Here is a 57,671-nt window from a genome sequence, read left to right as displayed (position 1 = left end):
CGCTGCTCGGCGTGCAGGCCAGCTACCTGCAGGCCGGCCTCGACGAAGTCACCGCCAAATACGGCAGCATGGACATCTACCTCAAACAAGGTCTCGGTCTGTCGCAGGCAACCATTTACGTCCTGCGCGGCAAACTGGTCGAATACAACAGCCTGCCGGGTCAGGCCGGGCTGATCGGCAACGCCGCTGCCGGCGCTGAATTGCTTCGCCAATTGCAGAACACCAACCTGTCCGGCACCTACAGCGCCTACAACTACTACCTGCAATCGGCCATTGATGCCGGCACCCTCGGCGGTGTCGAATCCCAGGTCGGCGGCCAGGTTCACGCCGATGCCGCCAGCTACCTGCTGCGGCAAAACGCAATGATCGAACAAGCCGCCGCGCCGTTTGCCAGCGGCACTGACCTCAATGTCGGCCAATATCGCCTCTGGACTACCGCGCTCGCCGGCTACCTCGGCACCGACGGCTCGGCCCACGCCGAAAGCAGCAACGAACACAGCCAAGGCCTGATGGTCGGCATCACCCAGCGCTTCAGCGAACAACTCAGCGCACGCGGCGGTTTTGGCTACAGCAAAGGCAGCGTCGGAGGCGCGGGTGGTGAAGCCGATACCGACTTCACCTTCCTCAACGTCGGCGCCCGCTACGGTTTCACCAGCCTCGAACAAGGCCTGTTTCTCGACGCTAACGCCAGCGCCGGCTACATCGACTACGACAGTAAACGCGACCTCGGCGGCGGCCTCGGCACCGCGAAAGGCAACAGCCACGGCAACCTCACCGGCGCCACCGTCGCCCTCGGCTACCGCGCTCCGGTCAACGGCATGACCTTCGAGCCGAGCCTTGGTTTGCGCGTCAGCCACCTCGACCTCAACGGTTTCAAAGAGAAGGGCAGCGAACTGTCACTCGACGTCGACGACAACACCGCCACCCGCCGCAGCGCCGTCGCCAACCTCAACGTTGGCTTCGCCCCAATGGCGATGGGCGCATGGCAACTGGTGCCGGGCGTACAAGTGGGCTACGAACGCACACTGGGCGACAACCAGGTCGACAGCCAAAGCCACCTGCTGGGTCTGGACATCGAACAACGCGCCGCATTTGATAATCGCGACCAGTTCAGCGGCGGTGTGAATGTGATGGCCAGCCTCGGCGCCCTGAGCCTGGGCGCAGAAATCGGCGCCAATGGCGGCGGCGACAGCCACGGCTTCAACGGCGGTCTCAAGGCCAGCTACGCGTTCTAAGAAACACACGGGATCAAGGACGACCCCAATCCAACAAACACCCCAAAACCCAATGTGGGAGCGAGCCTGCTCGCGAAAGCGCCAGACCAGTCAACATCAACTGACCCACCGCATTCGCGAGCAAGCTCGCTCCCACAAAAGCCCCTCACCCTAACCCTCTCCCGAAGGGAGAGGGGACTGACCGCGTGGATTGGAAGAGTTACACCGACGTGGCATACCGAGTCGAACTCAAACTTTGAAAAGCCCACGAATCGGCTCCCTCTCCCTCGGGAGAGGGGACTGACCGAGGCGTCTTGCGTCATTCATCGACCTGAAAGATCGAGACGATTATGGATTCAAAGCAAGACTCTCAGGTCGGTGTAGATCTTCAATATCCCCGGCTCGGTTCCCTCTCCTTGGGGAGAGGGATAGGCGGGCGGCGTTCCGATGAGGGGAAAGCAGTCACCGCAAAATCAACTGGCCAACTCGGTCAAACGCCTCCGCGCCCACTCCTCGATCAACCGCGCCGGCGTGCCATCCCCACGCTTAGCGACCCATCGGCGCGGTGCGACGTTTAGCGAAATCTTCTCACCACACGTTACCTTGCAAACCTGTTACCCAATCACCCCCGAGCCCGAAACTCCGCCGGACTCACCCCAAAAGCCCCCTGAAAATACTGACAAAACCGCCCCACATTACTAAACCCGAACCGCAACGCCACCTCCGTCACCGACCCCGAACCCCGCTGCTTCAACACCGCATAAGCCCGCTCCAGCCGCACCTGCCGCTGATACGCCACAATCGACATCCCGACAAACCGCCGAAATCCTTCCTGCAACGCGCGCTGACTGACATGGCTCAAGCGCGCCAGATCCACGCCACTGGCCAACTGCTCCGGATGCGCCTGAATAAACTCCACCGCCAACTTCACATGCCGTGGCGCAACCATCGCCGTCGGCCGCTGCAATGCCTCGGAAAAATTATGCGGCCACGCCTCCAGCACCGCATCAATCAACATCTCGCGCAACCGCGACGGCATCAACGTCCCGCTGTTGAGCAACAGATCAAACTCCGCCCCCGTCGCCAGATCAATCAACGCCCGAATCCCCTGAAACGCTGCGGTGTTCAGGTCCACGCTGGGTGCAAAAACGATCTTCTGCAGAATCGGTTTATCCAATAGCATCGACAGCCGCTCGGTGAGTTGATGACGATTGATCGACATGCCGTGATGCGCATGATCATCAACAAAGCGCATCGAACGAATATCGGCCTTATCAACCGCCAGGCCCACATGCGTCACACCGATGGACTCGGTCGCGTGATTGAAAACAATCTTGCCCGCCGTGGGGATCACAAACGTGATCTCATCCTGCGGATCGGGAAACGAAACGCTGAAATCGCCGTGGTAATGCATGCGCCGGAAACTGACGCCATCGTGCCGCCCGTAAACGCCGCCGATAATGATGTTCGACGGCAGCGGCGGGGAGTCGGAATATCGGTTGCCGAAGAATCGGGAGAACAACGCGCCGAAGTCGTCGGAACGGAGATTGTCGGAGCGCAGAATGATTTGCTGGCGAACGGGAGTCGGAAACACCTTGGCGGCACCTTCGGTGGGGGGCTCTAGGACTGGGGTGTAGGGCAGGGCGCCGAGGAGATTAGCAGAGGCAATATGACGCGTTTGTGACAGTCAGAAACATGTCGTTACAGCGCAGCGCCGTGTTTAAGAAAAGGACACTCGGCAGGCCATGGCCGACATGGCAACCTGCTCGCAACTGTACTCAGCAAAAAAACCAAGGCATCGCGCCGAGCGCCCAGCCTTGTTTACCGAGACCTGAAAGCATTCAAGTCAATTGGAGCGGCAATGCAAGCCAACACGCAAACACTCCCCATCACCCTGACCCCGGAACTCGACTTCGACCAAACCGCCGCCAGCGCTTTCGGCGAATCGCTGACCCACGAATACACCCAAGCCACACCATTCCCGCACATCGTCATCGACAACTTCCTGCAAGCAGACGTCATCGCCTGCATCTGCGAACACTTCCCGGTCGAACCGACCAACAACGAACAAACCTACGAGCGCGGCTACAAAGGCCAACTCAAACGCCAGATCAGCCCCAACGCCTGCAGCCCTTACCTGAAGAACGTCTTCAACACCTTCAACTCCGCACCCATGCTGGAATTCCTCGAAAAACTCACCGGCATTCAAGGATTGATTCCTGATCCTTATTTTGCTGGCGGTGGTTTACACGAAACCAAAACCGGCGGCTTCCTCGGCGTGCATTCGGATTTTCGGCTGAACAAAAAGCTCAACGTTGAGCGGCGGTTGAACGTGATCATTTACCTGACCGAGGACTGGCAGGAGGCGTACGGCGGCAACCTGGAGCTTTGGGATGTGGGAATGAAGAAGTGCCTGAAGAAGGTGCTACCGATTTATAACCGGTGTGTGATTTTCAATACGGATAAGGACAGTAACCATGGGCATCCGGAGCCGTTGACTACGCCGGAGCACATCACTCGGCGGTCGATTGCGTTGTATTACTACACGGCGAGTGGAGTGAGCGGGGAGCCGGGGCAGAGGAATAAAACGCACTATAAGCCGCGACCGAAGGATCGGTGGAGTTTGAAGTATTACCTGGAGAAGCTGTTTAAGAAGAAGGGGTGAAGAGGCTGCCTAAACATGGACGCAGCCGTTTCTTTGGACTGGGTGGTGAGTAGCTAGTTCGGCTTCGGCCAATAGCTGTCTCTCGTAACGGGCCGAAGTCGACCCAATGCGGACGTTGAAATACGTTCTGAGCGTAAGTAAAGATATTTCTTCTTCCCTTTATTCTATGGAGCGAGAGCGTTTGCAGGCGCGGATTGGGGAGTTGGAGACTGTGTTGGGGCGGAGGGCTTGATGCTTGCGTGATATAAGCAGCATCAAATCGCCATTACCATTGTGTACGATTTCCCTGATACTACGCGCACTCACTCCGCCTTAATCAGGATCCCTCTCTCATGGACGATTTTCTGCAAACCGTGGCGCTTCTGCGAGCGAGATATCAGCGCCCGCCAGCTTTCAATCTCTTCTCCGTATTACGTAGCTCAAGTGACGAGGTTCGGCTTCATTCGCGCTTCCTTGCGTTCCTGCTTGATCCCAAGGCTACCCACCATCAGGGAACAACCCTGCTGAATCTCCTGTTGAAGCGACTGGGCATCGAGAACTTCGACTCAGAGAGTGTGACTGTCGAGGTCGAGTACCAGAACATCGACATCCTGGTCCGCAACCTATCCGGGCAAGCACTGATCATCGAAAACAAGATCTACGCCGGCGATCAGGATGAGCAGCTCTGGCGCTATCACCAGCGAATGCAGGCAGAAGGTTACGCCGAAATCTGGACCACCTATCTCACCCTGGAGGGTTCCGAGCCCACTGAGCGGAGTCGCAAGTCCCTGCCCGTCATCCTCCTCAGCTATGAAGCTGAGATTGTGCCTTGGCTCAAGGACTGTGTCCCGCTGGTTGCCCGCGAGCCCGGCGTGCGAGAAAGCGTTTTCCAGTACATCGAACTACTCCAAAAGCTGACATCCAGTGACCAGAGCGAGATCTACATGAACAAGCTGAAAGAACAGATCCTGCTAGGCGAGAACCTTTTCGTGATCGCCGATATCAACCATGCATTCAACGCCGTATTGGCCGATCTACAGATCGACATCTGGGAGCGCATGACAGCGTATCAAGCTCGCCAATATCCTCAACTCGGCAAACCTGAAATTTCGGCCACGAAAGAGGCGGTTTACGCTTATTACAAAAAGGCCAAAAACAGCAAGTACATCGGCCTCACTTTCCCTTTCACGTTCATGAAGGGGGGCGTGTACATCGAACTCAATCATCGCCTCTACAGCGGCTACTACTGCGACGGTGAGCAGTTCCCGGAGGATCGGGAGCGCCTCATGGCGCTGGGTCGATTGATCGCGCCCAATACTCGCAGTTCAGGCACCCTGTTCTGGAAATTCCCCAAGATCAATGTGAACTTGCATACGCCCACCAATGAAGATTTGGTTCTCCTCCGGGATCCGCAGACGAGGGAGTTAATTGCTGTCAGCCTGATCGATGACATGCACGATCTGTGGCAACGCGCTCATCAGCAATTCGCTTAAGCGCAGGCATAGCATTCAAGGGGAAATGACGTTTGGCCAAATTTGAAGACCTTCGCACTTGGGAAAAAGCCCTAGGGGCTGTCGTTGAGCTTGGGGGCAAAGCCAGTCGGAAAGATGTTGAAGACTGGATCCTCACCAAGGATCCGGGGTACAACACCAACAACCTGGCAGACCTCTACATGTTGTCCGTCAACTCACCTGCCCGGACTGGCTACACACAAAATGAAAAGCCGCGTACGACTGATCAGGGCAATCGTTACGACAGGCTGTTCAAGGTCGGTAAGGGTGCCTTTGAGGTTTACGACCCGGTCCAGCACGGCATTTGGGAAATCTACCCCGATGCATCTTCGGGTAGCCGATTTGGTGTTTCTGTTCGGCGAGTTTCGAATCCGGTCGAGCAAGCACTGGCAGACGCTGAGGAGGTTGCTGAGCAAGGAGGCACTTTTGATCCTGAGGACATCGCCGATGCCAGAAAGCGCGTAACCGCCGACATTGTCCGTCGCCGCGGGCAACCCGCATTCCGCAAAGCGCTGATGGGAGCTTATGACAGCGCCTGTGCCATCACAGGATGCAACCTGCCTGCCGTGCTCGAGGCTGCTCACATTTACCCCTATAAGGGAGTTCATACCAACGTTGTATCGAATGGAATTCTGTTAAGGGCGGACATTCATACCCTGTTCGATTTGCGGCTGATCGCCATCGAGTCGGAGAAAATGGTGATACGGGTTTCACCAGAGTTGATCGATACCGATTACGCGACGCTGGACGGCTCTTTGGTTCGTCTGCCAAAACAGGATTCTGATCGAGTGAGTGCAGATGCATTGGATTGGCACTGGAGTCAGTGTGTGTGGGGGGCTGAATCAGGAAGCGGGTCTGTCGTGGAGTAGATATGAATAGGGATAACGAAGAAAGTCACCATGAGATTATGCGTGCCCAGCCTGAGCCGAGAGTCTGAAGCAGAACGGAATAGCCGGCCGGTAGCGGTTGCTTCTGAACCTCCTCTTATGGCCGATCGGTGCCCTCCACGAATGGCACCGATCGGCCAAAGGCTGACATTGGTGAGTTCACCATTTCGCAGGGCTGAACCATCGCGTCGTGGCGACATCTGCCTCCCAAGCCGATTGAAGGGCTAAATATTCATTCCTCTCCAGCCATGATGGCATAATGCCTCTTCGAGGTGTGTTCTCGCAGTCTGTGTGCGAGGGCCCGTGAAAATTCTTCAGACTCCAAGAGTTTGAAACTGACACGGTGAATTGGGCGCAAGTCATAGCTTTTGCCCGAGATGAGAACATGCATGAATCCATAAAGCCTCTTAATCGGAAAATTTACGATTAATTCCGGGGCCAAAAGTTGACCGAGCAATCCCTATGAATAGCTTCATAATGGCATTATACGAACTACTAGCATTCCTTGGAGGGTGCATCTTATTTTCTTTACTACTCGATAAACTGATAATGCGAACTCAGAAACGTTCAGCCAGTTTTTTTAAAGGGACCACTGTAGTAAGTGCGATTCGTCGATATTTTTTTCGACTGCATCGTTTCAATCTTATAAAAGCGCTGACTCTGTCACTTGTTATGTATTTTTTTTCGCAGTTGACCCTCCGCTTATGCGAAATAATATTTGATATTACTTTGAGCTTTCCCTGGTATTTCCTACCAGGACTCTACATTGGCTGTGCTGTTTTGTTTCTACCAATGAAAGGGCAAGGTTTAACCGCAGCGCTCGATAAACGCCTCTCACTGAGTTGGGATCGAGACGACAGCTTGGCGCTTCATATACGGCAACGAAAGATACATTCCCTATCGCCGGCTTTTACGAATTCTTTAGCCATGGCTGCCGCCACTCACTTGCTGGATCTCCGTGCCTGCACCATCGGCAATCCGGTAAGGCTCGATAGTTGGCTATTTGCGCCGCAGCTATCCAGAGCAAATCCAGAACTACGGAAATTTCAAAACACCCTAAATTTGCGCAAACTAAAAAAGTTCAGTCCTTCTTTGAAAGCAAGGCATATTTCACTACTGATGGAGTGTGCGATAGCTAGGCACAAGAGTTCAAGGAGATGGCCAAACGAAAATCCTAGAAGGACTTTAAAGATATTTGGGTTTCTCAGGTGCGTTGTCTTTTTGCAAAAATTTGCCACTACAGCCATGTCGTTTGTACTGTTGTTGCCACGTTGGCGCTCCATCGCCCGTTCTTTGCAATCGTTACCAAAACCGAATTTTAGTGCTACCTACCCGATGCAAAATGGAGCACCCAGCACTCAGCGAATTAGGGACGCAGAGCTTGTGTTCAATGCACATATTCCTACCTGTAGGGTAAGTCTCTTACCGTTGGAGCGCATGAGCGTCTTTACTGTGATTACTCTTGTGGCTCATAACCCTAGAGTGTCTTCTCAATTAGGTGGCTGGACCACGGGCATACGAGTCGAATGAAGGAAATCATTAGGTAGGCAGTCCTGGCTGAGTGAACACTAACTTGGAATTAATAGTCCACGACTCCGGTGTGTACTCCCAACCAATTCCTGTGCTGATGTAGTGACGGTGTATGGCCGAAAGCTTCCTGGCGCGAAAGGCAGATATCGGCCAAAAGCGGACCATCAGCCCTAATGGCAACTGGCAAAAATGGAGTTATGGTTCGCCTACGAAAAGAGGGACATTCAGAGCTCCTGCTTTTTAGGTTAAATTGGCCTCAATACATGAACGGCAGGAGCTGGAAGCAGTATGAAGGACTCATATAAACAGATCGTAGCCCTGAGCAAAGGATCAGTACGAACACTTCTCGACGAAAAGAAGGTTCTCATGTCCTACCTGTATAGCCAGGCGCTTACGCACTGTATAGAACATTCGGAAAAGCATGGTGATTACAGCCTTCTTGGTGCATTGGTGAACGTATTCGACGGTCGTGACTTTAAGCTGTTCGTTTCAGCATGGATCTGTGAACGCCTTGGGCTGACAAGCAAAATGGGGCCGGTGGGGGCCGTCTTCGCAAGGAGCGGGAAACCTCCAAATACGCATATGAGCTTTAAGGTAAGTGTGGAAGAGTTCGCCGGAGCGAAATTTAAGGCAAAAGTACCGGTGAAGCCTGTTTCTACGAAGGAGAGGAAGGCGCCAAAGCGTGTTGATATGCTCGACTCATGGGCGCGCCTGCCGGGTAGCTTCGGGCATGGGAAGCGATGAGCCAGCAGAATTCGTTTTGCTCACTCACGCCATCCGTAACGCTTTGCCTAACGCATTCGGCGGTCTATTTTGATGCGAGAATGAACCTATTGGTGGAGAGTAGATGAGTACAACGACGGCCCTACAACTTCTCAAATCGGCGGAGCAAATACTTGAAGGTCTTCGAAGCCTTATTATTCGTGCTCGGCCCCCATTGGTTTCACCAGATCGTTTGCGGGTCAGCCTTGTACTAACTATTGCTGAGCAGTTTGAGGCAATGTTGCATTTGGCTAATGCCCATATGAGTACGCACGCAGCCACTCATGTGAGGTCAATGATCGAGGCACTCGTAGCTATGAAGATGCTTGAGACGAGTAACACCTATATTGACCAGATGCGATATGAAAAATTAAAAGGTGAGCGACGTGTCTACAAGGGGATAATTGCTGACCCTCATATTCCTGAACAATTGAAAATTTCAATAAAAGAAATGGACGATATCTGTCATTCCGAGTGTGAGGTTTTTCGTGCTGCCGGCCTCAAGCCCAAGAAAATAAGCGACGATATTGGTGCTGCCGGGTTAGGTCATTTAGTTGGACCTTATTCGATGCTTTGTGCTTTCTCACATAACGATCTAGCCGTGCTAGCATTCCGACATCAGAATGAAACGAATATGGTCTATAAACAGGCTGATTCACCTAAGTTTGTAGAAACGATCATTTCCACCTCGTTGATGGTACTGATGGATGCAACTGATCAATTTGGCAGGCTTGCCAAATTTCCTGACAACCACTTCCATACAGTTTTTGCGGAGATGAATGCGAAGTGGGTTGATGTTCTTTCACAACGCGTGGGGTGAAGTTCTGGGTTGCGTGGTTGTTTTGAATCACCCCCTAATTTCCTGGAGGCATCCGACTGGCTCCTTTTGGCTGATAAGGGACAGCAATCGTTTCAATCATCGGCCTGGCTCATGCGGCGTTTGCGTCTGACTTGACCCTACGCATGCTCAACGAATTGTGGCCATCACCGAGACGGGGATAACGGGCTGATCGCGCGACTGGCCTGTCAGGCGTACGTAAGAGCGTTGATGCCGTAACCTACATGTCCGCAGAGCATCTGAAATAGAGCTAGTCTAGAAAAACTGTGCTCATGCTTTTTCTCTTTCTTGAGTTGAACAAATCAAATATGGTCTTGTTGGCCTCAATAAATCTTGTTTTCCATTGCTGAATGGTATTGTCGTTTGATTTGTGGACGTAAAAATTTATCAGGCAGTTATGAAGGTAATGGAGAGACGTTAAGTACTCGTTTATTGCATCCATCAGCTTGACGTGCTCGACGGCTGAGTCCTGGCTCAATGACGCCCCCCAAAAGCCAAGCTCGCTATTAACGGAAGTAAGAGGTTGGGAATAGAGTTTCAGTTCGTTGTTCTTATCAACTACTTTCTCTAGATTAGACTTTGCTTGAGAATCACTAGGCACCAACATACCAGCTTCCGGGACAAGATTGAACAGCAGATTTGCTATTTGCACTGTGGTTGATTCGATCTGAACAAGTGTTGAAATATATAGCTTCTTTGTTGAGTATGCGTCTTCTCTAATCTTTTGTTTGTGCCATCCTATATATGTGACGACAGCTAGAATGAGAGCTACTACCGTAGCGACTCCGGAAAGGGCCTCAGCCCAACCTGAAGGACTTAACAAACCTTTTGCTACTAGTCCGAAAAATAAACCAGTCGCGAACGAGCACGCTATCAGGATAGGTAGGACAAAACGGCGATTCGAAATAGCGGCCATGCTTCACCAAAGATCTAGGAGTCAGATCCATTGTGGATCATCAAGTGATTGTTTGGGAGGCCTTATAGGTTTTTTGCAGGGTAGATGCGAATCGCCCGTAATTTCCCAGATGCCTTCGACTGGCTCCTTTTGGCCGGTTAGCGACCCGTCCTCTGGTCAGCCATCCTTGTCCTTCGACACGTGGAGGACTCGTCATGAACATCTTCGCTACCTGCAGCCGCCAGCCTTGGAACAAAGGAAAACTGGTCGGGCAGAAAGCTCCACTCAGACTGAGAGATATCTGGGCCATCCGGGTAAGGCTTCAAATTGCAGAACGAACCCGTGATCTTGCGCTCTTCGATCTGGCCATCGACAGCAAGCTTCGGGCCTGCGACTTAACCAAGCTTCGTGTGCGCGACGTCGCCCATGGCGAGCACGTATCACCACGCGCCATGGTGATGCAGCAGAAAACGCTGCGGCCAGTGCAATTCGAGATCACCGAAGAAACACGGTTTGCTATTGCGGCCTGGATACACCAGGCCCAACTCCGGAGCGAGGACTGCCTTTTTCCGAGTCAGCTGCATACCTCAGACCATCTATCAACACGTCAATACGCACGTATCGTCAAAGGCTGGGTGGAAGCAGTTGGCCTTGATCCAGCAAAGTATGGCACTCACACAATGAGGCGTACGAAGGCATCGCTGATCTATCGCAGGACGAAGAATCTGCGAGCGGTTCAACTGCTGCTTGGCCATACGTAGCTGGAGAGCACCGTTCGATATCTGGGAATTGAAGTCGACGACGCCCTAGAGATGGCGGAACAGACCGAGGTTTGAAAATGCATAGCGACGGTCGAGCCTTGACCGTCGCTAACCGGCCAAAAGCAGTCGTTGGAAATGAGTCTACGATACTCATGGCTGATCAATTCACCTGATCAAGACCTGTGCAAATCTATTACGATGGAGTGTCCCACCTAGCCATGGAGGTAGAGAATTGTAGATTTGTAGAGATGTGGAGCACGGGCTAACAGTTATGAATACTCGAGAACGCGGCGGACAACAACAAGCGAGAAAGCCTGGCTTCTCAAACACCAGATTCAGGCAAACCCTAGGGACCATATCGGCAACACCTTATTTCCGGTATTGGCTCGTCACCATCAAAAGGACTTCCTACGCAATGTCTTCAAGTGAATCCCTAACCATGGGAGCGAGGGCTTCCTACGCCTCCAAAATCCTTCCAGGACTTATTCTTGGGCCAGCAGTATTTTTCGCTTACCGGGCATTTACTGATTATCTGAAGCATGCCTTCGATATGGTGACGCTCTTGGCGTTTACTGTACCCATCCTCTACGGGCTACCTGCATTTTTCTTAATCGCTGTTGTGCTGTTGCAACGCCGGCTGTGGCCTGGGTTTGAATTGATCGGACGGTTCGATACCAAGTTGCTGGGACTGGGGGCTGCCGCTGTAGCGCTCACTTACCTGATTGAGATTGCCGTGGTTCTGCACCTGGGGTTGGGTCGAGAATTTCAGATGTCCATGCTGGGATTCGGGCAGACGCCCGCCCAGTATTGGCTGATGATCGGATCGGTCCTTGTCTTGCCCCCTATCGTGGAAGAGCTGGCCTACCGCACATTTCTGCTACAGGCGCTGCCCTTCAATAAGCACTGGGCCGTCGCCGTCGCGGCGATCTTGCTATCAGCCGGTTGCTTCATGTGGGCACACTTCGGCGTCTACCAACTCTGGACGACTCACGCGCTTATGTTCGCCCTAGGCGTGATCTTCGCTGTGGGGAGGGTGATAACTGGCGGGGTTGTGTATTCGATGGTCCTCCACAGTGTTGCAGTCGCCTGCGCGCTTATCCTGGACTATGCGGGTGAAGTGTTGAGCTGGAGCGGGTGGTGATTTGAAGGTCGTACAGAATTTGCAGATTTCGCCACGATGGGCTGCTTCTCGTGAGGAGCGATGCAGGTAGGACAGCTATCACCTTGTCGTTGCTGCGCGGCAAGGTGATAGACCTTAGCAAGTCAGGATAGGCATGAGGCAGCTTTCGATAATGGGATGAGCCCCATAAAATTTGGATTAAATTAAGAAGGATGGAAGCTGATGGATTACTTGCTATGGTCAGAGTCGGTCATTGAGAAACTGGTTAAGGCTGGATTTGAGTATGATCTAGTTAATAAGGCTTTTAAAGAGGTTAAAGCTGATATCGAGTTGGAGTATGAAAAAGGAGAATTAAGCTCGGCAGGCGCTTGTTTCATAAAAGCTTTTGAGAAGTATGACGTCGAACTTAAACTGTCTCGTGAGCGCGGAGAGGGGCGTAGCTCACGTGATCTCGGAAAGTCTTACGAAATGTCAGAGGCTGAAGCGTGCTCTGGATGGCATAAAGGAACTAAGAAAAAGCTAGCTATACTAAGTGGATTTCGCGGAGGAGAAGTGGACTTTTCGGAAAAAAGGAGAAAAGTACTTTACTATCTTCCGCTAGTCCACGTTAAAGAAACCATCACGCTTTCCGATTTTTCAATCAAGCCATTCCTGAATGACAGTAACTACAGCAGTTTGCTATTAGATAGCGTTTTTGATGGCAAAGGTTCTGTTATAGAAGTGGACGGGTTCGAAAGTGGCGACTATCTCGATCGCGAAACGGATTTCAGAATTTTTGATGCACTGGAAAAGTTGAAATTTGGATATTTTTTTCTCAATCCGTCGTATTCGGGCAGTATTGAAGGTTATGTATCGAGTGAAAATTTCGAGTGTTTCAGAGTCATAGAGAAAAATCCAGATGGCGCGTTTGAGCAAAAGGTTGAATTAACAAACGGCATGTTTGCTTTCTCGGAGTCTCTGCAAGCTTACTATGAATATCGCATCTCGCATCAACAAAAGCCAGTACACTTGCACGCATCTCAGTTATCTTATGTTAGTTTTCTAACGAATGGATTGAGCTCCGCAGATCATATGGCAGCAATGAGAATGTATAACCGATGCTGGAGTACTTACTCAATTCATAGTCATTATGATAAAGCCTTGCTGGCAAAGGTCAGCATTGAGGTGTTGTTGAGTTTAAAAGGAATAAAGAAAAAAGAAAGCTCTAAGGTCTTTTGTGAAAAGATTATGGAGGCCATCAATAAATTCTCCAATTCAAGTCGACTGATAAGTCACATTGCAAGGCAGTGCTTTACTCGAGGCTTGGATTTAGAGAAGGAAATCGAACTTAATCTTGATGGTTTGAAGGAGGCCCGCGATAAAATCTCTCATGACGGGGTTCCGGATTACAGTTATGTTAACGTTCCATTTTACCTAGTGTGGTTTCCTCTTTTCTGGTTGGTTATGTTTTGCAATGACAAACTGACTGAGGAGGAAGGTATTCGTTTTTCTTTGTTTTGTGGGCTGATGTGCTTCAGTGTTCGTGATTGGCAGAGCGTTGAATTCACCAAGTTTCCTTCTAGAAAGTCGCATCTTCAGATATATGTTGATGACTCTAGACTTTTTCCGCGATATTTGAAGAAGGCCCCATCTGAATCGTTAATATATAATTGTTTGGAGTCGATCACTCGCTGGTTGAGTGCTGATGGTTGGAGTAATTAGTAAGGTATACCTTTCTGAAAAAAAACCACGATAATCAGAACAGGGGGAAGATCTACTTTCAGAGGAATAGATCCCCCCTTTTCACAGTTCTCGTATAGTTCGTGAGTGTCCGCTTCTAGCCGAAACCTGCCGTTTTGCTCATGTTTTTTTAGGTTCATTTCGTCATGGCGGCAGCTAACCGCCGCCATGGTTAGAGCGCCGTTTATTCCACCGGCACCACGTTATCCAACGCCCGATTCACCGCCAACTCCCCAAGCATTACCACCTGCGCAATGCCTTGCAGCGTCTTGCGTGCCGGTCCTTGCACCAGCCCGATAACATCCCCAAGCATCACCGAAGCCGAGCCGAGTGATTCACTGGCATTCACCAGCAATTCCTCAGTCTTGGTGTTCGGGTTGGCGATAAACATCTTGTTGGTTTGGTATGGGGTGAGCATGATTTCCGGGGCAGGGCCGAGGTAGTGGGAGAGGGCGCGGTCGACGGCTTCGTTGAATTTCTTGGCGTCGGGGGATTCGTCGCCTGCGATTGGATCGGTTTCTGGCGGGTTCGGTGTGATCTTGAACATGATGTAACTCCCTTGTGTCGCTTAAAAGGAGCCATCACCCACTCGCTACCAAACGATGGGTGGCGGCCATGCACAGGTTGGTAGACCGGGACACAAGGAAAACCGGCGCGCTCGAAAGCGCCCTGCGCATGACCACCATAAAAGCCAGGCGAAGACTTTCGCCAATAGTGAAATTGCGCACCTTGTATACACGGGCTACCAAACCCGATCACTGCTATTCAGTGACCGACCCACGATAGAACCCGCCCACCCGGCGCACAAGCCGGCGGATTCTGGCGTAGTCGTAGGCAACGGCGCAAGGCGTTGTAGCCTGTCGGACGTATCTCGGAACGTTTTTAAACCGGTCGTTGAAATGCCAGGCGTGTGAGGCCTGGCATCCTTAAACAGCGTCGATCATCACCGCGCATCAAGCCCCGGTTTTATTTACACACGGCATCCGCCACGCGATAACCATCCACCAGCGGTGCTTTGCTCACGTCCAGTTCGATGCGGCAGCTCTGTTCGGCTTTTTCGCCCCATTTCATTTGGTAGACCTTGCCTTCACCCACCGACAGCAACACTTGACCGGCCTGGCCGACGACGCCGGCGCTGGCGCCTTTTTCGTTGGTGATGGGGGTGCCGAACGGCGGTTGCTTGCCGTCCTTGAGGCGCACGTTGAGCAGGGCTTTTTCCGAGCGGCTGGCGGCGAAGCTGGCTTTGACCACGGCGCCGCGACGGGGCACGACGTTGGTCACGCCTTCTTCGATGTCGATGTTGTTGTCCAGCTCACCGGTGTCGAGGGCCACGCGGTTTTTGCGGTACGGCGTGACGTACGGCACAAGGGCGTAACCCTTGGCGTTGGTCAGGGTGCCGGGGGCGTTGAGGACGCCGACGTCCGGGGTGTCTTTGACTTCGACCAGGGCCACGGTTTCGCCGAGGGTCTGGCCGAATTCGAGGCCATCGCTGTGACCGAGCACAGAGCCTGCGGCGCTCACCGAAGTCTGACGGTAGCCGCTGCCGACGCTGACGCCCGCGCCGAGTTGGGCGAACGGTGCGCGATAGCCGATCAGGGCGGAGCCGTTGTTGCCGCCGTTGTCGGAGCGGTTGGCGTTGACGTTGTAGTTGAGGTTGCCGTCGCGCCCGCTCAGGCCGGCGCGCTGGTCGAGGCTGCCGTCGTTGTTGCGCGTGACGGTGTAGGTGCCGGTGCTGCGCGTCTGGCCGATGGGCATCGACACGCTGAACACCACTTGATTGTTCTGGCCGAAGTTATCGGTCAGGGTCTTGCTCGCGTAGATGCCGTAGGTCACGCCCTTGTGTTGGGTGTTGAAGCCCAATTGCATCTGTTTATCTTCGCGCGAGGTGCCCCAATAGTTCTGCTTGCTCATGTTCAGGTAGAACGAGCCGTAGCTGTCGAGCGCCTGGTTGATGCTGGCTTCGACTTTGCTGCGCTTGGAGAACGTGTTGAACTCGTTCGGCTCTTGCAGGCGCACCGCTTCATCAAAGTCGCGATAGCCTTCGGTGGAATAGCGATACCCGGCGAAGCGTACCGAGGTGCCAGTCTCGAAGGCTTTGCCGTAACGCACGCCAAAACTCTGGCTTTTCTCTTTACCGGCCGTGACGCCGGACCCGCTCGGCACATCGGTCTGGGCCTGGGTCACGTCCAACGACACGGCGCCCAGACTGCCGAGGCTTTTGCCCACGCCCACAACGCCCGCGCGATAGAAATCAGCGCCCAGCAGGCCACCATATAACGTTAGATCGAACGGCAAACCGTACGCCAGCGACGCCTGGGCGAAGGCTGGACGCTGGCCGCCGTCCACGGCGTTGTACTCACCGGCGGTGGCGCTGTAACGCCAGGTTTTTTCCCGCAGCATGTTGGCCAGCGTGGCGTACGGCTGGGTGAAGCGCCGCTCGCGGCCGTCGGCTTCGGTGATGATCACTTCCAGGTCGCCACTGCCCGATGCCGCGTTGAGGTCGTCGATTTCGAATGCGCCGGGCGCCACATAAGTGGTGTACAGCGAGTAGCCGTTCTGGCGCACTTCGACCTTGGCCTGGGTTTCGGCGATGCCGCGAATGATCGGTGCATAACCCTGCATCGAGTCCGGCAGCATGCCCATGTCGGACGCCACCTGGGCGCCGCGAAACGGAATGCTGTCGAACACATCGCCCGGGGTGAAGCTCTCGCCGAGGGTCAGGGTGCCTTTGATCGCGGTCAGATCGCGCTGTGCGTAGGTGTTGCTGCGCTGCCAGTCCTGCTGGCCGTCTTCGTCCTGACGGAACGAGGAGCTGGAGCGAAAACGCCAGTCGCCGAGGTTGAATCCGCCGTTGGCGTAGAGGTTGTATTGCGTGCCGTTGCCTCGGGCGTCGGACTGGGTGTTGGCCGCCGAGAACTGATAGTTGAGCATCGCCGCGTTGATCCCGCGATCCCATTCTTCGGGCGCGACATAACCGGCGGCGTCGCGGCGCAGCGCGATCTGCGGCACGCTGATGTCGAGGGCCAGGCGCCCGGCGTCGAAGCTCACCGAAGCGCCTTCGATCAGTTCGGCAAGGTCGATGCACGCGGGGAATGTTTCACCCGGGGTCAGGAACGCATCGACCTTGACCCCGAGTTCCTTGAGAAACGCCTCGGACAGGCAGGCGCGCACTTCAGCACTTTTTGCGTCCTTGGCGAAGGTCATGTCGCGGCGGTCGAAAAAGCTCTGGTTCAGCCGGATTACCACCGGATACGTGCCGGGGCCAATGCTGCCGCTGTTGGCGATGGCGTCCAGATCGAGGTTGGGCCCGGCGCTGGCGCCGCCGAAGGGCTGCATGAAGCTGGCATCAAACTTCGCTGGTTCGTCTGCGCTCGCCGAGCTGCCCATCAGCGCCGCGAGGATGGCGACCGACAGATGCAATGGAACAAAAGGCGCGGACTGACGATGACGGTTCAGGGCTTCGATTCGCATGACAATACTCAACACTCGGCCGCCACGCGGCATCGGCAGCGTGCAGGCAGGTTCGCAAGGAAAGGGGTGGCGGTGTTACGGGGCGCTGCTCAGCTCGACTTTTTTCGGCTCGCTGTAACCGCCGTAGTCGTTGATCGCGGAGAACACCACCGCGCCGCTGCGGCCGGTGAAACCCGGCAGCGCATAACGCTGGCTGCTCATTGGCGCGACCATTTTCGGTTCATTGACTTCAACGACTTGCGCACCGGCCTCGACTTTCACGCCGATAAAGGACACGTGAAACGCTGTCGGGTTGTTGACCACCAGCACCGGTTTGCCTTGTTCCTGTTGCAGGCTCCAGCGCAGTTGTGGCGGCGCATCCATCGCGCTGCCCTTGAGGGTGGGCGGGCGATAGAAGACTTTGATCCGCGTGCGCATTGCGATTTTCAGGGTGTTGGCGTCGGCCTTGCCGGCCAGCGGGATTTCCTGGGCGTTGAAGTAGAAGACCGATTCGCGGTCCTGCGTCAGATCGCCGGGGACTTTCTGGATGCGCACCATTTGCTCTTTGCGCGGATCGAGGCGAAACAGCGGCGGGGTGGCCACGAACGGGGTCGCGGTGGTGTTGTCGTCGGCCTCGGTGTTGATCCAGGCTTGCACCGCGTAGGGCTCGGCCGTGGTGTTGCTGACCGTGATCGAGGCATCGCGTTTGTTGCCGTCGTACACGATACGCGTGCCGCCGAGCATCACACCGGCCTGGCTGAAACTGCTGAGCAACGTTGCACTCAACAACACGGCCAATACCGATGCGGTTTTGAAGGAGGTTTTTGCTGGGTTCATTGCGTTCATCCTCTTGTCGGCACGGCCACAAAAACCGTGGCAAAGGGAAGGGCATCCGGCGGCGCCAATCGCCGCCGGAGGCTGACCGGACTTACTGGTAGTCGACGGTAAACGCGGCTTTGGCGTTGGCCGGACCGGAAGTGGCTGCGCCGGTGGCGACGTAGTTGGCGGTGAAGCGCAGCGGCTGGGTCAGGTCCAGATAAGGCGAGGATTCCAGGCCCAGTTGCACGTCTTTGCCGGACGCATCTTTGATCTGCACGGCGACGTTGGTGGCCACGCCGGCTTCCGGCAGCAGGCCGATCCACTGGCCGCTGGAACCGGCGTTGCCGCTCAGCGAGAGGAACTTGACCACGGCTTTCTTGCCGGTGACGTTGCAGCCCGGTGCGGTGGTGTCGATGGTCAGGGTGAACGCGCCGCCACCCGCCACTGCACCGGCCGTGGCCAGAGAGGTCGCCGGCACGCTGCCGAGGCCAACGTCGCCGGCACCGGCCGAACCGTTGAGGTCGGAAACCACTACCGGGCAGGTGTTGTCGGTCACGCTGCCGACAAAGTTGATTTCACCGTCAGCGGCCATTGCAGCTTGCGAAGCGGCTGCCAGAACCAGGGCCAGGGACAAACCTTTGAGCGCAAAATTTTTCATGATCACTTCCAGATATTGAGTAAATGTCCTGAAGCCCGAAGGCCCTGAGACGGATCGACGTCGCCATCCCTTCAGGGGCAGAGCGTGGCGTCTGAGGCTCATTATCGGGATGCGGATCCGGGCGCTATGTAGGGAGAATCCCTTTGCTTGTAGGAAAATTCCTAGCGCTGCTATGCGATCAATAAGTCGTCGCCAAAAAAACGCCCCGCCTTTGGCACCGCGCGAAATAGGCGATGGCAAAGGGGAGCGTCGGGAAAAACAGGTGGATTTTTGTTGGCGGATTTCAGCGGTAAGTCACGGTGAAGCTCGCATGGCCATTGGCGGTGCCGGGCTGCGGCGTCGGCCCATCGCCGGTCTGGATATAACGGGCTCGGAGCGGCACTGACGTCACGCCGTTGACGATCCGATTGAGGCGCACGGGCTGACCCAGATTCATCGGCGTGCCGTTGTCCTGCAACACTTGAATGGCCACGCCTTGAGCCGTCGAATCGCTCGACAGGCTCAGGACACCATTGGCCGCGTCGAGGATGGTTGAGGTCTTGTCGGCATCGATTTGAATGTTGGCGAAGTTGCCATTGAAGTAACCGTTGGTGTTCGACGGGTAGTTGTTGCCGGCGATGCAGGCGTTGAGGGTAATGGCGAACGGCTGGGCCTGGGTGGTGGAGTTTTTGCCGTTGAATACGCGTTTTTCCCAAGTGCCCATTGGCACGTTGATCTGGTTGCCGGGAGCGGCCGGCAGAGAGCAACCGGCCAGGGTTACGGTGGCGGTGAAGGTCAGGTCGAACATTGGACCCATGTCCGAAGTGCCAGTGGCGACCAGTTGATTGATGGTGTGGGTGCCGGGCGCGATGTCACCGGTCTTGATCAGCGCATAACGCATCATCGCCTGGTTCATGTTCGCCTGGCTTGGAGCGGTACGATTCATGTTGAAGGGAATGAATCGGCTGGGGTTGCCCGGCGGCGGAATCCAGGCTGCAGCGAAACCCGTCATGTAGATGGCCAGGCCAATGCCGGGCACGTTGGTCTGCAGTAAGGCATTGGCTGGCACATTCAGCACGTCCACCGGAATGTTCACCGCCACCGGACCGACCAGTGTCGTGTTATAGGAAGCGGTGCCATAACACTGCAAGGTGTCACCGAAATTCAGCTGTCGCATGGTGCCGTTGGTGTTCAACGTGGTGCCGATCGGTACGTCTCGCGGCGCGAATACCGCGCCGCCGGTGAGCGTCAACTGCTTGACCGTATTGTTGCCCGTCGCCCAGGTGCAAGCCGCCATCGCCGGCGCCGCCATCAGCATCAACGCCGTTGCGCCAAGCCCGCCCAGCATCCGTAACCCGATCTTCATGGTGTGTGCCCTCCTGAGAAGAAAACGGCCATTCAATGCAGGCTGACTGCATCTGGACGTTGTTGGCGTCGGCCAACGAAGGGCTGAATTATCAGGATCACGAGGCGCGCATCGAATAGCCGGCTTCCCGTTGGCGTGTAGGAAATTTCCCAGAGGTTTCGGTCGCGGCGAGATTCAAGGCGTGTTTCTCGAGGTAATTGCATCGGCTTGATGTTGATCAGCGAACATTGCTGATGCAGTCATTCGAAACTGCCGAAAATCAACTTAACGTTGAATCTCGTTTTACGCTCCAACGCAGCCCGATCCCGTCAACTTGCAGTGAATTCGTTGCCTCGGCCACGGCTGATTCAAGATCTGCTCACTGAGCCGATACAAGCTAAACGAAAAATAATCTGTGGCGAGGATGCAGGCTTCGATCCTTGATCCCCGTCATTCGCGTCCAAGGAGCGACGATTTGAAAAAGCTTGGAATATTTTCATTTTTGTTTTGTACCAATGTGATTGCCACCGAGTCGCGCTACGACCAGTACGCCGCCGGTAACGGAAAACTGGGTGCGCGCATTGCTCAGCTGGATAGCGGGACAATTCTGGCTGAGGAAACACTGCTCGCCCCCATGGCCAGTGACCTTCTGCTCAAGGTCAAACCGATGATCCGCGAGGGCGGTAGCGGTATCGCGATTCAGGACTTTTTACTGAAGCAGTTTTCGCAATACGGCTGGCGGCCGATGGCCGTGGGGTACAAGGGATACCCGGAGGCAGTGCCGGTATCAGTGAATAACCAGGTGGGCAACGCTCCTCCCACTGACAAGCCTTTCCCCGAGGCTGCATTGGTCAAAGTGGAGTTGATCGCCGCATCACCCCAAGCCCATGTTGCCCAGGCATGGACATTCGCTACCCCCGATGCCACTGAACAGCAGCGGCAACTGTTGATGACGGCGCGCCGCGCGCTGCAAAGTGGTATCGCTCAGATTCGGGCCGGCGAGCGTGTATCGAATATCGGTAGCGCGATTCAACAGGAGCTTGATGCCGGCGAAGCGGTCGCCGTGCAGGAGCTGTCGGGTTATGCCATGGGCCAGATGCGGGTTCAGGCACCTCAGGTGCTCGGTTACAAGGGCGAGTACGCTGATGCAGCATTGATGGAGACCGGGCAGGTGTTAAACGTTTATGTGGTGGCAAAGTCCGGTCGCGTCGGCGTGCGGTTTCTGCCGCCGAAACTCTGGACCGTGCTCACCCGGGACGGTGCAGATAGCGTGATGCTGTCGGCGATGGTCGAGGTGACGGAGGATGGGCACCGAGTCCTGAGCAAGTTGATTGACTGAGTCTGACTGAGCGCGACGAGTCATTCGCCGCTCAACTCAAGCGCTTGCGCACCGCCTTCAGCACCGCCTCGATGTACCAGGTTTCGACGCCGATGGCGACGGCTTCACTGGCATCAGGCACTAACTCGATTTGAGTGATGATGCCTTGCTCGCCAAGCAGTCGCTGTGCGTCTTGCAGACGTCTGCGTGTACCCGTGAGCCATAGCCGTTGCGGGCCCGTCAGCAACGCGAGGGTTTGCGGGTAGGTGCACTGCAGTTTTCGGCGCAGATTGATCAGCGCGGGTTTATTCGCCCGGTCGAGTGCCGGGGTCAGTACATACTGTTTGCCCGCCGCCGCGGTCAGGTCGTATTTGTCCTGTAGATACTCCTCGACACTAACGCAATTGGCGACCGTCTCGCGCTCGCCGGACACCACATTGATCAAGTGTGCATTGACACCGACGTAGCAGAACTCTGTCATGCCGTGGACGACGCAGTCCTCGCTGTTACTGCGAATGACCCAGTAATCACCGTTGGCGGACAGCTCACAGTGCTGAATGACAAACCGCTCGGGTTTGCCATCTCTCATCACACCGTCAAACAGCGCGAGCACGATTGCGCACGCCTGATCTGCGGTCAGTTTGGGGTTGAGCTCGGTCACGCTTTACCAAAACCAAACAATGAACGCAGTTTGCTGCCCAACGTCCGCTGATAGAACGGAGTGGTTTGTGTAAAGAAGTAATCGCTCAGGTCCTGCTCACCTTCCTGAATGCGATACAGGCCAACGTCTTCGCCATCGGGTGCGGTGTCCCTGGCAATTTGACTGGCTTCGCGCAAGATCAATTCAATATCGCCGTCCGCTTCGATGCCAACCACCAGGTGAGGTTTTTCATCCGTCGTTACGTTGTACATCAGCGCCAGAAACCCACGTTTGATGTTGCGATGTTTGGCGAATAGCTGCGTGAGCGCGTTAACCATTTTTGTTGGATATTGCGCGGGCTGCCCGAGTTGCACGTGGGCGTCTTTTTCCAATGTGCGTTGTGTGGTCCGGCCAATCTCGGCGGACAGCAGGTTCTGCACTTCTCCCGGGAGAAACTCTTTGCCATAGGGCGACTTCGGTTCCAGGAACAGCGGAGTGCCCAGTGTCATTTCAAACAGGGATCTGGCCGGAATTTCCAGATAGGACTCGCCACGAGCTATGGACTGTTCCAGCGTTTGCAGCGAGGTAAAAAACGGGATGACTGCCGTGCCGTCCTGCTTTTCCCAATGTGCGATGCTGATTTGGCTGCCAGCCTCAAGGTCAATGTGTCCCTTGCCCGCGCCGGTCGAGCCCGGGACATAAACCATTGAGTTCAACAGCGTCTTAAAAAATTCAGGTCGGCGGGCAGGTTCTTTCGCAGCCAACTCGAGCGATTGTTCTAGGGTGTTCTCTTCCAGGGTATTGCTGATGTCCATCGGTGGTTCCATAAAAACAGACAAAAAATGAATGGCAAAGAGTAGATCAGTCGCTGCTGCACCCTAGCAGGATCCAGCGTTTCCCTTGAGCGTGTACGTCGTAGGCAAACTCCCAGAAAACCGGATAACCCGGGTGCCCCTTTACGTATCTGAAGGCGCTTATCTGGTCAGCCTCATCGACATGTGCAAGTTGCATCATCTCGTTGGCAAGTCGCGTGATTTCTTCGCGTTTAACGTCAAGCTCAATCGGACCAATCCCTGGTTCACCGGGATATAGCAGTAACTCGATCACGTCCTTTTGCACCTCGGCAATGGATGTGGTCGTTATGTTGGCGACCACACTGCGCGGCGAGATTGCGTTTTCAAGGGCATCAACTAATGGCTGACTCGCATCGAGCGGGCCATAGACGTTTACCCATACCTGATAGTTGAAGCCGTATAGAAGGTGTTCCAAACGTTGGAATGCTTCAGGCCTGTCGTCGCGACTTACTTTCATACGCCTCCCTTGTTGTAACGGCTTGCTCGGCAGAACCCTGAGCAGTTTTTTACGCGCCTGTGAAAAGGTTCAGAAAAGCCGGCTGATAAATCCGAAATTCGATGGGGTAGGATGCTCACACACTGGAATAGCCTTCTACATCAAGGACGCGATATTTATGGGAACCCTTTTTTCTCAAGTCAGCGAACGTTTGCATGATCGCCGATTCGCGGTAGCGAATAATACGCAGGACTGTCGGGTCGCGGCACGGTGTTTCATTACTGTGTTGAGGGTTCGTGCATTTCCAGCACTTACCAGGGCGGCCGGATTCGAATGGGGCACCAAGTGGGGCGCGTGACCGGCCCTGACACCATTGAGTTGCTGTTTCATTGCCTGACGACTGAGGACGAGGTTCTGTCCGGTTGGTCCCGTGGCATTGTCGGGGTGGATGACGGGGGACGAACGACTTTGAGCTTTGTGTGGGGGTGGTTGTCCGGTGCCAGTGGAGGCGGGGAGTCGAGTTACGTTGAGGTATCCCCGGACCGTATGTCGGCATAGATTCGGTCTCGTTTAGCCCGCTGATTTGGGCGCCTGTTCAGTAATAAAGCGCTGAGGCTCAGCACGGCCAATGACATCATGCCCATTTCCGGTGAGGGCATAGGGCCGACTGTCTGCAAGGAATAGAGGAGGGATATTTGATGAGCAAACTGTCAGCAATGATCGCGCAAGCGAGTGTGGGCCTTTCCGTACAGCAGCGTATTTCGGATGAGAAGTGGGCGGCAATTGCGCGCCAGTGTGGGTATGAAGAGATTGCTGAAATTCGCGATCGAATTGACGCGCTTAAGGCTGAGTTGGCGACCGTTGAGGATTGGGATGGTGATACTCAGGATGAGATTCATCGGGCGATTGCTCAATTCACCAGGTTGCTGGAGCTCGCGTCTAATGGTGTTTAGCGGGTGAATGTGCTGTTGTCATAACTTTTGTCTCTTCAATCCGCGATTGGCGCTTTGGACCCGAAGCTGAATGTCGTTAACGCCGGCAACCGGCCAGAAACACCTCATCTAAATTGTGGCTTTGCAGCCATGTTAAGGTCTCAAAACCAAGAGAAAATCCACGGAATTAAAATCATGGAACGGATTCGACTCACCCCCGCGCAATATCACACCGACGACAGCTATTGGCGACTTTTCAAGGCTGAAGATGGTTCTGTCTACATCCTCGTTGAATGTGAAGCGTCTTTTGTGGGGTACCAATCCATGATCAAGCTCAACGCCGAGGAGATGCGTGACTACCACGGTTTGGGCTGGTTATCGATTCAGTATCTGGCTAACCGAATCAATTACTTTGTCAGTGATTACAGCGGCCGAAGGATTACGGGTTCTTTGCTTGAGGAAGCCAATCAGGTTTCTGCGCAGGAATAGTTCTATTGGCTCAGCCCCTTGGAATCCGCCAACCCGCCCTCATAACCATCGCTATACCCAACACCCCGAAGAGGAACGACACGCCATGACCACTCAAACCGAAACCGCCATCCTCGCCGGCGGCTGCTTCTGGGGCATGCAGGATCTGCTGCGGCGCTATCCCGGCGTGTTGCAGACTCGCGTCGGTTACACCGGCGGCGACGTGCCGAACGCTACTTATCGCAATCATGGTGACCACGCCGAAGCTATCGAAATCACCTTCGATCCGGCGGTGATCAGCTATCGACAGATCCTCGAGTTTTTCTTCCAGATCCACGACCCGAGCACAGCCAACCGGCAGGGCAATGACCTCGGGCGCAGCTATCGTTCGGCGATTTACTACCTCAGCGAAGCGCAACGCGACATTGCCGAAGACACCGCGGCCGACGTCGACGCCTCAAAACTGTGGCCAGGTCGCGTGGTGACCGAAATCGAACCGGCGGGGCCGTTTTGGGAAGCGGAACCGGAACACCAGGATTACCTCGAGCGTATTCCGAATGGCTACACCTGCCATTTCATTCGGCCGAACTGGAAGTTGCCGAAACGCGGGTGAGAGGTGCACGCCGCTCATTCAGCGCCAGCGCATAAGCACTGAACATATCCGCCAGCCCGTCGGCGCATACCGAGATTTCTTCCTCGGTACGAGGGCTGCCGGAAAAATCCTTGCCGACCGAACTGAGCGTGGTCAGGATCAAATCGCATGCTGCGGTGCGGATCTGCTCACCGACCTCGGGCAGCAATTCCTCCATGAATGTCGCGAAAATCTGCCGCCCGGCCGCGCGCACCTGGTGGGCCTCGGGAGCGTTGCGGTAGAGCGGGGCGGCGTCGTTCAACGCGCCGCGCATCTGCGCTTCGTCGCACTCTGAACGAATGAATGCCTGCACCAGCGTGCGCAGGCGAGTGAGTGGCGGCTGCTCAAAGTCTTGCAGAATCCGCTGCAACATCTGCGTGGTGTGTAGCCACTCATCGCTCTGCAAACGGAACAGGATCGCCGCTTTGTTGGGGAAATACTGATACAGCGAGCCGATGCTCACACCGGCCTTTTCTGCCACCCGTGCGGTGGTGAAACGGCTGGCCCCATGCTCGCTCAAAACCTGAATAGCCGCTTGCAGTATCGCCGCCACCAGCTCGGTGGAACGTGCCTGCTGCGGCTGTTTGCGTGAGGAAATACGGGCAGTCTGGCGGTTGGTCATGGGCAGCTCGGGCGTCCGTGGGAATGCGAATAGCGCAAGAAGCGAATCGCTCGCATCATTTAAATGCGACGAATTGCTCGCATTCTAGTTCCCGACTGACGGAAAGCAATCATGACGACACTGACCTCTGAACCCCTCGCGAGCCTGATCGAAAGCCTCTACTCCCAGGCCAGCGCCGCTACCAGCCCGATGCTGGAAACGGTGTCCGGCGAAGAGCGCGAGCGCCTGATGCACAGCAAAACCGAATACCTGAAACTCTATGAAATGCTCAAAGACCTGTGGCTGCCGGTCTCTCGCGGCACCGGCAAACTGCTGTACATGCTGGCGCGCAACACCCGGGCCAAAGCCATCGTCGAGTTCGGCACCTCGTTTGGCCTGTCCACCCTGCACTTGGCGGCGGCACTGCGCGATAACGGTGGCGGAGTACTGATCGGCAGTGAGTTCGAACCGTCGAAGATCGAGTTGGCGCGGCATCATTTCGTTGAGGGTGGCGTCAGCGATCTGGTGGAAATTCGCCAAGGCGATGCGCTGGTGACGTTGGCGACGGATCTGCCGGAGTCGGTTGATCTGCTCCTGCTCGATGGTGCGAAGGCGTTGTATGGCGATGTGTTGGGGCTGGTCGAAAAACATCTGAAGCCGGGCGCGCTGGTGGTGGCGGATAACACCGACTATTGCCCGGAGTATCTGGCCTACGTGCGGGCGGCGCAGAATGGGTATTTATCTTTACCGTTTGCGGATGACATTGAACTGTCGATGCGGCTGGGTTGAGCCGGTTTCTTCAGGGAGCCACTGGTTGATATGTGGCTCCAATTTGGACGGGCGGGAAACCAGTAAAAACACGGGTGGAAATCCTAGATTTGAGAAAACTTTCCTGTCTGACTTTCTCGATGGCTAATCTCGACTGCGACTGCCACCAATCAACGCTAATCAGTAACAGAGCGAATCGCTATCCCTGATAGGGGCAGAACATTTCTAAATACGGTATAGCGCATAAAGGTCTGAAAACCTGTTACTTCTTACAGTATCCGAAGCGAATAAACTGCTAGAGCATGGTGTTTCACCAATGTTTTATTCATAAAAAGGGAGATACATCATGGCACTTACAGTTAACACGAACCCGACTACATTGAATACTCAACAAAAACTTGCTAAGCCGTCGGATGCGCTAAGCACATCGATGACCAGATCAAGCAGCGGACTTAAGATTAATAGTGCGAAAAATGACGCGGCAGGAACGCTGGACGAACAGCGTACTGAAACATCGCCGCTTGAAGGAGAGCAGCATCGTACTGACGAAGAGCTGCCAAAAGGGAGTTAGGCGCCGCTAACTCGGAAGCCAGGTACTGAAAATCTGTGCCGGTACCTGGCTCTCGTCAGCAGATGATTCCTCTAGGCTTCGCAACCAGTGCTTCGCATGATTGTTTTATGCTGAATGAACATCCGTCTTCGCGGGCAAGCCCGCTCCCACAGGGTTAAGCGGCATGTTCACAATAACGGCATCACACAAAAACCTGTGGGAGCGTGGTTTGCCCGCGAAGAGGCCGGAATGCATTGCATCATAGTCACCTGACACACCGCGATCATAAACAGGCCCGTCCTTGGTAGATTTAGAGCAAACTCCACGAAACCCCGACATAAACCCCCATTCCTTCACCCGGCGTAGACCGCGCCGCATCCAGCCCTTTGTCGTCATACCCCGGCGTGACCGTGGCCGCGTAGTGCTTGTTGGTCAGGTTGCGCATATCCACCCACGTCTGCCAGTCACCCTTCGGCGCGTTATAACCCAGCGTCGCGCCAAACAGTGCATAAGGATCGGCGTAGTAGCTGTTGGCGTAATCCACGGCAACTTTCGACACCAGTTGCGTATTCACCGCTGCAAAGAAACCCTGCGGCCAGTCATAACGCAACTCGCCCTGGTAGTAATGCATCGGCAACCCCGGCAGGCGGTTGTCGCCGAAACGATCATCATCGCGATAGTGGAAATCGCTGAAGGTATACGCCTGACGCAGGCGCAACTGGCGGCCATCGGCGGCAGACCAGAGTTGGCTGTTGAGACTCGCTTCGACACCTTGGTGCACGGTCGGGCTGGCGTTCAACTCATACGGCGTGACGGCATTGGCATCCGGCAACACCGACAGCAGTTCATGCCGCACTTGCGCGTAGTACCACGCCAGACTCCATTCGCCGACGGCGCTGTTGCCACGACCGCCCAACTCCAGCGTGGTCGCGGTCTGGTTTTGCAGTTCGATCGGGTCTTTCTGCGTGCCGGTCGCGGCGCCATTACCCGCCGGGAAGCGCACGTTGGAGCTGTAGATCAGCGACCACGGATGCGGCGCTTCAACCGAGCGGCTGAGGTTGCCGAATACTTGCAGATCCGGGGTGATCTGGTAGCGCAGGCCCAGGCGCGGTGCGTAATCCCAGTCGTTCATGCTGGTTTTGCCGCCGCTCTGCGGATAGGTCACGGCGCTTTCGCGGCGGGTGTAGATGGCGGCGAGACCCGTAGTCAGCCACAGGTCGTCAGCGATTTCCAGATCGTTGCCAAAGTGCAGAGCGGTGTCGGAACCCTGATAGGTGAAATTGCGCATGCGCGTGCCCGGCACGTAGCTTGCGGTGTTGCCGGTGGGGATGCGCACAAACTCACTGGCGCCGTCGTTGGGCAAGTGTTTGGTCACGCGCAAGCCGACGTTGCTGCGGCTTTCCATGCCGAAAATCGTGTCGCGGCGTTTGTAGTCGAACGTGCCGCTGACGTCGGTGTAGGCGACTTTCAAGCGATTAGGGCCTTCGCGCAGGTCCATCGGGTAGTCGTGATAAACGAGGCCGGTCTGGATGCTCGAATCGTCGTCGATGTAATAAGTGGTCTTGTTGCCGATGAACGTGCTGCCCGGCTGCTTGCGGCTGTCATCGCGTGCCACATAGGACGGATTGGCCGCGCGAGGCGAGTGCTCGATGGAGTGCTTGGTCACGCGGCCGGCGAGGTCGTTGTCGGTCTCGCGGTAACGGATATAGAAGCGGGTTTCCAGGTTCGGGTTGAAGCGATAGCCGAAATTGGCGATCACGCCTTTGCTCTCGCTGGCGGTGTGATCCTGATAGCCGTCGGCGTTGGAATCAGTCAGCGACACGTAGTAATCGAAATCGCCGAGCACTTGTCCGGAACTGACCTGGCGCTGCTGATAGCCGTGGCTGCCGGTGGCGTAGCGCACCTGAAGTTTCGGTGCGTTGTAACCGGTGTGGCTGACGTAGTCGATGGCGCCGCCCAGTGCCAGCGAACCGCGATCAAAACCGTTGGCGCCGCGCAGCACTTCAACATGATCGACCCACAGCGGTTCGAGCAATTCGTATGGCGTGCCGCCCGGACCGCTCAGTGGCAGGCCGTCGAGCATCGTGTACAGCCCCGACGCATGGGCGCCCGGCGCGCGGTTGATGCCCGAGCCACGCACTGAAATCTTCACGCCTTCGTTGCCCGCCGACTGCGCATAAACCCCTGGTTGATAGGCCAGCACATCCTGATTGCTCGCCACGCGGCCCTGCAACGGCTGACGCATGTCGACCACGTTGGTGCCGCCGGGGACCTGTTCAAGACGGGTTTTGGCCTCTTCAATGCTCGCGTCTGAGCCGCTTTGCTCGTCGGCCGAAATCAGCACTTGCCCCAGTTCCAGACCTTGAGTCTCGGCCATTGCCGGGCCGGCGAGAGCCAGACCGAGCAGGGCGGCGGGCAGTGATTTGGACGCGGGCATCGAGAAAACTCCAGGCAGACAAGGGCAGGGCAATGAACAGTGCGACGCAACAAAGAACGAAGGAAACACATGGCAATTTTGCTTTTTGCCCGGCAATGGCAAACAGCACGTCATGAACTAACCTCACGTGTCTGGTGTATCCCGTCAATCAACAGTCTGTTTCTGCATTTATTGGAGAGGGCCAAGGTCATGGCAAAAGGCAAAAAGAAGGCCGCCACAGCGCCTGAAAGTCTGAAGCTGAAAAACAAGGATTACCTCGACCAGTTGCGCAAACTGCATGTCGAACTGGTCAAGTTGCAGGACTGGGTGATCGCCAAGGGCGTTAAGGTCTGCATTGTTTTTGAAGGGCGCGATGGCGCCGGCAAGGGCGGCACGATCAAGGCGTTGACCGAGCGCGTCAGCACGCGTGTCTTTCGCGTGGTGGCGTTGCCGGCACCGACGGATCGCGAGAAAAGCCAGATGCATGTGCAGCGTTATCTGCCTTATCTACCGGCAGCGGGCGAAATAGTGATCTTCGATCGCAGCTGGTACAACCGCGCCGGTGTCGAGCGGGTGATGGGCTTCTGCACCGACGAGCAGGCTGACAAATTCCTCAAATCGATTCCCTTGGTTGAACACGCCATCGTCCAGTCCGGAGTGATCCTGCTCAAGTACTGGCTGGAAGTCAGCCCCGAAGAGCAGACCCGCCGGCTCGAAGCGCGAATCAACGATGGTCGCAAGACCTGGAAACTGACACCCATGGACTTGAAGTCCTACAGCCGCTGGTACGACTACTCACGGGCGCGGGATGAAATGTTTAAACACTCCGACACCGAACACGCGCCGTGGCTGGTGGCCGACTCCAACGACAAGCGCCGCGCACGGCTGAACATCATCACCGATGTGCTCAGCCGCATTCCGTATGAGGATGTGAAACGCGAGAAAATCGAGCTGCCCAAACGGCAGAAACCGGGCAAGTACCGGGATCCGGATTATCCATACCGGCGCGTGGCCGAGAAGTTCTGACAAACTGCCACAATCCCTGTAGGAGTGAGCCTGCTCGCGATAGCGGTGTGTCAGCCAACACATCCGCCACAGACGATCCGCCATCGCGAGCAGGCTCACTCCAGGGTTCGATGGTGTATCCAAAGCAAACAGTCCATCCGTCGACTGCGCTGAACCACTGCGCTGACCTTTCTTTCTACCGGGGAAGTCCCTCACGAGATCATCCCCGATGTTCGATCAGCGCAAACAAGAAAAACTGGCGGCATGGCGAAAGCTGGCGACGCAATCGCAGATGCGTCTGGACCCGGAAGAACAGTACGACGAACTGCTCAAGGCAGCCGACGAAATGGAGGAGCAGGGACTGATCACCAGCGCCGAGTGGCGGCAACTGGTGCGGGATGCGGGCAATGTGTTCATCGGGGATACGGGGCGATCAAACGGTTGAACCCGCCGCAAACGGCTACAGCGATGGATCCGCCCTGTAGCCGTTCAGGTCACTCGACCTGTCTTCGCTTTCAACTGTGCACCTCTGGAATCCTGCAGCAACCGCGCAAACGCTGCTTTGTCGATCGGCCGGCTCATGAAGTAACCCTGCACCTCATTGCATTGATCGACCCCGAGAATATCCAGCTGTTCTTCAGTTTCGACCCCTTCGGCAGTCACGGTCAGGCCCATGGCCTTGCCCAGGCCGATGATCGCCTGCACCACCGCGCGATCGTTAGTGCCGCTGCTGATCGAGGCGATAAAGCGCTTGTCGATCTTGATCCCGTCAAACGGGTAGGCGCGCAGGTAACCGAGCGATGAGTAACCGGTGCCGAAGTCGTCCATGTTCAGGCGCACACCCAATTCCTTCAGGGCATTCATGGTGGTCAGCGCGCAGTCGGTGTCGTTGAGCATCACGTTCTCGGTGATCTCCAGTTCCAGGCGACTGGCCGGGAAACGGGTCTGTACCAGCACTTCGCGAACATCCTCGACCACATCGCTGAGGGCAAACTGCGCCGGCGACAGATTGACCGACAGCAGGATGTCTTCCGGCCAGCCGAGCGCGGTTTCGCAGGCTTCGCGCAATACCCAGCGACCCAGCGGAACGATCAGATCGGTTTGCTCCGCCAACGGAATGAACAGGTCAGGGCCGAGCAGGCCTTTGGTCGGATGTTGCCAGCGCACCAGCGCTTCGACCGAAACGATGTGCTTGCCATCGATCTTGTAGCGCGGCTGATAGTGCAGGATGAATTCGTTGTGCTTGAGCGCATGGCGCAGGTCATCCTCAAGTTGTCGGCGGGTCTGGATCTGATCGCTCATGTGCGCTTCGAAATAGCACCAGGTGTTCTTGCCCTCGGATTTGGCCTGATACAGGGCAATGTCGGCGTAACGGATCAGGTCGCTGGGCACATAACTGTGGCGCCGGCTGAGCGCGATGCCGATGCTGGCGCCGATGTGCAGCGGATGCTGCTCGAAGACCACCGGTTGATGCAGGCTGGCGATCAGGCGGGTGCAGAACTTGTCGATTTCGTGATGACTGTCCATGCCATTAAGCACCACGATGAATTCATCGCCGCCCAGACGCGCGACGATGTCCAGTTCGCGAGTGCATTCACGCAGGCGTACGGCGACTTCCTGCAGCACTGCATCACCGGCCGGGTGGCCGAGCGAATCGTTGATCGGCTTGAAGTTGTCGAGGTCGATCATCAGCAACGACAGCGGCGGCGCGTGCTCCTTGAGCAGCAGCGCTTCATCCAGATAACGCGCGAGTTTGTTGCGATTGGGCAGGCCGGTGAGGGCGTCGTGCATCGACAGATGCTGGATTTGCGCATGTGCTGCCACTTCGTCGGTGATGTCGCTGGCGGTGCCGCGATAGCCGATGACCGCGTGCTTGTCGAAGATCGGCCGGGCGGAGAGCCGGCAGTGGCGTTGCTGGCCGGCGTGGTCACGGTAGGTGCAACGCAAGTCACTGGCGCTGTCTTGCTCGGTGAGATTCCTCAGCCACAGTTCCAGAGGCGTGGTGTCGCACAACAGAAGTTGACCGATGTCTTGCCCCAGCCACAGGGTTTGCGGATAACCGGTCACTGCGCTGAAGCGTGCCGAAAGGTAGGTCAGTGCCAGGGTGCGGTCGACTTCCCAGATCCAGTCCGACGCGGCTTCGGCCACCGCGCGAAAGCGTTCTTCGCTGGCTTCCAGTTCGCGGTTGGCGTTCTCCAGAGCGTGATTGGACGTTTGCATGACAGCAAAACTCTGATCGACGTACTGCGATGACCGCAACGCGTGGCGGAAGAAGTACGCGGTCAGCAGCATTAGCACCACTATCGTCGCGCCGAGTGGTGGCAACAGTGACCACAATAAATGTTGCCCGGGCCGCTCCAGATCGGCGATCAGGCTGTAACCGGTGTTGTCCAGTGGCACCCGAGGGCGCTGCGGGTCGATGGTCTCGTCCGGCGCCAGGGTCAGGTTGTTCAAGCCGTAACCGCTGCCGATCAGACGCAATTTGGTCGGCGTGAGTTTGTCGACGAACACCAGCACCGAAGTTTTCTGCGGGTCGCCGAGTGGTCGCTCATCGTTGGGAATAATCGCTGCCGCCGAGACCAGCGCCGGCCAGCCTTCGAACAGTGAATAGCGACTGACTGGCTTGGTCAGATCACCTTGGCCCAACGCTTGATCGAGTAACTCCGTGGCGCTCACCTGCACGAACGCGGACAACTCGGCAGCGACCATTTGCCCGCGCACCACCGCGTAGCGGGTGCCTTCACGATTGAGCACGAACACGCCGTCATAGCCGTCACTGGTGAACAGGGTTTTGCCGAGGTTCTGCTCGGTGTAGGCCCAGTCGGTGTCGACCTGACCGCTCAAATGCTCGTAGGCCGTGGTCCAGTAGGCGTAGCTGGTGATGTAGTTTTTCGAGGCGGTGATGCGGTTTTCCAGCGCGCGAGCGGAATAGAAGCGGGTTTTGTTGATCTCGTCGTTGTCGAGGCGTTCGGCAATGCCGAGCAAGGCCACGGCGGCAGCAATCACGCCACTGACAAACAGCGCACCGACCGCGAAGGCCAGGCGGCGGGTGACGGCGCTCTGGCGCGGTGGAAGCGGGGCTGCAAAGCTGGAAAGGTCCATGTGCTCGTCCTTGATCCGCTGTCTTCTGAATCTAGAACCACGGCGCGGGCGCAATGTTCAGATTCTTCTGGGGGACTGCATTGAAAGCGTAGTGAAACCCGCGTGATTTGCCTCCCCAAGTGCAGCGCGCCGATCAGCGGCCAATCCCGAAAGGGCAAGACTTCCCGCGCAAAAACCGGATAATGGCGGCCATTCGTTTAGCCGTATTCTGGTAATCCCGCATGGAAATCAAGGTCAATTTTCTCGACAACCTTCGACTTGAAGCCAAGTTCGACGACTTCACGGTGATCGCCGATCAGCCTATCCGCTACAAGGGCGATGGTTCGGCACCGGGGCCGTTCGACTACTTTCTGGCGTCTTCGGCGTTGTGTGCGGCGTACTTTGTGAAGTTGTACTGCGACACGCGCAACATCCCGACGGAAAACATTCGCCTGTCGCAGAACAACATCGTCGACCCGGAAAACCGCTACAACCAGATCTTCAAGATCCAGGTGGAATTACCGGCGGACATCTCCGAGAAGGATCGTTTGGGCATCCTGCGTTCCATCGACCGCTGCACGGTGAAGAAGGTTGTGCAGACTGGGCCGGAATTCATCATCGAAGAAGTAGACAACCTCGACGCCGATGCCCAGGCCTTGTTGATGCCGGTGGCCGGTTCGGACGCAGGCACCTTCATCGCCGGCAAGGACCTGCCGCTGGAGCAGACCATCGCCAACATGTCGGGCATCCTCGCCGACCTCGGCATGAAGATTGAAATCGCCTCGTGGCGCAACATCGTGCCCAATGTCTGGTCGCTGCACATTCGCGATGCGCATTCGCCAATGTGCTTCACCAACGGCAAGGGCGCGACCAAAGAAGGCGCACTGGCCTCGGCGCTGGGCGAGTTCATCGAGCGCCTGAACTGCAACTTCTTCTACAACGATCAGTTCTGGGGCGAAGAAATCGCCAACGCCGAGTTCGTGCATTACCCGGACGAGAAGTGGTTCAAGCCAGGGCCAAAGGACGAGTTGCCGAGCGAAATTCTCGACGAATACACCCTGAAGATTTACAACCGTGACGGCGAATTGCGTGGCTCGAACCTGTTCGACACCAACTCCGGCAACACCCAGCGTGGCATCTGCTCGCTGCCGTTCGTGCGCCAGTCCGACAACGAAGTGGTGTACTTCCCGTCCAACCTGATCGAAAACCTTTACCTCAGCAACGGCATGAGCGCCGGCAATACCCTGGCCGAAGCGCAAGTGCAGTGCCTGTCGGAGATCTTCGAGCGCGCGGTCAAACGCGAAATCCTTGAAGGCGAAATGGCCCTGCCGGACGTGCCGCAAGAAGTGCTGGAGAAATACCCGAGCATCCTCGCAGGCATCAAAGGCCTGGAAGAGCAGGGCTTCCCGGTGCTGGTCAAGGATGCGTCGCTGGGCGGCGAATTCCCGGTGATGTGCGTGACCCTGATGAACCCGCGCACCGGCGGCGTGTTCGCCTCGTTCGGCGCGCACCCGAGCCTGGAAGTGGCGCTGGAGCGCAGCCTCACCGAGCTGTTGCAGGGCCGCAGTTTTGAAGGTTTGAACGACTTGCCGCAGCCGACGTTCTCCGGCCAGGCCGTGACTGAGCCGAACAACTTTGTCGAGCACTTCATCGATTCCAGCGGTGTGGTGTCGTGGCGCTTCTTCAGTGCCAAACCGGACTTCGAATTCGTCGAGTGGGACTTCTCCGGCCAAGGCGAGAACTCCAACGCCGAAGAGGCTGCAACGCTGTTTGGCATCCTCGAAGACATGGGCAAAGAAGTCTATATGGCGGTCTACGAGCACATCGGCGCCAAGGCCTGTCGCATCCTGGTGCCAGACTACTCGGAGATCTACCCGGTCGAAGACCTGATCTGGGACAACACCAACAAAGCCCTGCAATTCCGCGCCGACATCCTCAACCTGCACACCCTGAGCAAGGTCGGCCTGCGCAACCTCGCCCAAGGCCTGGAAAACAGCGAGCAGGACGATTACACCGAGATCACCACGCTGATCGGCGTCGAGTTCGACGACAACACGCCGTGGGGCAAGCTGACCATTCTGGAGCTGCGCCTGCTGATCTGCCTCGCGCTGCAGAAGTACGAACAGGCTAAAGACCTGGTCGAAGCGTTCCTGCAATACAACGACAACACCGTCGAGCGCGGCTTGTTCTATCAAGCGGTCAACGTAGTGTTGGAGATGGAGTTGGACGAGGATCTGCAACTGGAAGACTACGAAGCCAACTTCCGCCGCATGTTCGGTGACGAGCGTATGGATGCAGCGATTGGCTCGGTCAACGGCAGCGTGCGCTTCCATGGCCTGACGCCGACGAGCATGAAGCTGGAAGGACTGGATCGGCATTTGCGCTTGATCGAGAGCTATAAAAAGCTGCACACGGCGCGGGCGAATGTGACGGCTTCTTCGCACTGACTACATTATTTCCGCTGACCAGAAAAGCCAGGCAGTTGCCTGGCTTTTCTTTACGCGCGATGTTTTGCCTATTCAGCAAAACTGCGTTGATGCAACGTCAACGAGAGTAAGGCTATCTGGAGATTTTTCGTCGATTGACGATGAAAACGCTTTTTAGCAACTGCGCAAGAAGTTGCGCAGTTGTTTCCAGAAAACATTCCTGAAAATCGCTACAGGCCACGCCGTTCAGGGCGTGCAGCCAAGTGCGCAACTTCTTGCGCAGTACTGCGCAAGAAGTTGCTCACTTACGACGACTCTTCCTGGCTGCAATAGCTACTTTTGTTGAAGTTGTTTACACAAGTTGTTGATGAACAATGGCAATGTAATGACTGGCATGAAAGTTGATATATCCAAATTCGCACGGACAGGCAATGGTGCCTGTCGCTTGTGTCTTTTGAGCAAGGAGAGCATTCCATGGCAACCCCCGCGTACATGTCCGTCACTGGCGAAAAACAAGGCCTGATCACTGCCGGCGCATTTACTGCCGATTCCGTTGGCAACACCTTTCAAGAAGGCCACGAAGACCAGGTGATGGTTCAGGCGTTCACCCACGACGTGATCATCCCGCGTGACCCGCAATCCGGTCAGCCAACCGGTCAGCGCGTGCACAAGCCAGTTGTGATCACCAAGGTCTACGACAAGGCTTCGCCTCTGCTGCAAGCCGCTCTGACCTCCGGCGAGCGCATGAGCGAGATCGTTATCCAGTGGTACCGCACTTCGGCGCAAGGCACCCAAGAGCACTACTACACCACCAAACTGGAAGACGCGATCATCGTCGCCATCAACAACAAAATGCACAACTGCCAGGATCCAGGCAACGCGCACTTCACCCACCTGGAAGAAGTGCAGTTCACCTACCGCAAAATCACCTGGACCCATGAAGTTTCCGGTACTTCGGGTTCCGATGACTGGCGTGCTCCAGTCGTTTAATTACGGCTGATGGTGCTACCGACTCGACCAGTCTGACTGGTCGAGTTCACTGTTCGATCAAGGAATTTTTTCGCCTCAGGTTCATGCACCCTGAGGCGTGTTGCAGCACTGCGCGAGGGACAAGGGAATGTTCTCACCGGCCAACCAGCCTCATTTCAATCTGACCGTCGATGGCATCGATAGCGACTTCCAGGTGCTCTCGTTCACCGGTCGTGAGGCCCTTAACACGCCGTTCGAGTTCGAGCTGGAACTGGTCAGCGAAAAGGCTTCGATCAACCTCGAAAGCGTGCTGCACAAACTGGCATTTCTCCAGCTGTCGCCAACCGGCACTGGCATTCACGGGTTGGTCTACAGCATCGCCCAGGGCGAGGCGGGCAAGCGCCTGACCCGCTACAAAATCTCTCTGCGCCCACAACTGGCGTACCTCGCGCACCGGGTCAATCAGCGCATCTTCCAGCAGATGACCGTGCAGCAGATCATCAGCCAGGTGCTGGAAGAGCACGGCATCCTCGCCAGCGATTACCACTTCCAGCTCAGCGCGATTTACCCCGAGCGTATTTACTGCGTGCAGTACGACGAGTCGGACCTGGATTTCATTCAGCGCTTGTGTGAGGAGGAGGGCATTCACTACCACTTCCAGCACACGTCCAGCGGCCACAAGCTGACCTTCGGCGATGACCAAACGGTGTTCCCGAAACTCGCGCCAGTGGCCTATCAGCAGGACTCCGGACTGGTTGCCGACAAACCGGTGGTCAAGCGTTTCGGCCTGCGCTTGGCCACGCGCACCAGTCGCACCACGCGCCGTGATTACGACTTCGTCAAACCGAAAATCGAGCTGGAAAGCGATGCCAAAAGCAGCGCGCAACCGGACCTCGAAGACTACGATTACCCGGGCCGTTTCGTCGATCGCGAGCGCGGCAAACACCTGGCCAATCGCGCGCTCGAACGTCACCGCAGTGACTACCGTCTGGCCGAGGGCAACAGCGATCAGCCGATCCTGGTCAGCGGGCATTTCCTCGCCCTGACCGACCACGCCAACCCGACCTGGAATGATCTCTGGCTGCTCACCGAAATCTTCCACGAAGGCAAGCAGCCGCAGGTGCTCGAAGAGTCGGTGACCAGCGACACCACCGACCTCAAGGACGATTTCCACCAGGGCTACCGCAATCGCTTCAGCGCCATCCCGTGGGATGTGCCTTACCGTCCACCGCTCGATCACCCGAAACCAAAAGTCCTCGGCACGCAAAGCGCGGTGGTCTGCGGCCCTGAAGGCGAAGAGATCTACTGCGACCAGTACGGCCGGGTGAAAGTGCAGTTCTTCTGGGACCGCGAAGGCAAACACGACGACATGACCAGTTGCTGGATGCGCGTCGCGTCGAGTTGGGCGGCGGAAACCTTCGGTTCGATCAACATTCCACGGGTCGGCATGGAGGTGTTGATCACCTTTCTTGAAGGCGATCCCGATCAACCGCTGATCACCGGTTGCCTGTACCACGGCGCCAATCTGCCGCCGTACAAACTGCCGGATTTCAAGACCCTGGCCACGGTCAAGAGCAAGGAATACAAGGGCAGCCGCGCCAACGAACTGCGCATCGACGACACCACCAGCGAGATCAGCATCGCGCTGCGCAGCGATCACGGCGCGAGTGCGATCAATCTCGGTTATCTGACCCATCCGCGCCCGAGCGGGGGGCAGCCGCGTGGTGAAGGTTTCGAGTTAAGAACTGATCGCCACGGTGCGGTGCGTGCGGCTGCCGGTCTGTTGATCACCACCGAGCCGCGTCCGAACGAATCCAAGCACCACAAGGATCTGCCGGAAACCGCCGAGCGCCTCGCGACTGCGAGCGATCAGCAAGATGGATTCGCCGTTCAAGCCAAAGAGTTGCAAGCCCAAGAGGCGGGCGACCAGGACGACGTGGCCAAAGCGCTGCACGCCCAGCATCAAGGCGTGCTCGGCTCGGGTCCAGCCAACCTCACCGCCAACGAATTCCCCGAATTCACCGAACCGCATCTGGTCCTCGCCAGCCCGGCCGGCATCGCCCTGACCACGCCGCGCTCCAGCCACATCGCCACTGGCGAACATTTGGCATTGAGCAGCACCGGCCACACCAGCCTGTCGATCGGCAAACGCCTGTTGGCCAGCGCCAGTCGCGGCATGCGCCTGTTCGTGCAGAGCATGGGCTGGCGTCTGGTCGCGGCCTCCGGCGACATCGATGTGCGCGCGCTGAAGGACAGCATCAACCTGCTGGCCAAACTCAACATCACCGCCAACGCCGACCGCATCACCATCACCGCGAAAACCGAACTGGTGATCCAGGGCGGCGGCAGCGCCACCACCTACAACGCCGGCGGCATCACCCACGCCACCAGCGGCCCGTACACCGCGCACGCGGCGAACTTCGCCTACACCGGCGCGAAATCTTTGGCCGGGGTATTCCCGGAACCGCCGAAACCGGGCAAGGGCAACCTGGAATTGTTCAACCAGTACGCCGGGCGTCAGGGCATCAAGGAAGGCGATTACGAAGTCATCGATGCCCTGGGCAAAAGCATCAAGGGCAAGCTCGATGGCAAAGGTTTCGCCAGCGTCACCGGCGCCGCACCGGGGCCGGCGCAAGTGCTGTTCGGCAAGGATCCGGCGGATACGTGGAGCGATGGCAGTTACATCGGCAAACCTGAGTGGCCGTTGAATCCGCCGGGGGCTGAAGAGGTGCCGAGCCAAGTGCAGGCGATGGTCGCGCAGGTCTTGCCGAGCAAGAGTTGGGACATGTTGGAGAAGGGCAAGGACATGGCGCAAACAGGGATGAGTGCGATGCAGACGGCGCAAGGTGCGATGCAAACAGCGCAGCAGGTTAAGGGTGTTGTGCAGGGTGGCGCGGCTGGATTGCCGAAATTGGCGAGTGCGGCGTTGCCGAGTGCGTCGAGCATCCTCGGCGCCGCGAGCAAGAACGGCAAGTTGCCGAGTTTGCCTGCCGTTTCGTTGCCCAAAAACGCGATTCAAACGCCCGGCCTGAGTCCGGCCTCAAGCTTGCTGCCAGATGAGTTCATGTCATGACTACTCCGACTCCTGCGCCCGATAAAAAACGTGAACCCCAGGTTGCTGTCGTTCCGCTCAACACCATCGATATTCAAGACGTCGGTCGCGGCGCCGCCAAATTCGATGCCTGGCTGCAGTCGATCAGTGGCGGGGTTGTCACGCTCGACCGTGTGAAGAACGTTGCCGGCGCCTTGCCGGTGGTGGGTAACATCATGGCGCTGGTCGACGCCCTTGGCGACATCGTGACCCTGGCCAAAAGCAAGCAGCGCCAAGTGCTGGACTGGGTCAGCCTGGGGATCAACCTGATTGGCGTACTGCCGGCCCCTCCAACCATGGCATCGGCACGCATGACGCTGCGTCCGACATTGGGCCTGGTGCGCCAGGAACTGCGTAACAGCGCGAAGATGCTTCTGGGTGATTCGCTGATCGAAGTGTTGATCGGGCATTTGAACGCGACCATTGTCGGCACGATCGATGACTTCGTAAAACAGGCGCAGCCCAAACTCGCTGGCATTCTCGACGACGCTGGCAAACTGGGCCAGAGCGCGGTGAACGAGATTGCCAAGGGGCTGGAAACCGTCGTCAATGGCAAACTCGATGCCAAGGGCGACCTCAACGCTGCGGGTTCAAAGATCACGGCGGCGCGCAGCCAGTTACTGCATGACCCCAAAGCGGCCATCGGCAACATCTTTGGTGCAGCGTTCAGTGCCTACAAGGCCGCCGGCAAAGGCGTAGCCAACAGCGCAGCGAAAAACCTGCTGCCGGAAAAAGCCAAGGCATTGGTGCTCAGCAATACGTCCATGCTGCGGACTTTGGGCGTAGAGCTGCGAACACAGCTGAAGAAGCTCAGCGATCCGGGTGTTCAACACTCCATCGGCTGGCTGTTGCAGATGCTCGGTGGCGCCGTGGTCACCTGGCGTAAGCGCAAGGCGCATGGTCAGAGTACGAACGTCAAACCCGGCGGCACCACCCAGGCCAAGCGCAAGGCCGGGGAAGGTCAGCTTGAGATGCAGTCCAAGCAAGCCGGGGCGAAAGCCGACCCTAATTGCAGAAAAAACGTGGTGTGCCCGATTACCGCGCACAGCATCAGTTTCTCGATGGGCTCGGAGACTTTCCGTCACACTGATTTCAGCCTGCCGGGCCCGTTCCCGATCAACTGGACGCGCACGTATTACTCGCGCCTGGAGGCCTATGACAAAGGGGACATGGGCGCTCGCTGGATTACCGAATTCACCACCCGTTTCGATCGCGTCGATGACGGCCTGGTGTTTCACGCGGCAGATGGACGTAGCCACAATTACCCACTGCCCAAAGTCGGTGAGGCCCATTACGACCCGGTTGAAAGCCTGACGCTGGTGCGGGTCGACGAAAACCGGCTGGTGCTGTGCAGCGGTATCGAGCGCAAGGAAACCTACGTGCGCCGCGGTCAGCGTTACGTGCTGATCGGTATCGTCCTGCGCAGCGGTGCCGGGGTCATGCTTCACTACGAACACCGTCATGACGACGAGGCGGTGTTGTCGGATCTGATTACCTACGAAGGCGATATCAGCAACGTCCACTTGCAGCTCGGCACCCTGCTCGACGCGCAAGGACACCTGATCGGTCTCTGGGAAATTCGCGACGGTGCACCCAAGCGTCAATTGTGTGCCTATCGCTACGACACCAGCGGTGATCTGATCCAGGCCCAGGATGAAAACGGCGCGGCCTGGAATTATCAATACCAGCACCATCTGGTCACGCGTTACACCGATCGCACCGGGCGCGGGATGAACCTGCAATGGCAAGGTCAGGGCGCTGATGCCAAAGCCGTCCGCGAATGGGCGGATGACGGCAGTTTCGATACCCGGCTGGAATGGGACGAAAACATCCGCCTGACGTATGTCACCGATGCCCATGGCAACGAGACCTGGCACTACTACGACATCCTTGGCTACACCTATCGCATTCGACACCCGGATGAACGCTCGGAATGGCTGTTTCGCGATGAGGCGAAAAACGTCGTGCGCCATGTGCACACCGACGGCAGCATCGACCGCTTCAGCTATGACGAACGGGGCAATGTGCTTGAGCATATTCGTGCCGACGACACCGTCGTGCATTTTGCGTATGACGATCAAGATCAGTTGATCAAGATCAGCGACGCCGAAGGCGGGCTCTGGCTGCGCGACTATGATGCTCACGGCAATCTGGAGAAAGCCATTGACCCATTGGGCAACCAGACCGAATACGCCTACACCTCGGCAGGCCTGCTCAAAGCGATCAAGGACGCCAACGGCGCCGAGAAGAAACTTGAATACAACGATGCCGGTCAACTGACGAAATATACCGACTGCTCCGGCAAGGCCAGTACCTGGGAGTACAACAGTCTTGGGCAGTTGATTTGCTTCACCGACGCGGCCGGGCAAAGCACCGAGTACCAATACCGTGCCGGCCAGCGGGTGCTGATCAGGCATCCGGATAAAACCGAAGAACGTTTCACTTACGATGCTGAAGGTCGTTTGCTGGCGCATGTCGACGGGCTGGACCGCTGCACCTCCTGGCGTTACACGGCTGCGGGGCTGGTGGCCGAGCGAGTGGATGCCACGGAGCAGACGTTGCGCTATCGCTGGGACCGACTGGGGCGGCTGACCGCCCTGGAAAACGAGAACCAGCAGCGGGTGCAGTTCGAGTACGATCCGGTAGGGCGCTTGCTCCATGAAACCGGCTTCGATGGGCGCAGCAAACACTATCGCTATGACACCGAGACCGGGCGATTGGCCTCCATTCGCGACGGCGAGCGCCTCACCGAATTCCAGTTCGACCCGATGAACCGGATGATCAGCCGTTTGGCGACGCTGGGCAGCGAGTCGCAAGCGGAAACCTTCGCCTACGATGGTAACGGCAACCTGGTGCTGGCCAGTAACGATCAGAGCCGTTTGCAGTGGTTCCATGACCCGGCTGGCAACCTGCTGCGCGAACATCAGCATTTTCTGGGGTTGGAAAAACCCTCGGTCGCGATCTGGCGACATGAATACGATGCGCTCAATCAGCGAGTGGCCACGCTGCGTCCGGACGGTCATCGGGTCAGTTGGCTGACTTACGGCAGCGGTCATCTGTTGGGCATGCGCCTCGATGAACATGACCTTATCGGTTTCGAGCGCGACGACCTGCATCGTGAAGTTGCGCGGCATCAGGGCAATCATCTGTTGCAAACCCAGCAGTGGGACCCCGCCGGACGTTTGCAGGAGCAACTGCTGGGGCGCGCCGACGATAAGCGCACTGTCCTCAAACGCGAGTATCAGTACGATGCGGCAGGTCAGTTGCGCGGTATTGACGATACTCGCCGAGGGACGTTGGCTTATCAATACGACCCGGTCGGTCGTCTGCTTCAGGCGAGCAGTCGCCTGGGTGTGGAAACCTTTGCCTTCGACCCGGCTGGCAATCTGCTCGACGATACGGCCCGGCAAACCCGACGCCCGCTGGATCAGGACCCGACCCGCAGCAAGCTTCTGGATAACCTGCTGCGCGAGTACGCCGGCACTCATTATGAGTATGACGAGCGGGGCAACCTGATCCAGCGCTGGCATAACGGCAGTTACAGCCGGCTGCGCTGGGATCTGTTCGACCGTCTGGTGCATTTTGACGACGCCCGTCTGGAGGTCGATTACGCCTACGATGCGCTGGGCCGCAGGGTTTACAAACACTCCCGTGCGCACTTTAAACAGCACCCTGAAGCCGGCTCTCAATGGAACCATCACGAATACGCACGCAAGCAGCGCGAGTCGGGTTGCGGCTTCACGTTATATGGTTGGGACGGTGACGTTCTAGCCTGGGAAAGTAGCCTGGCACAGGTGGATGGTGACTATGGTCGTACCGTGCATTACGTGTACGAGCCTGGCACCTTTGTGCCTGTCGCTCAGGCACTGCGGCATCAGGCAATCAAACTGTCGGAGCAGCCCGACTACAGCGACGAATATCGACTGGACGATGATCCGTTGTGGAGCCACGCACCCAAGGCCCAACCGATCGATGAGTTGAGCTGGTATCAGTGCGATCACTTGGGCACGCCACAGGAACTGACTGACCAGCGAGGTGAAATCGTCTGGAGTGCGCAATACAAGGCGTGGGGCCAAGTTCAGGAACAGCGTTCAGATCGTGCCAGGCAACAAGGGCTGACGAATCCACTGCGTTTTCAGGGGCAGTACCATGACCATGAGACGGGCCTGCATTACAACCGCTACAGGTACTACGATCCGCAGGTCGGTCGTTTCATCAGCAAAGACCCGATCAGCTATGCCGGTGGCTTGAATCTTTATGTCTATGCACCAAACCCGACGGGCTGGATCGATCCGCTGGGCCTGGAAACCTGTGATCCACGGCAGCAACTGGCTGACCGCAGGAAAGCCTTGGGTCTACCCGTCGCAGGTTCTGCCAATGACACATCGACATTGTCTTTATTGAGGGTCAATGGTCAGAGTTTCGAGGGTATAAACTCAGGTGATCAGAATCCCAAGACGGCGATTACCCTCGATCGGGTAAATGCGCAAACCAAAACCCACGCGGAGGCTGAAGCGGTGCAACATGCCGTGAATGCGGGCATGGCAGGTAAAGCCGAAAGTGCCGAAATGTGGGTCGACCGCGATCCGTGCAAGGCTTGTGGGTTGCCGGGCGCAGGGGGTATTCGTTCACTGGCTCGAAATCTGGGATGTAATATTACCGTGCATTCACCCAGTGGCAGCCGAACTTACACACCAACGAAGTAGTGATCATGAAGCTGGAAAAAATCATAGAAGACGAAGCAAAGGGCGAGACTTTCAAAGAGCGAGAGCACTTGAGTCCCGACCGCGCAAAGGTACTCGAAACTCTGGATCGACTGGATGGAAAGGCGTGCAGTTCGACACTGTTTTTGCTCGATGACGATAACTACATGAGCGTGGGCGGGGGGAACGACCATCGCTATGTTGTGTTTATCGCGGTCAACGTCGACGAGAAGCTGTACACACTGACTACTCCTGATGCATCAAGCGATGAGACGGTTGATGTCGTCGTCGGTGGGCAGTCCGGGAGTTACCCGAAAAACCAGGTTGTCGGCAAAGAAAGTGCCCGGAAAGCGTTGCTGTATTTTTGCGAACACGGCAAAGCGGACCCGGGATTGGCGTGGGAGATTGAAGAATGAGGGGGCGCGAAGGTCAGACCGTCGGGCCTGATTGAACGGCAAAGGAGTGATGCTGTGAAAGACGCGATTCGCTTGGGTGACTCCACCACGCATGGTGGCACGGTCCTTGAGGCATTCTCTCAAACCGATCTCAATGGCAAGCCCATTGCCGGTGTCGGACACAAGGTAAGCTGCCCTCTGTGCAAAGGGATTTTCCCCATCGCCGAGGGCAGTAGCACTTACACCGTTGATGGCACGCCTGTGGCGTTGGACGGCATGAAAACCGCTTGTGGCGCCGCCCTGATTGCCAGCGGCCCCAAAGGGGCTGTGGTCAGTTGAACAGTCGCCAGGGCCTGCCGGTAACGGTTCGACAAGGCAGGCAGGCTCGCCAGGTTTATCGCCCGTGTGCCGCATCCGCCAGTTGCCCGGTATCGACACGCACAAATACCGAATCGCCCACCGCCGTCAGCACTTCCCCGGCAAACACCTCGCAGATCACCCGGGTCTTGCGCCCGACGTCACCCTCGACTTTCGCGCGCAGAGTCAGCGTCACGCCCATCGGCGTCGGTTTGATGAATTTGATGCCGAGGTTACCGGTGACGCAGTCGATGCGCGGCAGGCTACCGGGTTCGCGGTGTTCGGCGCGGTAGTGGTAGGCCATGGCCGTCCAGTTGGAATGGCAGTCGACCAGCATCGCGAGCAGGCCGCCGTAGACCAGGTCCGGCCAGCCGCAATACTTGGCGTCCGGCAGGTGTTCGGCGATCACGTGAACGCCGTCTTCGTGCCAGCGGCTTTTGACGTGCAGACCGTGCGGGTTACGGCCACCGCAGCCGTAGCAAACGCCATCGGGGGCGGCGAGGTCTTGCAAAGGGGTAACGAGGCTAGACATGGTTTTTATTATCCTGGAGGGGTGAGTCCGGTCAGGCGCAGACGATTGCGTCCGCCGCGTTTCGATTCGTAGAGAGCGGCGTCGCCTTGTTCGATCAGCGCCGTCAGGTGCGCGGGCGGCTTGTCGAACAGGCTGGCGCCGATGCTCAGGGTCACCGCAGCGGTGGTCGGGAACGTCTGGGAGGTCATGCTCAGAAACTGCTCACGCAACGCGTTGCCCAGTTCCATGACGCGCTCACCCGAGGTGCTGCTGAGCAAAATGACAAACTCGTCACCGCCCAGGCGCGCCGTCAGCGCATTGCGCGGCAGCACCGAGCGGATCATCTCGCTCAAGGCGATCAGCAAACGATCGCCGGCGGTGTGGCCGTATTGGTCGTTGACCAGTTTGAAGTTGTCGATGTCGATCAGCAGCAAGGCGCCGGGATGCGCCGGCGAAACCTGTTCGAACAGGCGCGGCGCGCGTTTTTCCAGGGCGCGGCGGTTATACAAAGCGGTCAGCGGGTCGCGTTCGGCGAGGCGGGCGATCTGTTTTTCGCGGCGATAACGCTCGGTGCCGGTCATCGACAGGGCGATCAACATGATTGCCATCGCGCCCTCGACCAGGGAAATCTGAATGATCTCGCCGCGAAACGCCGCCAGATCGATCAGCGTGCCGGGGATCACCACAGTCAGCGCTTTGGCCACGTAGAAAATACCGTGACCGAGCAGCACATAGCGCAACTGCACCGCGCCGACGCTCAACGATTTGCCATGGGGGCGCAGCAGCGAGCTGGCCTTGAGGGTCGACAGCGCCACCAGCAACGAATTGGCCGCCAGCATGACCTTCGACCACAGCGGCCCCTCCGGCAACAGCAGCAAGACCAGCCAGGTGACAAAGATCAGGTACCAGGCCGTCGACAAGCGTATCTGCGTGAAACGCGCGACGCCGAGCAGAAACAGGAAATGCGCGGTCACCAGCAGGCCGTTGGCGAACCAGATGCCGATCAGCAAAAAGCCGCTGCTGCGTAGCAGGGCCAGGGTGGAACCGACCGTGATGGTGGCGAAACCGGCGCTCCAGAACAGCAGCGAAGGCTCACGAATGCTGCGCCATTCGATCGCCAGGTACAGCGCTGCGGCGGCTGCGAGGGCGATGGAAAGGGTCAGCATCGTAGGTGGGTCGAGCGGCATTTCTTGATGAGCCTGTCTGAGTGGCAGTTTGACCGGCGATTGTAAGCGTTCGGGCGGCTTTTTCGCAGAGGTCGTGTTGCCGCGCAAATCATTGGCAGCGGGGAGGGCGCGGTCGCTCGCCGCCGCCCTGACCGCCGTGCCGATCGGTCATGGCTTGGGCTCAAGCCAGGTGTCGACAACTCGGCGATCCAGCTCTTCCCAATAGGCCATGCCCAGCACCCGGGTGGTGTTAAGCCCGCGCAGGTAACCGCGCAACTGGTTGGCGGTGTCTTGGATGAGCTGCGGGTCGGTAATGCCTTTGTCCAGCAATACGCTTTCGTACTGAACCAGATATTCGGCCACACGCTCACGAAAATCGGGCAGAACGGCGTCACGGATCAGGTCAAACGTTCTCAAGGCGAACTCCTCATGGGCTGTTTTTCTCGTTGTGGTTGAGTGTGTATCAGTCTGCACGTCACGCAACTATTGCTAGAAGTAATAGTGACCATCACGAAACGCAAGTTCTGCTTTGTCGGCATTCGGCGGAAAATCGCTTCCATCGAACACGCAGCTCAAGGAATTTGCGCGATGAACACCCTGACCCGACTGGCTTTTGTCGCCCTGCTGACAGGCGGCGCACTGTTCACAGCTCCGACTTACGCAGCCGACGCCGGGTCGTGTCACTTCCAGACCATCACGGGCAGCAGCGCCACGTTGCAGCATTCGCAAACCGTGGGTGTGTTGCTCAGCGAGAACACCCTGGACAACCTGCAATACCTTGAGCGTTACCACAACATGGCGGTCAACGGCGCGAAAGACGCGCTGGATTCGCGGATTCGTGAAGCGTTCGTCGACAGTTCCGATCCGGAGTTGGCCATCGACTGGCTGGTGAGTTCGCTGCAACAGCAGTTCTTGTCGGTGACCGTTTACGACAACCTTGATGCTTTGGTGCAGGCGCATCCGGACGTGGTGGTGAAGCTCGACACCTTCAACCGCTTGCTGACGCAGCGCAACAGTCTGGTTGAAGCGCGTTTTACCGCACGCTTCTACGACGCCGACCTGCAATACATCGGCAAGGCAGAAGGCGCCGTCGAGAAGCAGTTGCCTTCGGTCTGGGTGCATAACCAGGCGGCACCGGCCATCGCTGCACAGATCGGTCAGCAGCGTGACCTGCAACTCAACGCGTTGAAGCAATTCGATGTGTCGCTCAAGGCGCTGGTGGCGTCGAGCTGATCACTTAAAACATAAATGGCGACGGCGGCTCCGTGAGGCTGAACCGTTGCCGGTTGAACCGAACCTTTATTTTCAGGATGACACCGATGCGTCTTTTATTTGTGCCCGCTCTGGCCGTTGCCTCTTTGCTGCTCGCCGGTTGCGCTTCGGCGCCGAACAATCCGAGCCTGACGTTGCAGACCAGCAAGACGCCTGCGCAGTACGCCGATTGTGTTGTGCCGAAGTTGCAGGGCAGTGCGTTGAACCCGACGGTTTCGCAGACTCAGCGTAGTTATCGGATTGTGGTGCCGAGCAAGATTTCTGCTGACAACGTGCTGGAGGCTTATAAGGCCGGTAATGGCGGCAAGGTGTTTATCTATGAGCGCCATTTGCTGGCTTCGAATCTTTTGCCTTCGAGTTTTGAGCGGGCGGCGCAGGATTGCATCTGACTTTGGCTTTTTTACGTATTGACTGAGCTCCTTTGGTTGGCCGCAACCAACCAATTTTTTGCCTCGCGCCTTTCATTCGGTTTGCGGGGCTTTTTTTTGTTTGGTGCCTTGGCGGCCTTTGGGCTGACCATGCTCTGGGTGTTCTTTGTGAATATCCGTTTCTGCGGGTGTCGCCGCTGGCGGTTTCGCTCTTACAGCGACTCACTTTTCCAGACGCCGAAAAGTAAGCAAAAGGCTGGGCCCCGGCGTTCGGCCCGCTCGCTGGGGCTCGGGGTTCCTTCGCTCCGGGATCGATCCGGGCGCAGCGCCTACGGTTTGCTTCGCTGCACCTCCTCTCGCTGTGTTTGGCTTCGCCAAACGGTCGCTGCGCTCCCACCCCCGGATCAATCCCTCCACTCAGCCTGCCGAAGGGGCCAGCACGGCAAGATCAAGAGCTGCAGCCGAGCTAACGCTCATCCTGTTGAGTGGTGAAGAGAGCGGGGTGGGTGCGGCTTTTGATTTGCTTCCGAATTTGAGTGCAGCTCGGTATTTCATGTCGGTGTATTTCCCGCAATCACCTCGGTCAGTTCCCTCTCCCTCCGGGAGAGGGTTAGGGTGAGGGGGCTTTTGATCTGCTTCTGGATTTGAGTTCGGCTCGGTATTTCACGTCGGCGTAGCTCTCGCAATCACCTCGGTCAGTTCCTTCTCCCTCCGGGAGAGGGTTAGGGTGAGGGGGCTTTTGATCTGCTTCTGGATTTGAGTTCGGCTCGGTATTTCACGTCGGCGTAGCTCTCGCAATCACCTCGATCAGTTCCCTCTCCCTCCGGGAGGGCTAGGGTGAGGGGCTTTTGATCTGCTTCTGAATTTCAGTTCAGCTCGGTATTTCACGTCGGCGTAACTCTGGCAATCAGCTCGGTCAGTTCCTTCTCCCTCCGGGAGAGGGTTAGGGTGAGGGGCTTTTGATCTGCTTCTGGATTTGAGTTCGGCTCGGTATTTCACGTCGGCGTAGCTCTCGCAATCACCTCGATCAGTTCCCTCTCCCTCCGGGAGAGGGTTAGGGTGAGGGGCTTTTGATCTGGGCTATGCAGCCGGTTGTTGTAAGATGCGGCATCTTCAACCTTGCGAGCAGCGAAAATGGATTCTCACTCGATATTGACCTTCACTCTGGTCGCCGCAATTGCCATCGCCAGTCCGGGGCCGGCGACGCTGATGGCGATCAACAATAGCCTTGCTCACGGGCAGCGCAGCACGATCTGGTCGTCGCTGGGCAATGCCAGTGGTTTGTTCTGTTTGTCGGCGGCGGCGATGTTGGGGTTGGGGGCGTTGTTGGCCAGTTCTGAAGTGCTGTTTAACGCGGTGAAGATCATCGGGGCCGGGTATCTGTTCTACCTCGGGGTCAAGCAATTGTTCAAAAAGGGGCCGATGCTGCCGGATGGGATTGAAGGTGAGGCGGGCAGGGGGCGACCGACTCGCGGCAAGCTGTACAAGTCGGCGTTCCTGACGGCGGTGACCAATCCCAAGGCGACGATGTTTTTTACTGCGTTGTTTCCGCAGTTCATTGATCAGGGCGCGGCGTTGCTGCCGCAGTTTCTGATCCTGACCTCGATCTTCATGGCGTTGTCAGTGTCGTCACTGAGTGTGTACGCCGCGCTGGCTTCGCGCGCGAAGGGCGTGCTGACCCGTCCGGCGTTGTCCCGTTGGGTCAGTCGTGTGGTTGGTTCGACCTTTATCGGTTTTGGCGCGGCGATTCTGACAATGCGGCGGCAGGCGGCTTAAAGCCATTTGTACCGGGCCGGGAGTCTCGCCACGAAGCAGGTTCCCGACTCGGCGCTTGAGGTCACGCTTAATGTACCGTTGTGCGCCATCGCGATCTGCGAGGCGATATACAGCCCCAGCCCTAAACCCTCGCAACGTTGCCCGGCCTCGGCGCGGGAGAACGGTTCAAACAGCAGTGGCAGCAGTTGCGCTGGAATCGGTGTGCCCTGGTTGGTCAGGGAGATCACGATCTCGTCATTTTCCGCATACGCCTTGAGGACGATTGGCGCGCTGTTCGAGCCATGGGTGGCCGCGTTGCCCAGCAGATTGGAAAGCAATTGGCTGATGCGCAGCGCATCGCAATAAATGCCCGCCGGCACATCCAGTTCATGGATAAACACCGCTTTGGGATGGGAGACCTGGACTTCGGCGAGGGTCAATTGCAGGGTGTGCTGCAAGTCGTCCACCAACTTGCGCTGCACCGGAATCCCGCCACCCAGACGTCCTCGGGCAAAGTCGAGGATGTTTTCGATCAACACGCCCATGCGCACCGAGCTGTTGCGAATCGCCGCAATCAGGTTGAGTGAACGTTTGTCTTCGGTTTTGCTTTCCAGCAAGTCAGCGCTCATGCGCACCGCGCTCAGTGGTGTGCGCAAGTCGTGGCCGAGAACGGCGATGAATTGCTCGCGCAGGCGCCCGAGTTCATTGGCGTTGTTCAGCTCGATCTGGGTCGCTTCCAGATGGCGTTGCGTGTCCAGGTTCATGGCGATCAATTGAGCGAACAGGGTCAGTGTTTTGGTGATGGCGGGTTCGTCGATATTGGCCGGGACCGAGTCGATGGCGCACAGCGTGCCGAAGAAGTCGCCATTGGCTTTGACGATGGGAATGGAGATGTAGCTTTCCAGCCCATAGGTTTTCGGCGTGTGGTGCAGCGAAAAGACCGGGTGCGCACTGGCGTGCCCGAAGATCACCGGCTGCTTATGCTGGCGGATCTCGTGGCAGATGGTCGATTCAAGTACCAGTTCGCCACCGGGTTTGAGCCCGAAATCAATGGAGTCATCGACAGCGCATGCCACCCAGTTGCTTTCGGTGACCCGCGCGACTGCGGCGAAACGCATGCCGGTGAGGTGTTTGACCATGCTCAGGATGACTGGCACCGCGTCAATGCTGCGGATCGCGTCAATGTCAGGGGTAAAGGCCGGATTGGTCATGGCGCGATGCTTCGTGAAGAGTTCGCTCAGAGACTAACGGTTAATACTGCTCATGACTAATGAAGAGACCAGAAAGTACAAGGGCGCCGTAGCTTTCCCCGGCGCCCTTGCTTGTTGCTGATCAGAAGGTCAGCGACTCAGAACTTGTACTTCGCCGTCAGCATATAGCTGCGCGGGTTGCCGTAGTTGTCGTTGGAGCCCCACGTAACATTGGAGCCAATGGCGGAGTAGTAGACGCGATCAAAGATATTGTTCGCGTTGACCTGCAGATCCAGGTGTTTGTTGACCTCGTACCCGGCCATCAGGTCGGTGACCGCATAGCCACCCTGTTCAAGGCGGTAGCTGCCGTTATTGGCCAGAGCGACGTCGTTGTACATGCGGCTCTGCCAGTAAACGTTGCCACCCACGCGCAAGTGTTGCAGCGGACCCTGGAAGCGATAGACGGTGGACACCTTGAACAGATGCTCTGGCGTGTCGGTTTCGAAACGTTGATTGTTGTTGGCCGGGTTTTCGTCCTTGATGTAGTGCGCGCGGGTATAGGTATAGCCGGCGCCGACCTGCCAGTTGTCGGTCAGCGCGCCTTGCAGTTCCATGTCCACGCCCTGGCTGCGTACCTTGCCCGATGAGCCGTAGCAGGTCAGGACCGGGCAACCGAACTGATTGTCGGCCTGGGTGGCACGACCGGTCTGGTCCATCTGGAACACCGCCAGGCTGGCGTTGAGGGCGCCGTCGAAGTACTCGCCCTTGATGCCGACCTCGTAGTTTTCGCCGACGATTGGCTCGAGCACCTTGCCGCCGAGGTCCTTCTGGGTTTGCGGGGTGAAGATGTCGGTGTAGCTGGCGTACACCGAATGATGGTCGTCGAGTTTGTAGATCAGACCGGCATAACGGGTCAGGTTACGCGTGACTTTGTAGTCGCCATCGGCCGTGCGGTCATCGTAGTCGTACCAGTCGAGACGGCTGCCGAGGATCAGCGTCAGCGGGTCGGCCAGGCTCAGGCGGGTGGTCAGGTAGACGGCGTCCTGAGTGGTGACGTTGCGGGTTTTGCCGTCCCGTACGAAATCAGGCTTGGGCGCGCCAATCGGCCAGGCCGTGGTGTACGGATCGTATTCCTTGGTGGTCGCGTCATACACCCGGTTGCTGGCGCCGACCACCAGTTCGTGGCTGCGGCCGAACGCTTCGAACGGGCCACTGGCGAACACGTCGAGCGAGCGCTGCTTGTCGGTGTGATGGGATTGATAGGCCGTGGTTTCCAGCGGGCCGGCGTAACGCGACAGGTAAGTCCCGGAGAACTCGCCGTCGAGGGTCGAGGATGAGCCGGCGACGTGCAGTTTCCAGTCGTTGTCGAAACGATGCTCGACTTCGCCGAACACAGTATCGATCTGCAGCTTGCGGTTTTCCCAGTCGGTGCCCGGGTAGGTGGAGCGGGGCAGGTCGAGGTGGTGGCCGTTGGTGCCGATCGGCAGGCCGCCCCAGAAATAGTTGGTCTGTTCGTTCTGACGCGAGAAGCCGAGGGTCGCGGTGGTGCTGTCGCTGAGGTCGGCTTCACCGATGGCGTAGAACAGGCCATGGTCGTTTTCTTCCTTGTCGCGGAAGCTGTCGGCGCCTTGATAGGAACTGACCACCCGGCCACGCAGGGTGCCGCTTTCGTTCAACGGGCTGGAGGCGTCGATCTCGCCACGGTAGTCATCCCAACTGCCGGCGGCGCCAGTGAGGGTTACACGCTGATCGGCCGTCGGGCGTTTGCGCACCAGGTTGATCGCCGCCGAAGGGTTGCCGGCACCGGTGACCAGGCCGGTCGCACCACGGACAATTTCGACGCGGTCGAACATTGCCAGGTTCGGTTGCACCGCCATCGAGAACGGCGAATAGGAGCTCGGCAGGCCGTCGTACATGATGGTGTCGATGTCGAAACCGCGCGAGCTGTAGGTCTGCCGACCCGGGCCGCTGGCCTGACTGAGGAACAGTCCCGGCGTGCCTTTCACCACGTCGTTGATGCTGGTCATGTTCTGGTCGTCCATGCGCTGACGGGTGATCACCGTTACCGCTTGGGGTGTTTCGCGCATGGTCAGCGACAGCTTGGTCGCCGTCCGCATCGGGCCGGTGGTGTAGGACTGGGTGTCTTCGGTGGTGCTGCTCATCTGGGTCGCGCCGATCTCCGTCGCGTCCAGTTCCAGCGTGGCCGGCGCGGCTGTTTCAGACGTGGCAGATGTTGCCTCGTCGGCCAGCGCCGGTGTGATGCTGGCCATGCAAATGGCGAGTGCCAACAGGTTTGGTGAACGGTTTGAGCGGCGGTGTATGGTGCAAAACGACATCAATCTGCTTCCCCAAATGATACGAAAACGAATCCAGTGCGAGTGCGTGTAGGAATTATTCGCATTAGTCTGTCAGATCATTCCGGGTGAAGAAAGGCGTACGGCTCAGTTAGTTAACGAATTTTTCACAATCGGGCGGGCGCTCTACGGCGCGGGTTGGCGCAGAGTCGTGGTTTTTCGGGGGCGAGATAGAAGCAAAACGGGCCGATCACAAACGCTTGTGATCGGCCCGCTGCTGAACGTGATGAAAGGGCTGTCAGTTCAAATCTTCAGCCTGGTGACGCTCGGGTACTTGGGTTGCTTCATCACCCCAGGTGCGATTGACGCGTTGCCCACGAATGACCGCCGGCCGCTGGGCGATGTCCTCGGCCCAGCGCTGTAAATGGGTGTACTCGTGAGCGGCGAGAAACTCGGCCGCCGAATAAACGTTGTTGCGCACCAATTGCCCGTACCACGGCCAGACTGCGATGTCAGCGATGGTGTAGCTGTCGCCGGCCAGATAGGCGCTTTCGGCCAGACGCCGGTCGAGCACGTCCAGTTGCCGCTTGGCTTCCATGGTGAAGCGGTTGATCGGGTACTCCATCTTCTCCGGCGCATAGGCATAGAAGTGTCCGAAACCGCCGCCCAGGTAGGGCGCCGAGCCCATCTGCCAGAACAGCCAGTTCAAGGTTTCGGTGCGGCCCGCCGGATCCTTCGGCAGGAATGCGCCGAATTTTTCCGCCAGGTACAGCAGGATCGAACCGGATTCGAACACACGAATCGGCGGCTCAACGCTACGGTCCATTAGCGCCGGAATTTTCGAATTGGGGTTGATCTCGACAAAGCCGCTGGAGAACTGGTCACCCTCGCCAATGCGGATCAGCCACGCATCGTATTCGGCAGCGCTGTGCCCCAGCGCTAACAGCTCCTCCAGCATAATCGTCACTTTGACGCCGTTGGGCGTGGCCAGCGAGTAGAGCTGCAACGGATGCTTGCCGACCGGCAAGGTCTTGTCATGGGTCGGCCCGGCAACCGGCCGGTTAATGCTGGCGAACTGGCCACCGGACGGGGCTTCGTTTTTCCAGACCTGGGGCGGAACGTACGGTGCTTTGCTCATGTAAGGGGCCTCATCTTGGCAAGTGGAAAAAATACCTCGCTGATAATAGACAGCACACCACAGAACCCGCTTCCTGATCCAGAGTGCGATTGATCGGTCTCATCAGTCATTTCGCGCGCAGGTAGCGAATCCATTCGCTGGCTTTTCTGAAGCCATGAATACCCAGGATCGAGACGGCGATGACCGTGATCATCGGCCCGATCACGCCCAGCCCTGTGGTCATCTGGGCGTAGGCCGCGAGGGACAGGGCAAGCACCGCATAGCCGGCGAGGTACTTCCTGTAGGCGATCAAGAGCGTTGGCACCATCAGGACGACGAACAGATGAGTGGCGATGGTGATCAGGATTTGTGCGACCAATTGGACAGGCACGCTGCCCATGGATGCCTGAGCCATGGTTATCTCGGCGTCGTACAGAAACATCTGCAGTGAAATGACGGTTATTGCGGCCATTACCAGCGCAGCCAACGCCGCAATTTTTGAGCGTTTCATCTGATCTCCAACGGGTGAAGCAACGTCTGATAAATGAATCTTTCAGCCTCAGCGCTGCGGCCATTGATCCTTGATTTCAAACCACGGCGCCTTCGACGTGACTTCCACATGTTGCTGTTTTTCCGTGGTGAACGTCGTGTCGAGCGTGCCCAGCGCAACCGAGATCCAGCCGTTGAATTCCCCTTGATTGCTTGCCCAGAACAGCGACGAGCCACAGTGCGTGCAGAACTGGCGTTGTACCGATTCAGACGATTGATACGACTTCAGATGGTCAGCACCTTCCAGCAACTCCAGGTTCTGGCGCTGCACGCTGCCATAGCTGGCAAACGCCGCGCCGTGGCTTTTGCGGCACTGGCTGCAATGGCAATGCGAAAGCGCCTTGGGCCGTGAACGGATCTGGTATTTCACCGCTCCGCACAGGCAACTGCCCCGGAAGGTCTGAGGGGAGGGCGTGAGCATTGTTATTGCGAATCCTTGTAGGTAATGGCTTGTTTCAAGGGGGCAGGTGACTGCGACAGAAACCCGGTAATCAGGGAAATCACCTGTTGTTGAATCTGCGCGCGTGGGCGGCCGCCCTCGCCATCAGTGCAGATGATGCTGTCGCCCGGTACATCCTCGTCGAGCATGGCCACGGCGCCAGGTTTGCAGATTGCCATGAAACTGAAGTGACTGGCGTCGCTGATCTCGACATAACGCGATGAGGTTTTTGGCAGACGTTTCGCGAGGTCGACGGACTCCAGTTCAGCGGGCAGTTCTTTCGACGGCACGCCAGCAGCGATCACCAGGATCGGCACGGGGTAGGCCGCGAGGCTGGCGTCGGTCATCCCGCGCGACAGGCCCAGATCCAGTGAAACCACGGCAGTGACGCGCTTGTCACGCCAGTCGGCGGCCAATTGAGCTTTCGCTTGCGCGGTGTTTGCAGTGTTCATTTGTTGGTAAGCGGTGCAACTGGCGAGTTGCGTGTGAACCTTGCAGTCTTCGGCAAAACGCTCGGGGTCAAAGCGCGCGCCGCCGGCTTCGAGGACCGTCCAGCCGCCGAGCGAATGGCCGACTATGGCAATGCGATCCTGGGTCACTGCGCCGAATTTCTCCGGTTGCGCCGTCACCGCATCAATGGCGCGGCTGAGGTCAACGGGGCGCTGCCACAACTGCGCCGCGGCTTGCGGGCTGCGATCACGGCTGGTGGTGCCGGGGTGGTTGACCGCTGCGACGATGTAACCCTGACGGGCCAGAGCACTGGCCAGCCATGTCTGGTTGATCCAGCTCCCGCCATAGCCGTGGGATAGCACAACCAATGGATGCTCGCCTTTGGCGGCCGGGGCGTTGAGCACCGCAGGGGCGCCGACGAATACCGGGTTGTCGCCGAACAATTGTGGTGTCGCAGCGGTGGTCGCACTCGGGTACCAGACGACCATTTCCAGCGGGCGCTCATTGCGCGGATCCGCCAGCGTGGCGTACTGGAAACCAACGGGTTGGGCGTCAGCGAAGGCGTGGCTGCTCAAGCAGATCAGTAGCAGGGCACCGAGCGTTTTTTTCATTGTTGTTATCTTCCGTGATGGGCCGATTGGCGAGGTGGACTTTGCCCGATTTCGCGCGCTTCAGCGAGCCTCTTTGAACCCAGAATCTTAAACATTTTCCATCGGCCAGCGCGTGGCCAGATGCGCTGTCAGATAATCCAGAAAGGCTTTGACCTTCGGCGTCATCGCCGCACGAT

General features: G+C 57.2%; 47 protein-coding genes and 3 pseudogenes (2 of these 50 cut by a window edge). 27 read left to right on the top strand and 23 right to left on the bottom strand.

The genetic code is table 11. The features are described from left to right. Positions 1 to 1,235, top strand: partial view of a tyrosine-protein phosphatase gene (locus AC0ZWN_RS00880; RefSeq protein WP_476333686.1) — the 3' portion only. Its footprint begins 685 nt before the window's first position; the window shows 1,235 of its 1,920 coding nt (coding positions 686-1,920); its start codon lies off the left edge, out of view; the stop codon is at positions 1,233 to 1,235. Positions 1,236 to 1,836: 601 nt separating this feature from the next. Here the strand turns inward: AC0ZWN_RS00880 and AC0ZWN_RS00875 are convergent. Beyond that, positions 1,837 to 2,808, bottom strand: coding sequence for an AraC family transcriptional regulator (locus AC0ZWN_RS00875; protein ID WP_476333685.1), 972 nt, complete (start codon positions 2,806 to 2,808; stop codon positions 1,837 to 1,839). A 267-nt stretch (positions 2,809 to 3,075) separates the two neighbouring features. On the opposite strand from AC0ZWN_RS00875, the gene AC0ZWN_RS00870 reads away from it, so the two are divergent. The 5 genes from AC0ZWN_RS00870 (at position 3,076) to AC0ZWN_RS00850 (ending at position 9,368) form a co-directional block, all read left to right on the top strand. Further along, positions 3,076 to 3,879 carry a 2OG-Fe(II) oxygenase gene (locus tag AC0ZWN_RS00870; protein WP_476333684.1) on the top strand — a complete coding sequence of 268 codons (804 nt, stop codon included), beginning with the start codon at positions 3,076 to 3,078 and terminating at the stop codon, positions 3,877 to 3,879. A 332-nt stretch (positions 3,880 to 4,211) separates the two neighbouring features. Next, entirely contained in the window at positions 4,212 to 5,351 is a 1,140-nt protein-coding gene (locus AC0ZWN_RS00865; protein WP_476333682.1) for a PDDEXK-like family protein, read from the top strand. 32 nt (positions 5,352 to 5,383) lie between these two features. Further along, the gene (locus AC0ZWN_RS00860; protein WP_476333680.1) at positions 5,384 to 6,238 is read left to right on the top strand and encodes an HNH endonuclease; all 855 of its coding nucleotides are present in this window, start codon (positions 5,384 to 5,386) and stop codon (positions 6,236 to 6,238) included. Positions 6,239 to 8,074: 1,836 nt separating this feature from the next. Continuing rightward, positions 8,075 to 8,530, top strand: a complete 456-nt coding sequence (locus AC0ZWN_RS00855; RefSeq protein ID WP_061436649.1) for a hypothetical protein — start codon at positions 8,075 to 8,077, stop codon at positions 8,528 to 8,530. 103 nt (positions 8,531 to 8,633) lie between these two features. After that, on the top strand, positions 8,634 to 9,368 hold the full coding sequence (locus AC0ZWN_RS00850; RefSeq protein WP_476333679.1) for a DUF5677 domain-containing protein: 735 nt from the start codon (positions 8,634 to 8,636) through the stop codon (positions 9,366 to 9,368). 268 nt (positions 9,369 to 9,636) lie between these two features. Here AC0ZWN_RS00850 and AC0ZWN_RS00845 read toward each other — a convergent pair whose 3' ends face one another. After that, positions 9,637 to 10,302 (bottom strand): hypothetical protein, encoded by a 666-nt coding sequence (locus AC0ZWN_RS00845; RefSeq protein WP_476333678.1) that lies wholly within the window; start codon positions 10,300 to 10,302, stop codon positions 9,637 to 9,639. A gap of 194 nt (positions 10,303 to 10,496) precedes the next feature. Here AC0ZWN_RS00845 and AC0ZWN_RS00840 point away from each other — a divergent pair. The 3 genes and pseudogenes from AC0ZWN_RS00840 to AC0ZWN_RS00830 all read left to right on the top strand — a co-directional run bounded on the left by AC0ZWN_RS00840 (position 10,497) and on the right by AC0ZWN_RS00830 (position 13,863). Continuing rightward, a pseudogene (locus tag AC0ZWN_RS00840) lies at positions 10,497 to 11,117 on the top strand (tyrosine-type recombinase/integrase). A 340-nt stretch (positions 11,118 to 11,457) separates the two neighbouring features. Further along, positions 11,458 to 12,183 (top strand): lysostaphin resistance A-like protein, encoded by a 726-nt coding sequence (locus tag AC0ZWN_RS00835; RefSeq protein ID WP_476333677.1) that lies wholly within the window; start codon positions 11,458 to 11,460, stop codon positions 12,181 to 12,183. A gap of 201 nt (positions 12,184 to 12,384) precedes the next feature. After that, a complete protein-coding gene (locus tag AC0ZWN_RS00830) occupies positions 12,385 to 13,863 on the top strand; it encodes a hypothetical protein (RefSeq protein WP_476333675.1) in 1,479 nt (492 codons plus the stop codon). Positions 13,864 to 14,065: 202 nt separating this feature from the next. Here AC0ZWN_RS00830 and AC0ZWN_RS00825 read toward each other — a convergent pair whose 3' ends face one another. From AC0ZWN_RS00825 to AC0ZWN_RS00805, 5 genes are all read right to left on the bottom strand, one after another. Beyond that, on the bottom strand, positions 14,066 to 14,428 hold the full coding sequence (locus tag AC0ZWN_RS00825; RefSeq protein ID WP_186625717.1) for a DUF6124 family protein: 363 nt from the start codon (positions 14,426 to 14,428) through the stop codon (positions 14,066 to 14,068). A 419-nt stretch (positions 14,429 to 14,847) separates the two neighbouring features. Beyond that, on the bottom strand, positions 14,848 to 17,352 hold the full coding sequence (locus AC0ZWN_RS00820; protein ID WP_476333674.1) for a fimbria/pilus outer membrane usher protein: 2,505 nt from the start codon (positions 17,350 to 17,352) through the stop codon (positions 14,848 to 14,850). A gap of 75 nt (positions 17,353 to 17,427) precedes the next feature. Beyond that, positions 17,428 to 18,168: a fimbrial biogenesis chaperone gene (locus tag AC0ZWN_RS00815; protein ID WP_476333672.1), complete on the bottom strand. Its 741-nt coding sequence runs from the start codon at positions 18,166 to 18,168 to the stop codon at positions 17,428 to 17,430. A 91-nt stretch (positions 18,169 to 18,259) separates the two neighbouring features. Then, the gene (locus tag AC0ZWN_RS00810; RefSeq protein WP_093433268.1) at positions 18,260 to 18,808 is read right to left on the bottom strand and encodes a fimbrial protein; all 549 of its coding nucleotides are present in this window, start codon (positions 18,806 to 18,808) and stop codon (positions 18,260 to 18,262) included. A 283-nt stretch (positions 18,809 to 19,091) separates the two neighbouring features. Continuing rightward, positions 19,092 to 20,153, bottom strand: a complete 1,062-nt coding sequence (locus tag AC0ZWN_RS00805; protein ID WP_476333671.1) for a fimbrial protein — start codon at positions 20,151 to 20,153, stop codon at positions 19,092 to 19,094. Between the two features lie 454 nt (positions 20,154 to 20,607). Between AC0ZWN_RS00805 and AC0ZWN_RS00800 the strand changes: the two genes are divergently transcribed. Further along, complete coding sequence (locus tag AC0ZWN_RS00800; RefSeq protein ID WP_476333670.1) at positions 20,608 to 21,471, top strand: M24 family metallopeptidase; 864 nt, start codon at positions 20,608 to 20,610, stop codon at positions 21,469 to 21,471. Between the two features lie 31 nt (positions 21,472 to 21,502). Here the strand turns inward: AC0ZWN_RS00800 and AC0ZWN_RS00795 are convergent, their stop codons facing one another. Genes AC0ZWN_RS00795 through AC0ZWN_RS00785 form a run of 3 tightly spaced genes read right to left on the bottom strand, consistent with a single transcriptional unit; the run spans position 21,503 to position 23,401 of the window. Beyond that, entirely contained in the window at positions 21,503 to 22,111 is a 609-nt protein-coding gene (locus AC0ZWN_RS00795) for a hypothetical protein (RefSeq protein ID WP_476333669.1), read from the bottom strand. Next, on the bottom strand, positions 22,108 to 22,905 hold the full coding sequence (locus AC0ZWN_RS00790; RefSeq protein ID WP_476333668.1) for an enhanced serine sensitivity protein SseB C-terminal domain-containing protein: 798 nt from the start codon (positions 22,903 to 22,905) through the stop codon (positions 22,108 to 22,110). The genes AC0ZWN_RS00795 and AC0ZWN_RS00790 overlap by 4 nt, the downstream gene beginning before the upstream one ends. Positions 22,906 to 22,951: 46 nt before the next feature. Beyond that, entirely contained in the window at positions 22,952 to 23,401 is a 450-nt protein-coding gene (locus tag AC0ZWN_RS00785) for a hypothetical protein (protein WP_095126401.1), read from the bottom strand. A 157-nt stretch (positions 23,402 to 23,558) separates the two neighbouring features. Here AC0ZWN_RS00785 and AC0ZWN_RS00780 point away from each other — a divergent pair. The 4 genes and pseudogenes from AC0ZWN_RS00780 (at position 23,559) to msrA (ending at position 25,393) form a co-directional block, all read left to right on the top strand. Further along, positions 23,559 to 23,938 (top strand): annotated as a pseudogene (locus tag AC0ZWN_RS00780) (avidin-fold protein). A gap of 140 nt (positions 23,939 to 24,078) precedes the next feature. Next, positions 24,079 to 24,333 carry a hypothetical protein gene (locus tag AC0ZWN_RS00775; protein WP_116255609.1) on the top strand — a complete coding sequence of 85 codons (255 nt, stop codon included), beginning with the start codon at positions 24,079 to 24,081 and terminating at the stop codon, positions 24,331 to 24,333. A 174-nt stretch (positions 24,334 to 24,507) separates the two neighbouring features. After that, positions 24,508 to 24,801 (top strand): hypothetical protein, encoded by a 294-nt coding sequence (locus AC0ZWN_RS00770; RefSeq protein ID WP_095126398.1) that lies wholly within the window; start codon positions 24,508 to 24,510, stop codon positions 24,799 to 24,801. An 85-nt stretch (positions 24,802 to 24,886) separates the two neighbouring features. Continuing rightward, the gene (msrA, locus tag AC0ZWN_RS00765) at positions 24,887 to 25,393 is read left to right on the top strand and encodes a peptide-methionine (S)-S-oxide reductase MsrA (RefSeq protein ID WP_258709771.1); all 507 of its coding nucleotides are present in this window, start codon (positions 24,887 to 24,889) and stop codon (positions 25,391 to 25,393) included. On the opposite strand, the gene AC0ZWN_RS00760 is transcribed toward msrA, so the two are convergent. Further along, the gene (locus AC0ZWN_RS00760) at positions 25,356 to 26,033 is read right to left on the bottom strand and encodes a TetR/AcrR family transcriptional regulator (protein WP_476333667.1); all 678 of its coding nucleotides are present in this window, start codon (positions 26,031 to 26,033) and stop codon (positions 25,356 to 25,358) included. The two genes, msrA and AC0ZWN_RS00760, sit on opposite strands and share 38 nt — an antisense overlap. 111 nt (positions 26,034 to 26,144) lie before the next feature. Between AC0ZWN_RS00760 and AC0ZWN_RS00755 the strand changes: the two genes are divergently transcribed. Further along, positions 26,145 to 26,801: an O-methyltransferase gene (locus AC0ZWN_RS00755; RefSeq protein ID WP_476333665.1), complete on the top strand. Its 657-nt coding sequence runs from the start codon at positions 26,145 to 26,147 to the stop codon at positions 26,799 to 26,801. A 325-nt stretch (positions 26,802 to 27,126) separates the two neighbouring features. Next, positions 27,127 to 27,312: pseudogene (locus AC0ZWN_RS00750) on the top strand (flagellin N-terminal helical domain-containing protein); the annotation flags it as partial. 328 nt (positions 27,313 to 27,640) lie between these two features. On the opposite strand, the gene AC0ZWN_RS00745 reads toward AC0ZWN_RS00750, so the two are convergent. Then, positions 27,641 to 29,767 (bottom strand): TonB-dependent receptor family protein, encoded by a 2,127-nt coding sequence (locus AC0ZWN_RS00745; protein WP_476333664.1) that lies wholly within the window; start codon positions 29,765 to 29,767, stop codon positions 27,641 to 27,643. 189 nt (positions 29,768 to 29,956) lie between these two features. On the opposite strand from AC0ZWN_RS00745, the gene ppk2 reads away from it, so the two are divergent. Together ppk2 and AC0ZWN_RS00735 are read left to right on the top strand one after the other, a co-directional pair. Continuing rightward, positions 29,957 to 30,772, top strand: a complete 816-nt coding sequence (ppk2, locus tag AC0ZWN_RS00740) for a polyphosphate kinase 2 (RefSeq protein ID WP_186624330.1) — start codon at positions 29,957 to 29,959, stop codon at positions 30,770 to 30,772. A 208-nt stretch (positions 30,773 to 30,980) separates the two neighbouring features. Beyond that, positions 30,981 to 31,196, top strand: a complete 216-nt coding sequence (locus AC0ZWN_RS00735) for a hypothetical protein (protein WP_093433233.1) — start codon at positions 30,981 to 30,983, stop codon at positions 31,194 to 31,196. Between the two features lie 44 nt (positions 31,197 to 31,240). Here the strand turns inward: AC0ZWN_RS00735 and AC0ZWN_RS00730 are convergent, their stop codons facing one another. Further along, positions 31,241 to 33,853, bottom strand: a complete 2,613-nt coding sequence (locus tag AC0ZWN_RS00730) for a bifunctional diguanylate cyclase/phosphodiesterase (RefSeq protein WP_460090739.1) — start codon at positions 33,851 to 33,853, stop codon at positions 31,241 to 31,243. Positions 33,854 to 34,074: 221 nt separating this feature from the next. Between AC0ZWN_RS00730 and AC0ZWN_RS00725 the strand changes: the two genes are divergently transcribed. The 6 genes from AC0ZWN_RS00725 to AC0ZWN_RS00700 all read left to right on the top strand — a co-directional run bounded on the left by AC0ZWN_RS00725 (position 34,075) and on the right by AC0ZWN_RS00700 (position 45,755). Beyond that, positions 34,075 to 36,279, top strand: a complete 2,205-nt coding sequence (locus tag AC0ZWN_RS00725; RefSeq protein ID WP_186624328.1) for an OsmC domain/YcaO domain-containing protein — start codon at positions 34,075 to 34,077, stop codon at positions 36,277 to 36,279. A 453-nt stretch (positions 36,280 to 36,732) separates the two neighbouring features. After that, positions 36,733 to 37,248: an Hcp family type VI secretion system effector gene (locus tag AC0ZWN_RS00720; protein WP_008084998.1), complete on the top strand. Its 516-nt coding sequence runs from the start codon at positions 36,733 to 36,735 to the stop codon at positions 37,246 to 37,248. 127 nt (positions 37,249 to 37,375) lie between these two features. Then, a complete protein-coding gene (locus AC0ZWN_RS00715; RefSeq protein ID WP_476333661.1) occupies positions 37,376 to 40,300 on the top strand; it encodes a type VI secretion system Vgr family protein in 2,925 nt (974 codons plus the stop codon). Beyond that, positions 40,297 to 45,024, top strand: coding sequence for an RHS repeat-associated core domain-containing protein (locus AC0ZWN_RS00710; RefSeq protein ID WP_460099240.1), 4,728 nt, complete (start codon positions 40,297 to 40,299; stop codon positions 45,022 to 45,024). The genes AC0ZWN_RS00715 and AC0ZWN_RS00710 overlap by 4 nt, the downstream gene beginning before the upstream one ends. 5 nt (positions 45,025 to 45,029) lie before the next feature. Beyond that, positions 45,030 to 45,437, top strand: a complete 408-nt coding sequence (locus tag AC0ZWN_RS00705) for an Imm1 family immunity protein (protein WP_093433218.1) — start codon at positions 45,030 to 45,032, stop codon at positions 45,435 to 45,437. Between the two features lie 54 nt (positions 45,438 to 45,491). Continuing rightward, complete coding sequence (locus tag AC0ZWN_RS00700) at positions 45,492 to 45,755, top strand: PAAR domain-containing protein (RefSeq protein WP_093433215.1); 264 nt, start codon at positions 45,492 to 45,494, stop codon at positions 45,753 to 45,755. 55 nt (positions 45,756 to 45,810) lie between these two features. Here the strand turns inward: AC0ZWN_RS00700 and AC0ZWN_RS00695 are convergent, their stop codons facing one another. The 3 genes from AC0ZWN_RS00695 to AC0ZWN_RS00685 form a co-directional block, all read right to left on the bottom strand. Further along, positions 45,811 to 46,305: a PaaI family thioesterase gene (locus AC0ZWN_RS00695; RefSeq protein ID WP_476333659.1), complete on the bottom strand. Its 495-nt coding sequence runs from the start codon at positions 46,303 to 46,305 to the stop codon at positions 45,811 to 45,813. Between the two features lie 8 nt (positions 46,306 to 46,313). Beyond that, positions 46,314 to 47,471 carry a GGDEF domain-containing protein gene (locus AC0ZWN_RS00690; protein ID WP_476333657.1) on the bottom strand — a complete coding sequence of 386 codons (1,158 nt, stop codon included), beginning with the start codon at positions 47,469 to 47,471 and terminating at the stop codon, positions 46,314 to 46,316. A 147-nt stretch (positions 47,472 to 47,618) separates the two neighbouring features. After that, entirely contained in the window at positions 47,619 to 47,867 is a 249-nt protein-coding gene (locus AC0ZWN_RS00685) for a hypothetical protein (protein ID WP_093433206.1), read from the bottom strand. A gap of 171 nt (positions 47,868 to 48,038) precedes the next feature. On the opposite strand from AC0ZWN_RS00685, the gene AC0ZWN_RS00680 reads away from it, so the two are divergent. The 3 genes from AC0ZWN_RS00680 to AC0ZWN_RS00670 all read left to right on the top strand — a co-directional run bounded on the left by AC0ZWN_RS00680 (position 48,039) and on the right by AC0ZWN_RS00670 (position 50,866). Further along, positions 48,039 to 48,683 carry an ATPase gene (locus AC0ZWN_RS00680; RefSeq protein ID WP_320336917.1) on the top strand — a complete coding sequence of 215 codons (645 nt, stop codon included), beginning with the start codon at positions 48,039 to 48,041 and terminating at the stop codon, positions 48,681 to 48,683. An 86-nt stretch (positions 48,684 to 48,769) separates the two neighbouring features. Continuing rightward, positions 48,770 to 49,111 (top strand): hypothetical protein, encoded by a 342-nt coding sequence (locus tag AC0ZWN_RS00675; protein ID WP_095126388.1) that lies wholly within the window; start codon positions 48,770 to 48,772, stop codon positions 49,109 to 49,111. A gap of 1,113 nt (positions 49,112 to 50,224) precedes the next feature. Then, positions 50,225 to 50,866, top strand: a complete 642-nt coding sequence (locus tag AC0ZWN_RS00670; protein WP_476333655.1) for a LysE family translocator — start codon at positions 50,225 to 50,227, stop codon at positions 50,864 to 50,866. On the opposite strand, the gene AC0ZWN_RS00665 is transcribed toward AC0ZWN_RS00670, so the two are convergent. From AC0ZWN_RS00665 to AC0ZWN_RS00635, 7 genes are all read right to left on the bottom strand, one after another. After that, on the bottom strand, positions 50,863 to 52,056 hold the full coding sequence (locus tag AC0ZWN_RS00665) for a GAF domain-containing sensor histidine kinase (protein ID WP_476333653.1): 1,194 nt from the start codon (positions 52,054 to 52,056) through the stop codon (positions 50,863 to 50,865). The genes AC0ZWN_RS00670 and AC0ZWN_RS00665 overlap by 4 nt on opposite strands. A gap of 137 nt (positions 52,057 to 52,193) precedes the next feature. Continuing rightward, on the bottom strand, positions 52,194 to 54,371 hold the full coding sequence (locus tag AC0ZWN_RS00660; protein WP_476333651.1) for a TonB-dependent siderophore receptor: 2,178 nt from the start codon (positions 54,369 to 54,371) through the stop codon (positions 52,194 to 52,196). A gap of 256 nt (positions 54,372 to 54,627) precedes the next feature. After that, on the bottom strand, positions 54,628 to 55,467 hold the full coding sequence (gene yghU / locus AC0ZWN_RS00655) for a glutathione-dependent disulfide-bond oxidoreductase (RefSeq protein ID WP_320336914.1): 840 nt from the start codon (positions 55,465 to 55,467) through the stop codon (positions 54,628 to 54,630). 106 nt (positions 55,468 to 55,573) lie between these two features. Continuing rightward, positions 55,574 to 55,957, bottom strand: coding sequence for a hypothetical protein (locus AC0ZWN_RS00650; RefSeq protein ID WP_476333649.1), 384 nt, complete (start codon positions 55,955 to 55,957; stop codon positions 55,574 to 55,576). Positions 55,958 to 56,005: 48 nt separating this feature from the next. Further along, on the bottom strand, positions 56,006 to 56,416 hold the full coding sequence (locus tag AC0ZWN_RS00645; RefSeq protein WP_099758983.1) for a GFA family protein: 411 nt from the start codon (positions 56,414 to 56,416) through the stop codon (positions 56,006 to 56,008). 2 nt (positions 56,417 to 56,418) lie between these two features. Further along, positions 56,419 to 57,495 carry an alpha/beta hydrolase family protein gene (locus AC0ZWN_RS00640; protein ID WP_476333646.1) on the bottom strand — a complete coding sequence of 359 codons (1,077 nt, stop codon included), beginning with the start codon at positions 57,493 to 57,495 and terminating at the stop codon, positions 56,419 to 56,421. 87 nt (positions 57,496 to 57,582) lie between these two features. Continuing rightward, positions 57,583 to 57,671: the 3' portion of a LysR family transcriptional regulator gene (locus tag AC0ZWN_RS00635; RefSeq protein WP_476333644.1), read on the bottom strand. 823 nt of this gene lie beyond the right edge of the window; the window shows 89 of its 912 coding nt (coding positions 824-912); the start codon falls outside the window, past its right edge — the gene reads right to left on this strand; it ends in the stop codon at positions 57,583 to 57,585.

Source organism: Pseudomonas sp. 3B-A001-10F (assembly GCF_056313565.1).
Note: the sequence above shows the minus strand (reverse complement) of the source record. Positions and strands in the feature narration are given on the sequence as shown.

What these genes read in the sequence shown, in the direction of transcription:
- AC0ZWN_RS00870 (WP_476333684.1), top strand. Translation starts at nt 3,076, where the DNA reads ATGCAAGCCAACACGCAAACACTCCCCATCACCCTGACCCCGGAACTC.
- AC0ZWN_RS00865 (WP_476333682.1), top strand. Translation starts at nt 4,212, where the DNA reads ATGGACGATTTTCTGCAAACCGTGGCGCTTCTGCGAGCGAGATATCAG.
- AC0ZWN_RS00855 (WP_061436649.1), top strand. Translation starts at nt 8,075, where the DNA reads ATGAAGGACTCATATAAACAGATCGTAGCCCTGAGCAAAGGATCAGTA.
- AC0ZWN_RS00850 (WP_476333679.1), top strand. Translation starts at nt 8,634, where the DNA reads ATGAGTACAACGACGGCCCTACAACTTCTCAAATCGGCGGAGCAAATA.
- AC0ZWN_RS00845 (WP_476333678.1), bottom strand. Translation starts at nt 10,302, where the DNA reads ATGGCCGCTATTTCGAATCGCCGTTTTGTCCTACCTATCCTGATAGCG.
- AC0ZWN_RS00835 (WP_476333677.1), top strand. Translation starts at nt 11,458, where the DNA reads ATGTCTTCAAGTGAATCCCTAACCATGGGAGCGAGGGCTTCCTACGCC.
- AC0ZWN_RS00830 (WP_476333675.1), top strand. Translation starts at nt 12,385, where the DNA reads ATGGATTACTTGCTATGGTCAGAGTCGGTCATTGAGAAACTGGTTAAG.
- AC0ZWN_RS00825 (WP_186625717.1), bottom strand. Translation starts at nt 14,428, where the DNA reads ATGTTCAAGATCACACCGAACCCGCCAGAAACCGATCCAATCGCAGGC.
- AC0ZWN_RS00820 (WP_476333674.1), bottom strand. Translation starts at nt 17,352, where the DNA reads ATGCGAATCGAAGCCCTGAACCGTCATCGTCAGTCCGCGCCTTTTGTT.
- AC0ZWN_RS00815 (WP_476333672.1), bottom strand. Translation starts at nt 18,168, where the DNA reads ATGAACCCAGCAAAAACCTCCTTCAAAACCGCATCGGTATTGGCCGTG.
- AC0ZWN_RS00810 (WP_093433268.1), bottom strand. Translation starts at nt 18,808, where the DNA reads ATGAAAAATTTTGCGCTCAAAGGTTTGTCCCTGGCCCTGGTTCTGGCA.
- AC0ZWN_RS00805 (WP_476333671.1), bottom strand. Translation starts at nt 20,153, where the DNA reads ATGAAGATCGGGTTACGGATGCTGGGCGGGCTTGGCGCAACGGCGTTG.
- AC0ZWN_RS00790 (WP_476333668.1), bottom strand. Translation starts at nt 22,905, where the DNA reads ATGGACATCAGCAATACCCTGGAAGAGAACACCCTAGAACAATCGCTC.
- AC0ZWN_RS00785 (WP_095126401.1), bottom strand. Translation starts at nt 23,401, where the DNA reads ATGAAAGTAAGTCGCGACGACAGGCCTGAAGCATTCCAACGTTTGGAA.
- AC0ZWN_RS00775 (WP_116255609.1), top strand. Translation starts at nt 24,079, where the DNA reads ATGAGCAAACTGTCAGCAATGATCGCGCAAGCGAGTGTGGGCCTTTCC.
- AC0ZWN_RS00770 (WP_095126398.1), top strand. Translation starts at nt 24,508, where the DNA reads ATGGAACGGATTCGACTCACCCCCGCGCAATATCACACCGACGACAGC.
- msrA (WP_258709771.1), top strand. Translation starts at nt 24,887, where the DNA reads ATGACCACTCAAACCGAAACCGCCATCCTCGCCGGCGGCTGCTTCTGG.
- AC0ZWN_RS00760 (WP_476333667.1), bottom strand. Translation starts at nt 26,033, where the DNA reads ATGACCAACCGCCAGACTGCCCGTATTTCCTCACGCAAACAGCCGCAG.
- AC0ZWN_RS00755 (WP_476333665.1), top strand. Translation starts at nt 26,145, where the DNA reads ATGACGACACTGACCTCTGAACCCCTCGCGAGCCTGATCGAAAGCCTC.
- AC0ZWN_RS00745 (WP_476333664.1), bottom strand. Translation starts at nt 29,767, where the DNA reads ATGCCCGCGTCCAAATCACTGCCCGCCGCCCTGCTCGGTCTGGCTCTC.
- ppk2 (WP_186624330.1), top strand. Translation starts at nt 29,957, where the DNA reads ATGGCAAAAGGCAAAAAGAAGGCCGCCACAGCGCCTGAAAGTCTGAAG.
- AC0ZWN_RS00735 (WP_093433233.1), top strand. Translation starts at nt 30,981, where the DNA reads ATGTTCGATCAGCGCAAACAAGAAAAACTGGCGGCATGGCGAAAGCTG.
- AC0ZWN_RS00730 (WP_460090739.1), bottom strand. Translation starts at nt 33,853, where the DNA reads ATGGACCTTTCCAGCTTTGCAGCCCCGCTTCCACCGCGCCAGAGCGCC.
- AC0ZWN_RS00725 (WP_186624328.1), top strand. Translation starts at nt 34,075, where the DNA reads ATGGAAATCAAGGTCAATTTTCTCGACAACCTTCGACTTGAAGCCAAG.
- AC0ZWN_RS00720 (WP_008084998.1), top strand. Translation starts at nt 36,733, where the DNA reads ATGGCAACCCCCGCGTACATGTCCGTCACTGGCGAAAAACAAGGCCTG.
- AC0ZWN_RS00715 (WP_476333661.1), top strand. Translation starts at nt 37,376, where the DNA reads ATGTTCTCACCGGCCAACCAGCCTCATTTCAATCTGACCGTCGATGGC.
- AC0ZWN_RS00710 (WP_460099240.1), top strand. Translation starts at nt 40,297, where the DNA reads ATGACTACTCCGACTCCTGCGCCCGATAAAAAACGTGAACCCCAGGTT.
- AC0ZWN_RS00705 (WP_093433218.1), top strand. Translation starts at nt 45,030, where the DNA reads ATGAAGCTGGAAAAAATCATAGAAGACGAAGCAAAGGGCGAGACTTTC.
- AC0ZWN_RS00695 (WP_476333659.1), bottom strand. Translation starts at nt 46,305, where the DNA reads ATGTCTAGCCTCGTTACCCCTTTGCAAGACCTCGCCGCCCCCGATGGC.
- AC0ZWN_RS00690 (WP_476333657.1), bottom strand. Translation starts at nt 47,471, where the DNA reads ATGCCGCTCGACCCACCTACGATGCTGACCCTTTCCATCGCCCTCGCA.
- AC0ZWN_RS00680 (WP_320336917.1), top strand. Translation starts at nt 48,039, where the DNA reads ATGAACACCCTGACCCGACTGGCTTTTGTCGCCCTGCTGACAGGCGGC.
- AC0ZWN_RS00675 (WP_095126388.1), top strand. Translation starts at nt 48,770, where the DNA reads ATGCGTCTTTTATTTGTGCCCGCTCTGGCCGTTGCCTCTTTGCTGCTC.
- AC0ZWN_RS00670 (WP_476333655.1), top strand. Translation starts at nt 50,225, where the DNA reads ATGGATTCTCACTCGATATTGACCTTCACTCTGGTCGCCGCAATTGCC.
- AC0ZWN_RS00665 (WP_476333653.1), bottom strand. Translation starts at nt 52,056, where the DNA reads ATGACCAATCCGGCCTTTACCCCTGACATTGACGCGATCCGCAGCATT.
- AC0ZWN_RS00660 (WP_476333651.1), bottom strand. Translation starts at nt 54,371, where the DNA reads ATGTCGTTTTGCACCATACACCGCCGCTCAAACCGTTCACCAAACCTG.
- yghU (WP_320336914.1), bottom strand. Translation starts at nt 55,467, where the DNA reads ATGAGCAAAGCACCGTACGTTCCGCCCCAGGTCTGGAAAAACGAAGCC.
- AC0ZWN_RS00650 (WP_476333649.1), bottom strand. Translation starts at nt 55,957, where the DNA reads ATGAAACGCTCAAAAATTGCGGCGTTGGCTGCGCTGGTAATGGCCGCA.
- AC0ZWN_RS00645 (WP_099758983.1), bottom strand. Translation starts at nt 56,416, where the DNA reads ATGCTCACGCCCTCCCCTCAGACCTTCCGGGGCAGTTGCCTGTGCGGA.
- AC0ZWN_RS00640 (WP_476333646.1), bottom strand. Translation starts at nt 57,495, where the DNA reads ATGAAAAAAACGCTCGGTGCCCTGCTACTGATCTGCTTGAGCAGCCAC.